General features: G+C 41.9%; 49 protein-coding genes and 1 pseudogene. 23 read left to right on the forward strand and 27 right to left on the reverse strand.

Translation table 11 applies throughout. The features are described 5' to 3' along the window. Nucleotides 1-218 precede the first annotated feature (218 nt). The 10 genes and pseudogenes from Xvie_RS25865 to cpxR form a co-directional block, all read right to left on the reverse strand. A pseudogene (locus Xvie_RS25865) lies at nt 219-1,232 on the reverse strand (IS110 family RNA-guided transposase). Between the two features lie 79 nt (nt 1,233-1,311). Beyond that, nucleotides 1,312-2,316, reverse strand: a complete 1,005-nt coding sequence (locus tag Xvie_RS16445) for an NAD-dependent epimerase (protein ID WP_086110268.1) — start codon at nt 2,314-2,316, stop codon at nt 1,312-1,314. A 29-nt stretch (nt 2,317-2,345) separates the two neighbouring features. Continuing rightward, the gene (locus tag Xvie_RS16450) at nt 2,346-3,515 is read right to left on the reverse strand and encodes a nucleotide sugar dehydrogenase (protein ID WP_086110269.1); all 1,170 of its coding nucleotides are present in this window, start codon (nt 3,513-3,515) and stop codon (nt 2,346-2,348) included. Continuing rightward, on the reverse strand, nt 3,508-4,818 hold the full coding sequence (locus Xvie_RS16455; protein WP_086110270.1) for a capsular polysaccharide export protein, LipB/KpsS family: 1,311 nt from the start codon (nt 4,816-4,818) through the stop codon (nt 3,508-3,510). The genes Xvie_RS16450 and Xvie_RS16455 overlap by 8 nt, the downstream gene beginning before the upstream one ends. After that, nucleotides 4,802-5,839: a glycosyltransferase family 4 protein gene (locus Xvie_RS16460; RefSeq protein WP_086110271.1), complete on the reverse strand. Its 1,038-nt coding sequence runs from the start codon at nt 5,837-5,839 to the stop codon at nt 4,802-4,804. The genes Xvie_RS16455 and Xvie_RS16460 overlap by 17 nt, the downstream gene beginning before the upstream one ends. A gap of 1,173 nt (nt 5,840-7,012) precedes the next feature. Beyond that, a complete protein-coding gene (locus tag Xvie_RS16470; protein ID WP_086110273.1) occupies nt 7,013-7,822 on the reverse strand; it encodes a glycosyltransferase family 2 protein in 810 nt (269 codons plus the stop codon). Further along, complete coding sequence (locus Xvie_RS16475) at nt 7,806-9,038, reverse strand: lipopolysaccharide biosynthesis protein (RefSeq protein WP_086110274.1); 1,233 nt, start codon at nt 9,036-9,038, stop codon at nt 7,806-7,808. Before Xvie_RS16475 ends, Xvie_RS16470 begins: the two co-directional genes overlap by 17 nt. Before the next feature lie 10 nt (nt 9,039-9,048). Then, entirely contained in the window at nt 9,049-9,927 is an 879-nt protein-coding gene (locus tag Xvie_RS16480; RefSeq protein WP_086110275.1) for an ATP-grasp fold amidoligase family protein, read from the reverse strand. 271 nt (nt 9,928-10,198) lie between these two features. Further along, nucleotides 10,199-11,578 (reverse strand): envelope stress sensor histidine kinase CpxA, encoded by a 1,380-nt coding sequence (gene cpxA / locus Xvie_RS16485; protein WP_086110276.1) that lies wholly within the window; start codon nt 11,576-11,578, stop codon nt 10,199-10,201. Then, nucleotides 11,575-12,270, reverse strand: coding sequence for an envelope stress response regulator transcription factor CpxR (cpxR, locus tag Xvie_RS16490; protein ID WP_086110277.1), 696 nt, complete (start codon nt 12,268-12,270; stop codon nt 11,575-11,577). Before cpxR ends, cpxA begins: the two co-directional genes overlap by 4 nt. Before the next feature lie 151 nt (nt 12,271-12,421). Between cpxR and Xvie_RS16495 the strand changes: the two genes are divergently transcribed. The 6 genes from Xvie_RS16495 to Xvie_RS16520 all read left to right on the forward strand — a co-directional run bounded on the left by Xvie_RS16495 (nt 12,422) and on the right by Xvie_RS16520 (nt 18,189). Then, nucleotides 12,422-12,919, forward strand: a complete 498-nt coding sequence (locus Xvie_RS16495) for a Spy/CpxP family protein refolding chaperone (RefSeq protein WP_086110278.1) — start codon at nt 12,422-12,424, stop codon at nt 12,917-12,919. 344 nt (nt 12,920-13,263) lie between these two features. After that, nucleotides 13,264-13,905 carry a lysophospholipid acyltransferase family protein gene (locus Xvie_RS16500; RefSeq protein ID WP_086110314.1) on the forward strand — a complete coding sequence of 214 codons (642 nt, stop codon included), beginning with the start codon at nt 13,264-13,266 and terminating at the stop codon, nt 13,903-13,905. Continuing rightward, nucleotides 13,902-14,846: a phosphatidate cytidylyltransferase gene (locus Xvie_RS16505; protein WP_086110279.1), complete on the forward strand. Its 945-nt coding sequence runs from the start codon at nt 13,902-13,904 to the stop codon at nt 14,844-14,846. The genes Xvie_RS16500 and Xvie_RS16505 overlap by 4 nt, the downstream gene beginning before the upstream one ends. Nucleotides 14,847-14,876: 30 nt before the next feature. Further along, nucleotides 14,877-15,776: a CDF family cation-efflux transporter FieF gene (gene fieF / locus Xvie_RS16510; RefSeq protein ID WP_086110280.1), complete on the forward strand. Its 900-nt coding sequence runs from the start codon at nt 14,877-14,879 to the stop codon at nt 15,774-15,776. A gap of 207 nt (nt 15,777-15,983) precedes the next feature. Then, nucleotides 15,984-16,961 carry a 6-phosphofructokinase gene (gene pfkA / locus Xvie_RS16515; RefSeq protein WP_086110281.1) on the forward strand — a complete coding sequence of 326 codons (978 nt, stop codon included), beginning with the start codon at nt 15,984-15,986 and terminating at the stop codon, nt 16,959-16,961. 265 nt (nt 16,962-17,226) lie between these two features. Continuing rightward, complete coding sequence (locus tag Xvie_RS16520; protein ID WP_208612607.1) at nt 17,227-18,189, forward strand: sulfate ABC transporter substrate-binding protein; 963 nt, start codon at nt 17,227-17,229, stop codon at nt 18,187-18,189. Between the two features lie 100 nt (nt 18,190-18,289). Here Xvie_RS16520 and tpiA read toward each other — a convergent pair whose 3' ends face one another. Then, complete coding sequence (tpiA, locus tag Xvie_RS16525; protein WP_086110282.1) at nt 18,290-19,057, reverse strand: triose-phosphate isomerase; 768 nt, start codon at nt 19,055-19,057, stop codon at nt 18,290-18,292. A 141-nt stretch (nt 19,058-19,198) separates the two neighbouring features. After that, nucleotides 19,199-19,810 (reverse strand): DUF1454 family protein, encoded by a 612-nt coding sequence (locus Xvie_RS16530; protein ID WP_244175698.1) that lies wholly within the window; start codon nt 19,808-19,810, stop codon nt 19,199-19,201. On the opposite strand from Xvie_RS16530, the gene Xvie_RS16535 reads away from it, so the two are divergent. After that, nucleotides 19,809-20,339, forward strand: coding sequence for a DUF805 domain-containing protein (locus tag Xvie_RS16535; protein ID WP_422645946.1), 531 nt, complete (start codon nt 19,809-19,811; stop codon nt 20,337-20,339). The genes Xvie_RS16530 and Xvie_RS16535 overlap by 2 nt on opposite strands. A 40-nt stretch (nt 20,340-20,379) precedes the next feature. On the opposite strand, the gene fpr is transcribed toward Xvie_RS16535, so the two are convergent. Then, nucleotides 20,380-21,126 (reverse strand): ferredoxin--NADP(+) reductase, encoded by a 747-nt coding sequence (fpr, locus tag Xvie_RS16540; protein ID WP_086110284.1) that lies wholly within the window; start codon nt 21,124-21,126, stop codon nt 20,380-20,382. Between the two features lie 492 nt (nt 21,127-21,618). Between fpr and emrD the strand changes: the two genes are divergently transcribed. Beyond that, entirely contained in the window at nt 21,619-22,806 is a 1,188-nt protein-coding gene (emrD, locus tag Xvie_RS16545; protein WP_086110285.1) for a multidrug efflux MFS transporter EmrD, read from the forward strand. A 99-nt stretch (nt 22,807-22,905) separates the two neighbouring features. Here emrD and glpK read toward each other — a convergent pair whose 3' ends face one another. Continuing rightward, complete coding sequence (glpK, locus tag Xvie_RS16550; RefSeq protein WP_086110286.1) at nt 22,906-24,429, reverse strand: glycerol kinase GlpK; 1,524 nt, start codon at nt 24,427-24,429, stop codon at nt 22,906-22,908. Nucleotides 24,430-24,517: 88 nt separating this feature from the next. Beyond that, the gene (locus tag Xvie_RS16555; RefSeq protein ID WP_086110287.1) at nt 24,518-25,315 is read right to left on the reverse strand and encodes an MIP/aquaporin family protein; all 798 of its coding nucleotides are present in this window, start codon (nt 25,313-25,315) and stop codon (nt 24,518-24,520) included. A 323-nt stretch (nt 25,316-25,638) separates the two neighbouring features. On the opposite strand from Xvie_RS16555, the gene zapB reads away from it, so the two are divergent. Then, complete coding sequence (zapB, locus tag Xvie_RS16560) at nt 25,639-25,881, forward strand: cell division protein ZapB (RefSeq protein ID WP_086110288.1); 243 nt, start codon at nt 25,639-25,641, stop codon at nt 25,879-25,881. Nucleotides 25,882-25,995: 114 nt separating this feature from the next. On the opposite strand, the gene rraA is transcribed toward zapB, so the two are convergent. From rraA to priA, 7 genes are all read right to left on the reverse strand, one after another. Next, complete coding sequence (gene rraA / locus Xvie_RS16565; RefSeq protein WP_086110289.1) at nt 25,996-26,517, reverse strand: ribonuclease E activity regulator RraA; 522 nt, start codon at nt 26,515-26,517, stop codon at nt 25,996-25,998. Between the two features lie 107 nt (nt 26,518-26,624). Continuing rightward, nucleotides 26,625-27,542 carry a 1,4-dihydroxy-2-naphthoate polyprenyltransferase gene (locus Xvie_RS16570; RefSeq protein WP_086110317.1) on the reverse strand — a complete coding sequence of 306 codons (918 nt, stop codon included), beginning with the start codon at nt 27,540-27,542 and terminating at the stop codon, nt 26,625-26,627. A gap of 179 nt (nt 27,543-27,721) precedes the next feature. Beyond that, the gene (hslU, locus tag Xvie_RS16575; protein WP_086110290.1) at nt 27,722-29,053 is read right to left on the reverse strand and encodes an HslU--HslV peptidase ATPase subunit; all 1,332 of its coding nucleotides are present in this window, start codon (nt 29,051-29,053) and stop codon (nt 27,722-27,724) included. Between the two features lie 11 nt (nt 29,054-29,064). After that, nucleotides 29,065-29,595, reverse strand: a complete 531-nt coding sequence (hslV, locus tag Xvie_RS16580; RefSeq protein WP_086110291.1) for an ATP-dependent protease subunit HslV — start codon at nt 29,593-29,595, stop codon at nt 29,065-29,067. A 137-nt stretch (nt 29,596-29,732) separates the two neighbouring features. Then, nucleotides 29,733-30,569 (reverse strand): cell division protein FtsN, encoded by an 837-nt coding sequence (ftsN, locus tag Xvie_RS16585; protein ID WP_086110292.1) that lies wholly within the window; start codon nt 30,567-30,569, stop codon nt 29,733-29,735. Between the two features lie 72 nt (nt 30,570-30,641). Beyond that, the gene (gene cytR, locus Xvie_RS16590) at nt 30,642-31,667 is read right to left on the reverse strand and encodes a DNA-binding transcriptional regulator CytR (RefSeq protein WP_086110293.1); all 1,026 of its coding nucleotides are present in this window, start codon (nt 31,665-31,667) and stop codon (nt 30,642-30,644) included. Nucleotides 31,668-31,961: 294 nt separating this feature from the next. Next, nucleotides 31,962-34,160 (reverse strand): primosomal protein N', encoded by a 2,199-nt coding sequence (gene priA / locus Xvie_RS16595; RefSeq protein WP_086110294.1) that lies wholly within the window; start codon nt 34,158-34,160, stop codon nt 31,962-31,964. 238 nt (nt 34,161-34,398) lie between these two features. On the opposite strand from priA, the gene rpmE reads away from it, so the two are divergent. After that, nucleotides 34,399-34,614 (forward strand): 50S ribosomal protein L31, encoded by a 216-nt coding sequence (rpmE, locus tag Xvie_RS16600; RefSeq protein ID WP_086110295.1) that lies wholly within the window; start codon nt 34,399-34,401, stop codon nt 34,612-34,614. Between the two features lie 82 nt (nt 34,615-34,696). On the opposite strand, the gene metJ is transcribed toward rpmE, so the two are convergent. Next, entirely contained in the window at nt 34,697-35,014 is a 318-nt protein-coding gene (gene metJ / locus Xvie_RS16605; RefSeq protein ID WP_086110296.1) for a met regulon transcriptional regulator MetJ, read from the reverse strand. A 292-nt stretch (nt 35,015-35,306) separates the two neighbouring features. Here metJ and metB point away from each other — a divergent pair, with 292 nt between their 5' ends. The 4 genes from metB to ppc all read left to right on the forward strand — a co-directional run bounded on the left by metB (nt 35,307) and on the right by ppc (nt 41,990). Continuing rightward, on the forward strand, nt 35,307-36,467 hold the full coding sequence (metB, locus tag Xvie_RS16610) for a cystathionine gamma-synthase (RefSeq protein ID WP_086110297.1): 1,161 nt from the start codon (nt 35,307-35,309) through the stop codon (nt 36,465-36,467). 9 nt (nt 36,468-36,476) lie between these two features. Further along, complete coding sequence (locus tag Xvie_RS16615; RefSeq protein ID WP_086110298.1) at nt 36,477-38,912, forward strand: bifunctional aspartate kinase/homoserine dehydrogenase II; 2,436 nt, start codon at nt 36,477-36,479, stop codon at nt 38,910-38,912. Between the two features lie 73 nt (nt 38,913-38,985). Then, complete coding sequence (locus Xvie_RS21680) at nt 38,986-39,153, forward strand: hypothetical protein (RefSeq protein WP_167376293.1); 168 nt, start codon at nt 38,986-38,988, stop codon at nt 39,151-39,153. 200 nt (nt 39,154-39,353) lie between these two features. Beyond that, nucleotides 39,354-41,990, forward strand: a complete 2,637-nt coding sequence (gene ppc / locus Xvie_RS16620) for a phosphoenolpyruvate carboxylase (RefSeq protein ID WP_139838871.1) — start codon at nt 39,354-39,356, stop codon at nt 41,988-41,990. A gap of 167 nt (nt 41,991-42,157) precedes the next feature. On the opposite strand, the gene metF is transcribed toward ppc, so the two are convergent. Next, nucleotides 42,158-43,045, reverse strand: coding sequence for a methylenetetrahydrofolate reductase (metF, locus tag Xvie_RS16625; protein WP_086110299.1), 888 nt, complete (start codon nt 43,043-43,045; stop codon nt 42,158-42,160). Between the two features lie 329 nt (nt 43,046-43,374). Further along, a complete protein-coding gene (gene argE / locus Xvie_RS16630; protein WP_086110300.1) occupies nt 43,375-44,532 on the reverse strand; it encodes an acetylornithine deacetylase in 1,158 nt (385 codons plus the stop codon). Nucleotides 44,533-44,648: 116 nt separating this feature from the next. On the opposite strand from argE, the gene argC reads away from it, so the two are divergent. The 5 genes from argC to oxyR all read left to right on the forward strand — a co-directional run bounded on the left by argC (nt 44,649) and on the right by oxyR (nt 50,282). After that, nucleotides 44,649-45,653 (forward strand): N-acetyl-gamma-glutamyl-phosphate reductase, encoded by a 1,005-nt coding sequence (gene argC, locus Xvie_RS16635; protein ID WP_086110301.1) that lies wholly within the window; start codon nt 44,649-44,651, stop codon nt 45,651-45,653. Between the two features lie 99 nt (nt 45,654-45,752). Further along, entirely contained in the window at nt 45,753-46,526 is a 774-nt protein-coding gene (argB, locus tag Xvie_RS16640) for an acetylglutamate kinase (RefSeq protein WP_086110302.1), read from the forward strand. A 52-nt stretch (nt 46,527-46,578) separates the two neighbouring features. Further along, entirely contained in the window at nt 46,579-47,817 is a 1,239-nt protein-coding gene (locus tag Xvie_RS16645; RefSeq protein WP_086110303.1) for an argininosuccinate synthase, read from the forward strand. A 74-nt stretch (nt 47,818-47,891) separates the two neighbouring features. Continuing rightward, entirely contained in the window at nt 47,892-49,277 is a 1,386-nt protein-coding gene (gene argH / locus Xvie_RS16650) for an argininosuccinate lyase (RefSeq protein WP_086110304.1), read from the forward strand. 87 nt (nt 49,278-49,364) lie between these two features. After that, nucleotides 49,365-50,282 (forward strand): DNA-binding transcriptional regulator OxyR, encoded by a 918-nt coding sequence (gene oxyR, locus Xvie_RS16655; RefSeq protein WP_086110305.1) that lies wholly within the window; start codon nt 49,365-49,367, stop codon nt 50,280-50,282. Here oxyR and sthA read toward each other — a convergent pair. Further along, entirely contained in the window at nt 50,274-51,671 is a 1,398-nt protein-coding gene (sthA, locus tag Xvie_RS16660; protein ID WP_086110306.1) for a Si-specific NAD(P)(+) transhydrogenase, read from the reverse strand. The genes oxyR and sthA overlap by 9 nt on opposite strands. A 208-nt stretch (nt 51,672-51,879) precedes the next feature. Between sthA and fabR the strand changes: the two genes are divergently transcribed. Both fabR and Xvie_RS16670 read left to right on the forward strand, forming a co-directional pair. Continuing rightward, on the forward strand, nt 51,880-52,542 hold the full coding sequence (gene fabR, locus Xvie_RS16665) for an HTH-type transcriptional repressor FabR (RefSeq protein WP_086110307.1): 663 nt from the start codon (nt 51,880-51,882) through the stop codon (nt 52,540-52,542). Between the two features lie 21 nt (nt 52,543-52,563). Further along, nucleotides 52,564-52,941 carry a YijD family membrane protein gene (locus Xvie_RS16670; RefSeq protein WP_086110308.1) on the forward strand — a complete coding sequence of 126 codons (378 nt, stop codon included), beginning with the start codon at nt 52,564-52,566 and terminating at the stop codon, nt 52,939-52,941. An 82-nt stretch (nt 52,942-53,023) separates the two neighbouring features. On the opposite strand, the gene trmA is transcribed toward Xvie_RS16670, so the two are convergent. Beyond that, nucleotides 53,024-54,127 carry a tRNA (uridine(54)-C5)-methyltransferase TrmA gene (trmA, locus tag Xvie_RS16675; RefSeq protein WP_086110319.1) on the reverse strand — a complete coding sequence of 368 codons (1,104 nt, stop codon included), beginning with the start codon at nt 54,125-54,127 and terminating at the stop codon, nt 53,024-53,026. A gap of 210 nt (nt 54,128-54,337) precedes the next feature. Here trmA and btuB point away from each other — a divergent pair, with 210 nt between their 5' ends. Then, nucleotides 54,338-56,176 carry a TonB-dependent vitamin B12 receptor BtuB gene (btuB, locus tag Xvie_RS16680; RefSeq protein ID WP_086110309.1) on the forward strand — a complete coding sequence of 613 codons (1,839 nt, stop codon included), beginning with the start codon at nt 54,338-54,340 and terminating at the stop codon, nt 56,174-56,176. Beyond that, nucleotides 56,121-57,002, forward strand: a complete 882-nt coding sequence (gene murI / locus Xvie_RS16685) for a glutamate racemase (RefSeq protein WP_086110310.1) — start codon at nt 56,121-56,123, stop codon at nt 57,000-57,002. The genes btuB and murI overlap by 56 nt, the downstream gene beginning before the upstream one ends. Nucleotides 57,003-57,265 lie beyond the last annotated feature (263 nt).

The raw sequence follows: 57,265 nt of genomic DNA on the forward strand, positions 1-57,265 counted from the left end.
TTCTGACCATCATTAACGCAATGGTTAGAAATAGCCAAATATGGGATGAGTCTTACCATCAGTTGACTTCTTAAAAAATACGGTTGAAGACAGTTGCTCATTATCTCAACAGTCTTGACAGACTGAGCTACTTGTCAGGTTCACAGAGAGTCGGTACTACCTGTCAGTACATCTACTTATGGACTTCAACGACATAATAAAATTCACATGACTCCTCATTAAGGGATATAAACCGATTGTTGATTAACCAATGCCCAAGCAATCCTGGCATTCTTATTGGCTAATGCAACTACCGCCTTATTGATGCCACTACGCTCTATTAGACCTTTTAGCCAGCGCTGTAATTCATTACATTGTTCGTCAGGCCGCTTATTGAGTCTATACACGAAAGAACGGGCATCATGTATCAGTATTCCCCGTAAATAGGCATCTCCCCGTTTACTGACACCGAGTTGTCTGACTTTTCCCCCACTGCTATGTTCTTTGGGAACCAGCCTCAAGTAGCTGGCAAAGTGGCAGCCATTTTTAAAATCTTTACCGTCACCCAGTGTTATTATCAGGGCTGAAGCTCCCAATGGCCCAACGCCCGGTAATGTTAACAGTCTGCGGGTATCTTCATGCTGGGTATTCAGATGGTCAAGACGCTTATCCAGTTCGTTCAGACGTTGCTGAAGGTCTTTCAGCTCAAACAACAATTCCTGAAACAACGCCTCAATACGGTCAATTCATTTTCAGCATTTTCCAGATGTTCAGGTAAACATTGTTCTACCTTGTGAGCACTTTCAGGCATGGCAATGCCATATTCCAGCCCTAATCCGCGTATCTGGTTAATCAGCGCAGTTCGGTTTTTCATTAGACGCTGACGAACCCTATGCAAGCATTGAATATCTTGTTGTTCTATTGTTTTTTCCGGCACATACCGCATACCCGGTCGACTGTCAGCCTCCACAATAGCAATCGCATCATTTTTATCATTCTTACTGCCCATTCTGAAAGGTGCGACGTATTGAGGGCTAATTTGTTTAACTTCATGGCCAAACTGTCTGAACTGACGACCCCAATAATTGGCACTGTCACAGGCTTCCATCACTATCCTTGATGGGGGCTGTTGGGCAATGAAAGCCGTCAGTTTTTCACGAGATACTATTTTGTTCTGAATAGGCTTCCCGGAGGAAGACACGATATTTAACTGAAAAACTCGCTTTGCCAGGTCTTCCGATAACTTGTTCCATTGGACACCTCTTCGTATTTTGCTGATGTATTCAGCATGGCTCACTGAAGCCGGTTTGGGGAGGTGTCCATTTCATTAGCTTACAGATAATATTGTTTATACCATTGAATAAATTGTTCTACACCGTCCGATACATGAGTAAAAGGTTTATAACCAGTTGCTTTAAATAGATCTTCAGTATCAGCCCATGTTGAATAAACATCGCCAGGCTGCATTGGAAGCATATTTTTAATTGCTTTAATACCTAAACTATTTTCTAGAGCTGTAATGTAATCTATTAAATTTACCGGGGAACCATTACCAATGTTATATATTTTATAAGGTGCTGAGCTATTTGCTGGATTGCCGATTTTAGGTGTCCAAGAATTATCAGAAATAGGTACAACATCAGAAATTAGGACAATACCTTCTACAATATCATCTATATATGTGAAATCACGGCTTAGCTGACCATTGTTATAAACATCTATGGACTCATGGCTTAGTATTGCTTTTGTAAATTTGAATAGAGCCATGTCTGGTCTTCCCCATGGACCATATACTGTAAAGAATCTGAGGCCTGTAGTCGGTATTCCATATAAGTGAGAATAGCTGTGAGCCATTAACTCGTTAGCTTTCTTTGTTGCGGCATATAGTGAAATTGGATGATCTACGGAGTCAGCGGTTGAGAATGGAAATTGATCATTTAAACCGTAAACAGAACTTGATGATGCGTATACTAAATGATTAATATTATTATAACGACAACCTTCAAGGATAGTTAAAAATCCAGATAGATTGCTATCAGAATAAGAGTAAGGATTATCTAGAGAGTATCGTACACCAGCTTGAGCTGCCAAATGAATGACACGATAAAATTTGTTATTTTTAAATAACTCTTCAATTGAATTCCTGTCAGAAACATTCATGTATATAAATCTGAAATTCTTAAGATTAGACAAAACATTTAATCTTGATTTTTTTAAAGAGACGTCATAATAATCATTGATATTGTCAATTCCAATAACATGGTTACCATTTTTTATTAATTTTTTTATTAAATGAAAACCAATGAATCCTGCTGCACCTGTGACTAAATATTTCATAATAATTTAACTGTTATAGTTTATATAAATCAATCATTTCCAAAAAGATCACGTGAATATACTTTTGATTCTACATCTTTTAAGTCTACACACATACGATTTGAAATAATAACGTCAGATATAGTTTTAAATTCATTTAAATCACGAATTAGTCTGGAATTGAAGAAGTTGTTTTCTTTCATCTCAGGTTCAAAAATTACCACCTCAATACCTTTGGCTTTGACTCGTTTCATGATTCCTTGAATTGAAGAGGCTCTGAAATTATCCGAGCCTGATTTCATAATTAGGCGATAAACACCAACTATTTTGGGACTTTTACTGATGATCGAGTCGGCAATAAAGTCTTTACGCGTTCGGTTAGCTTCTACAATTGCACTAATAATATTATTTGGTACTTCCTGATAATTAGCCAACAACTGTTTCGTATCTTTTGGTAGGCAATAGCCACCATAACCAAAAGATGGATTATTGTAATGATTACCAATACGTGGATCTAAGCATACACCTTCAATGATTTGGCGTGAGTCCAGTCCTTTAGCTTCAGCATAGCTATCTAGCTCATTAAAATAAGCTACACGCATGGCGAGGTAAGTATTGGCGAAGAGTTTTATAGCTTCTGCTTCAGTAGAGTCTGTAAAGAGAACAGGAATATCTTTCTTGATTGCACCTTCGATAAGAAGATTGGCAAATATTTTTGCTCGTTCTGAACGCTCACCGACAACAATTCTGGATGGATAGAGGTTATCGTAAAGAGCACGGCCTTCACGCAAGAATTCAGGTGAGAAAATAATATTATCAGTTTGATATTTCTCTCTCATTTGTTTGGTAAAGCCAACAGGAATAGTTGATTTGATTACCATTGTTGCTGAAGGGTTGTATTTTAATACGTCTGAAATAACTGATTCTACAGATTTTGTGTTAAAATAATTCGTTTTTGGATCATAGTCTGTTGGGGTGGAAATAATTACAAAATTAGAGTTCTCATATGCTTCTTTCTTATCTAGAGTTGTTTCTAAATTAAGATGCTTTTCTTTAAGAAAAAAATCCATTTCTAGATCTTTGATAAAATTTTTTTTTTCTTTAATGAAATTTATTTTTTCTTTATCAACATCTAAGGCAACCACTAGATTATTTTGAGATAAAAGTATCCCATTGGACAAACCAACATATCCTATACCAACTATAGTAATTTTATACATTTTTGCTTTTCTCAGTATTATAATAGCCTAATTCTGTTAATTTATTTTTTATTTTATTCATATTATATGAATATCCTGCACCATGCAGACTATAGTTATAATATAAATAGTCTAGATATTCTTTTCTTGCTTTCTTAGTATGTGGAGTTTCTTTATTTATTAATATAGAATATATGGTTTTTTCTAAGTTAGCTAGGTTGGATTTTATCGCTATATCATCCTTGTCATAGATGGAATTACCAAGTAAAATCAATGGGCAATCAGTTTTAATAATATCTATGGCTGCACTAGAATTTATTGTTATTGATAATTTTGCTTTTTCAGCTAATTCGTGTACTCCACCTAAAACCATCTGACTATTACAATCTAAAATATAATTTTTATTATCATTAGGATGTTTTTTAAATAGAATGCTTATATTAGGATTAACGTTACGAACACATTTCTCTATTTCTTTTATGAGGAGTTGATTCGATTTGATGTTACTATGTATTAATATTTGTGTATCTTCCTCTAGTTGGAGAGGAACAAATATATAGTTAACAGGTAACTCTATTATAGATTTTCTATCATGATAGGAGCCATTTTTAAATTGATTAATATGTCTCTTTATGTATTTCCTTATACTGAAACTATTATGTTGATATTTTAATAGAGTTGATGATCTAAATATTTTTTCTGTTTTTAGAAGTAGTAAAAAAATAAAAAAATGATATTTTGATTTTATTGAATTATGGTGATGTTCTATTGAAGCATTATTTGAATTATTAGATGATGGTATGTGAGATAAAAAAGAGAAATTCTTGATTTCAATTAAAGATGAAAATGCATTTACTCCTTTAGGATCTAAAATAGTTGTATTAGGTCTAAATAACCCCTGTTCAGTTACAATATAAGTTATGCTTAATATCTTACATATTTTTATAGTAAGAGCGTGATGCCATCTTAGATCATTATGAAGTAATACTAATTTAATATTGTGTCTTATTAGAAAATCTCTAATAAAAGAAACAAATTGACTCATATATTCAATTTCATTTAAATTTAATTCTCTTTTTTCTTGATGTTTTATTTTTGCTTTATAAATAGAAGGGGTGTTTAGAACAATAATTTTATCTTCATTCGACGGTATAATGTTTTTTATTTCTTTATTTATATAATGGCAATCAAATTCATCTAAATAATGGCTTATTGCAAATGAGGATAGTAATGCTATTTTTTTTCCACAGTATAAAGAAGCTATTTTACTATGTAAGTTTGAATACATAGGGTCTAAAGTTAGTATATTATTTGTTTTTTTCATTGAATACCTTTATGTACTTCTTTTGCATTTCTTTTTGGGAAAAATCTTGATCTGCTAAATCAACTCTTGTTATTTTGATTCTCTGTTTCTGAGATAATTGTGACGAAAAAACTAGTTTTGAATTTAAACTCTCTACAGAACATACCGAAAATAAAGTCACATTATACTTTTCAAATTCTCTATTTGCATCTATATCTGAAGCTATACAATAACAATTTGATAGTATAGCTTCCATTAAAGCTATTGATTTACCTTCTACGAGTGATGGTAATACAAATATGTCACCTGGATGAATAATGGAAAAAGGATCTTCTATCTCTCCCCAAAATTTACAGTTAATATTTCTTTCAATAGATAGATGATTTAATTTTTCTTTTTCATCACCATTACCAACTATATTTAGTCTACAATGACTAGGTAAATTGTAGAATGCTTTTATTAACAAACCCACCTGCTTAGCTTTTACTAGTCTTCCTACATACCAGAAGTTAAGTATGTGATTGTCTTCATTTTTATTCTTTCCATATATGGGAGTAATACAGCCATTATCTATATGGAATGATTTTATACTCCTTTTTTTTAATCCTTCAGAGGCTGATAGAGAGGTTGTAATTACTTTTTCATTTCTTAATAGAAAATCATATATAAAATTGAATAGCCATTTAGGGAGTAACTTCCAATTACTTCTGTTATTTATTGAATAATCATTATGTACTAAGAAAAATACCTTAATTGTAGGGACATGTTTTCTTATTATTTTCCCATAAATATAAGGAAATATCCCATCTGCAAGGATCACATCTGTGTTTCTTATTTCATTTAATATTTTACTCACGAGTAAAATATTAAATAGCATCCTATAACGAGATAGCTCTAGATTTTTTATAGATAGGTCGTATAATTGATCTTTTTTTCCTCGTAAAGATAATACATTCCATTTGTTATTTCCTTTTGATAATAAGTAGTGGACATAATTAGAACCACAATGTATGTTATTAGCTATTAGTGAGGTTATTTTCATATTGTCTTTTTTGTGAAATTAAAATTATCAATGTTATAGAAATCCAAAAAATAGAATGCTCGAAATTTAGTTTTGTTATTAGTAAAGCCAAAATAGGAATGAAGTAATAAATCTTTCTTTTTAAGTTTAGAAAAATAAATATAAATAAAATTAGAGAGAGTATTAATGAAACTGAAAAACTATATAATATAAAACCTATATCTGCTATTGTGGCATATTCTCTATTCATCTCATTAAGATTAGAGTTGTATATTTTATCTTCAATCAGGAAATATCCTTTTCCAATAATTAGATCCCACAAATCTCGGTCCAAAATTAGTCTAATAGTCTCTATTCTTAGCTTTAAGGTGTATTGGGCTCTAGATATAAATATATCAATAAGAGAAGGATAAACAATAGCTACTATACTTATAATACATAGCAATGTTAGTAGGATAAAATTATAGATTTTTACTTTTCTAATATATATTTTTTGAATAATAATAATAAATATTAATACGAATAATATTTTCCCCACAGAAGAGTTGCATATTAATAAGCTTATCATAGATAAAATGAATAAGATGCTTATTTTTTTGCGTATAAGATATAAAGGTATTAATAATGATGAAAGAACTACAGCATATGTAGATGGCTCAACTAATAATCCTGTAGGCCTATATAGAATAATTGAATTGGCAGTATTATGCCACACATTGATGTATCTGCTTTCTTCACCTGTAATAAACTTAACAATATCAACATAGTAACCGGTTGAATAAATAACAATAGTTTGTATATAAAAAAATATTAAATGAACATTTAACACTTTGCTGATCACTTTTGCGATACAATCATGATCTTCCTTTATACGGAAAAGTGATATTGAAATCATAAAATAATTTATTATACTTATAAATTTATTTATGGAATTATTTATTATTGTGTTATCCTTGAAGGAAGTAAATATATTGCTATTCTCAATAGAAAAAAGGATAAAACTTAGAGAAAGAAAAGATAATAATATTAACGATATTCCGAATATTACTTTAATAAATTTATAGTTAATATTATAGTTATTTGTTTTGCAATATATAAAGGATGAAAATGAGAAAAAAAGGGTTATAATATTAATATATGGATTGAAGCTGATTAAAGATGCAGATAATATTGATAGCGTTAATAGTAATGTATTCATTTTTTATTTGTGTATTTTATAATTAATGCATGGATTATTCTTATCACTTTTATAAATATATTTTTTGAAATTGAACCAATTTTAAAATTTTGTTTGTTTATATCTTTAGCAAATTTATTTTGTGAATCTTTCTTTCTTGAAGAAATCCTATTTTCTGAAGTGGAGTATTCATATAAAGGTTCTTTAATATATGCAATTTTATATTTGTTTTTCATTCTTAATAAAAAATCATAGTCCTGACTGTATCTTATTTCATCATTATATTGAACTTCATCAAATAATTTTTTTTCCCCAAAAAAAGTTCCATGGCAGATAAAATTACCCCACCGCAATAATGTAGGATGAAAGTTTTCTACGAGAACATTCATAGGTTTTATATTACCATTTATAAAGTATTGGCTAACACAAAAGTCATACCTTATAGTTTTTAATAGGAAATTGAATTGAATTTCTAATCTATTAGGTAAACTTATATCATCAGAATCTTGGCGTGCAATGTAAGTTCCTGTTGCTAGTGTTAACATGCGGTTTAATGATTTTGTTAGTCCTATGTTTTTTTGTTTAATTAATATTATCCTATTATCTTGTCTGGCTAGCATCTGGCAAATATTAAATGTATTATCACTTGAACCATCATCACAGATTATTAGTTCGAAATTTTTATATGTTTGTGATAATATGGACTTTATTGATTTTTCTATGCTTATTTCTGCGTTAAAAGCAGACATAATAATGGAGATCATAGGGGAGGAGTGATTTCTTTTAGAAATATAAAAAGAACCATACTGATCATTGATTTTTTCCAATTTTATTACTCCGTTTTTCTATTTTATCATATGTTATTTTATAATCTATATAGAATAAAGTTCTAGCAATAGTTAAGGATATTGCCCCACCAATTAATCCTAAAAAATAAATTAATATAATTGTTAATAAAGATGAAATTATAGATATTCTTAATGAAATATTTCGATATTCTTTATCTAATTTTTTAGGTATGAAATATCCTTGGCTATAGGCGTTAGCCATGCCTACGAATAATATACTTATAGATATTAAATAAATATAAATATTATCATTGTATTGTGAGCCTAAAAATAAATTAATAATTCCTTTTCCGAGGAAAATTATGATTAATATAATAGGGGCTGCAATGATAATATTTATCCAAAGTATTTTATATAAGTGGTTTTTTTCTTCTCTTGCTAATATTGGATAAATTGCTTTGGATAATACATCTTGAAATGATGTTATAATACCACACAATTTTATCGCGACAATATACTTTGCAAATTCTAACGGAGAGGATGTACTGCTTAGGTATATTGTTGGTATAGCATTATAAAAATTAGGGGCTAATATACCTATAAATATATTGTAACCATCTTTTAATTGCTTTTTTAGTCCTTTTATTTTTAATATACTATATTTTTTTTTCGAATATAAAGTAAAGAACACGACTAATCCACATAATAGCATTGGATAGCAAGTGCTTAACATTACTAATTCTATATAATTTTGGTTATTTATAAACAATAGTATTACTAGTAAATTGACTATTTTTCCAAAAAGTGAGATATATAGAATATATTGAGATTTAGATAATCCCTGAAAAAACCAAAAACAGACTAAAACATATCCTAAAAAATAAGGTACAGCGTAATATATTAACCATTTTGTCAATATTGTTTCAAGAAAACAATATGAATATATTACAGCTAATAGTGAATATATTATAGATAATAAAAATCTGACACTTTGGTTTTTGGTATAAATAATATTTATTCTATTTTTATTATTTTTGTTCTTAGATATATCTCTGACCCCGGTATATTGTGCACCATAATCTATTATGGTATGGCCAAAGACTATAATTGTTAAGAATAATAAATATTTTCCATATATATCAGCACCCATAGCTCTTGATAATATAGGCATTGTTATTATAGGTATTATTAATCCTAAAACATGAACCGTTGATAGAGTTAATATATTTCTTAATATTTCTTTTTTTTTATTCATTATTATTCTTTTAAATCAATTTTCCTATTTCCAAATCGACATTTTTATTTTCTTCATTATTTAAGTCGTTATCCAATCCAGCGGCAGGAAAGAAAGTTAATTCCCCAAAGATTATATTACCACTATTTAAATAAAAATCTACTCTAACAAATGGAAAATTGGATGACAGTTTCTTGCTATATTCAATTAATTTCTCATGGCCTATTGGCTTTTTAATAGGTTTATTCAAGCCCAAGTAATCCGAACCGTATGGTAGTAATCTCCATTCCAAATCGACAAAATAAAATTTAGGATTTCCTGTGTCTCTCTCGGTACAAATCATAATAAATTTAGGCTTACCATGGAAACAAAAAACTTTATAATCTTCTGGTAGTTGTCCATTTTCTGTTTCTATATATTTCTCGCATATTATTTTCTTTTTGATATTTTTATAGTGTAGCTCCGCATAATTTTTCCAAAAATCCTGTTTCATCCAGGTTTTTAATTTTCTTTCATGGCTATTTTTGTCTATATATTTTTTGTTTTCACATATTATATTATAGCCAGCTCCATGATTGCATTTCATAACAAATTTGTTAGGTAATAAATCCCAATCTATTTCTTCAACAGAATTCCACACTCCATAGATTTCGTTCAAAATTTCTGGATGACCTATTTTTTTTATATATTCTCTTACAGAAAATTTATCTGCACATAATGTTATTAATGGATTATTATTATAAGTATTAAATTTTAGCCATTGTAATTTTTCATTAAAAGTTTCAGGCTGTTTTAGATTCAAGAATTTTTTGAATCGATCATAGAAATGTATTTTAGTTGCTAATAATGGAGAGATTGAACATACATGATAGACAAGTTTTTTAGCTATACTTCTGATGGTTATTTTCATAATAGTTTTTATCAATATTATTTGGATATTTTCATATTATAGATAAGGCTACCGCACTAGGTTACGGCTCCCAGAGTGCCTGTCATATGTAATAATTTAACTTATCTAATTAATATAAAAGGATTTTTTATCTTAACAAAAATTATCATATCAACGATTTGTGTTAAGCAGCGACGAGGTTAGTCTCTCGTCGCTTTGAGGTCAAGTATAACCGTGTTTTTTCTTTAATTGTTACATCTTGTAACTAACTAAATTTCAAAACGAAAGTTATCTATCTCCCATGTAACGGCAACCAAATCACCAGCCGCAATCCACCCAAAGGGCTATCTTCTGCTTTGACCCAACCTCTATGTTGACTCACTGCTGTTTCAACAATCGCTAATCCCAATCCTGTTCCTCCTGACTCCCTATCTCTCGCTTCATCTGTTCTATAAAACGGTCGGAAGATGTGTTCGCGATCTTCTGGGCTGACTCCAGAACCATCATCATCAACGGTAATCGTTACACCTTGGTTATCTGCCTTGAATGCAACGGCGATATGGCTGTTGGAGTAACGCAGCGCATTACGGACGATGTTTTCCAGTGCGCTGCCGAGTGTTGTAGGATTACAGTAAATAACCCAGTTTCCGGGAGGAGAAACGATATCCAGTGTTTTGTGCATCTGCTCGACTTCAAATTTGGCATTCTCCAAGATGTCATGCCATATATCGTAAGCTTTAATATTCTCTCGCAGTAATTCGTTTTTATGTTGATGACGGGAAAGTACCAACAAGTCGTTAATCATTCCATCTAAACGCTGAGTCTCTGTTTCAATGCGTGCCAATTCTTTACTTTCACCGCGATGGCGGCGAAGTAGGGCTGTCGCCAATTGTAATCGGGTAAGCGGTGTGCGTAGTTCATGGGAGATATCGGAAATCAGCCGTTGTTGGGCGGTGACCATTCTCTCCAGTGCACTAATCATATGGTTAAAGCTACTGCCAGTAGCCAAAAATTCTCGTGGTCCAGATTCCAGCTCAGGGTGTTGTCGTAAGTTTCCTTTCGCAACGTCATCTGCTGCATTTTTTAGTTTCCGTGCGGGTTTTGCCAGGCTCCATGCCAGCCACAGTAGTAATGGGGCGCTTATTAACATGGTGGCTGCGGGCAGTAAAAATGGTCGATCAAACATCAAATTAATAAAATCTGATTGTGGACTACTCGTTGGCTTAATGAGGTAGAGGAGGTAATGCTCTTCGTCATCGCGGACAGAAAAAGGGCCGAGTATTTCCGAACGGCCATATTTTTTCTTTTTAGGGTGATCTGCATTATCGGATTGTCCGATAAAGTTGCGGATAGTTTGTCGTTGGTAGGGAGAAATTTTAACATCACCACTAAGGATACTCTCATTAGGAGCGATAAGGAGTAGGTGTTCGTTCGGTGAAGCAAACAGATTAATAGCGTCTGTCATCTTTATCCACCAGAAACTTTTCCCTGGGCTACGTATTAATTCTTTTTCTATTTTTTTTGCCAGTTCTTTTCCAAACTGATATTCATTATCTAAAAGAGGGGCTAATTGCCTTGAGTCCAATTTAGGAGCCATTAAGGCTATCATCAGGACAAGTGCAAGCGTAAACCAAAAAATGGCGAATATACGAGCTGTCAAGCTATTGATCATTTTGCGGAAACCATTAAGTACCCACGGCCACGTAATGTCTTAAACCATGGAAGTTCATCAGTTCTATTGGGTAATTTACGGCGTAGATTCGAAATATGCATATCAATAGCCCGATCAAATGGTGTTAAGCGCTTTCCTAAGACTGCTTGACTTAAATGCTCACGGGAAACAACCTGCCCTAAATGTTGTGCTAATAAATAAAGTAGAGAGAATTCTGTGCCTGTTAGATCCAAAATTGTACCATCAAAACTGGCTTCCTGACGTCCGGAGTTGAGCCGTAGTTTATCGATTCCCAGTACAGGTATTCCTGTCTCAGTTTGTTGTTCATTCCAGTTGGAACGGCGCAAAATAGCACGTATACGGGCGACTAGTTCGCGATCGTTAAAAGGTTTGGAGAGATAGTCATCTGCTCCCAGCTCCAATCCTAAAACACGGTCCAAATCGCTACCACGAGCCGTTAACATGATAACGGGGATCTGCTGATTGGATTGCCGCAGCTCTTTCAGCATCTCAATGCCATTCTTGCGCGGCATCATAATATCCAGTAATAAAAGGTCAATTGAAGAATCGATATATTGTAAAGCTTGTTCGCCATCATGGGCGCTCACAACATTGAATCCTTCCATTTTGAGTAGTTCTTCTAATAGCGATGTCAGTTCGCGGTCATCATCAACTAATAAGATTTTATGCATTATTCTTCCTCCAAGAGCAAAATACGATAACAAACTTTGCTATTCCATGACTTTACGTTCTTTTACATGCTCTGACGCTAGTTTGCAGCTGTAGGGGTATAGTTATCCCCACTGAATCGAATGCTGTTGTTCGAGAAAGCGAGGAAATTTAATGCGTAACATAGCAATATTGGCTTTGGCGTCAATGTTTGTTCTTGGAACAACGAAAGCCTTAGCTGAAACTGCTGATGCGGATCATGTTCCTGAAGCTAGTTCATCCTCAGACTGTATGCAAGGTGATTATAAGAGGAGTTTTAGTTACTACTGGGGCAGCCAATATAACTATAGTCATATATTAGGCGGAATAGTGTTAACTGAACAGCAGCGTAGGCAAATATTGAGTTTAGCTAAAGATCAGCATGGGTACGAGCAGCCGCTAGTCGATATGCGAGATGCTCGTCTAAAACTAGACGAACTTTTGACTACAGAGACTTTTGATGAAGCTGAGATTCGTTTGCTGCTTGAAAAAATAGCCGAAAACAATGTTCTTTTGAGTATAGAAATATTGCGTTTTAATAATCAGGTTTATCAATTGCTAACACCAGAACAGAAAACTTTATTAAAAAAACGTTATAAAACAGACAAGTGCATAACTAGAAAAGTAGACTAATTTTTTGCTAGTATTTTTAATGCTTTTACTACGAAAGTGTTTTTACTACAAAATAGCATCAACAACGATTTTCCTTGCCATAGACACCATCCCTGTCTTTCAGCCCCGTTTCGGGGCTTTTTTTTGTCTTATAGTTTACTTGCATAAACTGACCTTTTTTATCTGATTTCCTTCTATGAAATTCCAAGGGCAATTTCTTAATTAATGAAAAAATCGCTTATCAGCTAATCCCCCCTCTAATTTGTTGTTATTTTGACCAATATTGATTATCTTACGTTTCATTATTCCGTTATTTAAAAATCTTATCACTCTCGCTTCACATAAAAGGGATAAGGATGCCCAATATGGATAATTTTTATGAAATCAGCCTGTTGGCGGAAATTGTGGGTGCCACGCTATCAGGTTTATGTCGTCTTTTAACTGGTGTGCAGACGCGATGGATTGGCTGCGAGCCATCAATTGCAAGCCGTATTTATTATGCTAACCATTCCAGTCATCTTGATGGATTAGTGATTTGGTCAGGGCTTCCCCCTGCGCTGCGATATCAAGTTCATCCTGTTGCTGCTCGTGATTATTGGGATAAAACCAAACTACGGCGCTATCTCGTTCATAAGGTATTTCATGCTGTATTAATTAAACGTAATGGAGAAAACACGAAGAAAGAGAGGGTACTCGCGCCATTGGAAGCAGTTTTAGCTCAAAAAGAGTCTCTGATTATCTTTCCAGAGGGAACTAGGGGAGATGGTGAACAAATCAATCCGTTCAAAAGTGGTCTGTATCATTTGGTTCGTAAATTCCCTGATGCTGAGATAGTGCCAGTTTATCTGGAGAATTTGAACCGTGCTCTGCCGAAAGGAAAAAAACTTTTGGTGCCAATTAATTGTTCGGTCACGTTTGGCAAGCCATTGGAGCAATTAGGCGAGGGCGAAGGTAAGAATGAGTTCTTATTACGTGCCCGGTCTGCATTAGAGGAGTTAGTGCTATGACAGGTATCAATCGTGATCTGATGCTGTTGCTGGGAGGGATATTCGGGATATTGATTATAGCCAGTGTGATTGGGGGCATTTTGGCTTTTCGCTATTCGGGGGAAAGGAGCAATGCCACTATCGACAATCTTAATGTGCGGATCCGTGGTTGGTGGATGATGTGTGTCATCTGTGTTCTGGCCATTGCAGTTGGGCCTGTGGGATTGATTATTTTGTTTGCGGTGATGTCATTTTTTGCTTTGCGTGAATTTATCACGCTAACACCGTCCCGTCGTAGTGATCATGGAGCACTGTTCTGGTGTTTCTTTGTTTTTATGCCCATGCAATATGTTTTGGTTGGTATGCAATGGTATGGGCTGTTCTTGGTATTCATTCCTGTGTATGTTTTCCTGTTCCTGCCCGCCTGGGCGGCTTTGGTTGGGGATACAACCCATTTTCTGGAGCGAGTAGCTAAAATTCAGTGGGGGATGATGGTAACAGTGTTTGCTATTAGTCATGCGCCAGCGTTGTTGATGCTGGATATCCCTAATTACAAGAATCAAAATGTCAATTTATTGCTGTTCCTGATGATCGTGGTGCAAATGTCCGATGTTTTGCAGTACGTATTCGGGAAGTTATTTGGTAAACGTCCGATAGTACCAAAGCTCAGTCCCAATAAAACGGTTGAAGGATTTGCTGGAGGAATTTTGGCTTCTGTGTTGTTGGGAATGGCGTTGTTCTGGGTAACGCCTTTCTCTCTGTGGGAGGCGGGGCTGATGTCGTTGGCAATTACCTTGATGGGGTTCATTGGTGGATTATGTATGTCGGCGATTAAACGAGATCGTGGAATAAAGGATTTTGGTGGAATTATTGAAGGCCATGGTGGAATGTTGGATAGAATTGATTCGCTTTGCTTCGCAGCCCCTATATTTTTCCATCTGACGCGCTATTTTTATACTTGAGGCTGACTGAATAACCGAAAGGCGGAGTCAATGAGTATAAATTATGGGCGATGGGTCAGTTCCGCTGTGTTGGCGGCAACGGTACTGGCCAGTGTGCTGTTGATTGTAAAAATTTTTGCATGGTGGCTAACGGGGTCGGTGAGCTTACTGGCAGCGTTGGTGGATTCATTGGTTGATTTTGCCGCTTCCCTGACGAATTTTTTTGTAGTGCGTTATTCGCTTCAACCTGCTGATGAAGAGCATACGTTTGGGCATGGTAAAGCTGAATCATTAGCTGCTTTGGCTCAAAGTATGTTTATTTCCGGTTCGGCGATTTTCCTGTTCTTAACGGGCTTTCAGCATTTGTATTCCCCCAAGCCGCTGGAGCATGCAGCGATAGGCGTTTGGGTAATCATTATTGCTCTGGTTTCTACGTTATGTTTGGTCACTTTCCAAAAATGGGTGCTCAATAAAACCCAGAGTCAGGCGATCCGTGCGGATATGCTGCATTATAAGTCTGATCTATTGATGAATGGGGCTATTTTGGTAGCGTTGCTTTTGAGCCTGTACGGTTTTAAACGTGCGGATGCGCTATTTGCCTTAGGAATAGGGGGTTATATCCTCTATAGTGCGTTACGGATGGGTTATGATGCCGTACAATCTTTGCTTGATCGTGCCTTGCCGGATGAAGAGCGGCAGGAGATTATTGATATTATCCGAAATTATCCCGGTATATCTGGTGGGCATGATCTGCGAACTCGTCAATCAGGGCCGACCCGTTTTATTCAGTTCCATCTGGAGATAGATGACCATTTGCCATTGGTGCAGGCGCATGCTTTGGCAGAAGGAGTGGAAAATAAATTGCGGAGCAGGTTTCCGGGTGCCGATATTATTATTCACCAAGATCCTTGCTCTGTTGTACCTGAAGAGCATAAAAATCGTTGGGATTGACGGGAAATTTATTCACAATCAAAAGCTCGTCAAAAAATAGACATAATCTTAATGCAGACTGGGTGTTTTTCCGTATCATAGGTGTTGTTGAATCAATTCAGCTAATGGGTTCACAATCGGGTTTCGTGAAATCGCCGTTAATTTTTCCCCTTTAGGGGAAATCGTCAGCAGATTGGCAAATATTATATCGACAAGTCAGAGGTCATCATGATCAACAAGATTAAAAGAATCGGAGTCTTAACGAGTGGCGGTGATGCGCCAGGCATGAACGCCGCTATTCGTGGTGTTGTTCGTGCCGCTTTAACCGAAGGGTTGGAAGTTTATGGCATTTATGATGGCTATCTGGGGTTATATGAAAACCGCATGAAGAAGCTCGATCGCTTTAGTGTTTCCGACATGATTAATCGTGGGGGTACGTTTTTGGGATCAGCGCGTTTTCCTGAGTTCAGGGATGATAAAGTTCGACAAACTGCCATTGAAAACATGCACAAAAATGAGATTGATGCGCTGGTGGTGATTGGAGGGGATGGTTCTTATTTGGGCGCGAAGAAGCTGACCGAAGCAGGATTCCCTTGCATTGGTTTGCCCGGAACGATTGACAATGATGTTGCGGGCACAGATTACACCATTGGTTATTTTACGGCGCTGGAAACTGTGGTTGAAGCGATTGATCGTCTGCGCGATACATCAACTTCCCACAAACGAATTTCAATCGTTGAGGTGATGGGACGTTATTGTGGTGATTTGACCTTATCAGCGGCAATAGCGGGGGGATGTGAATTTATTGTTTTGCCTGAGAATGAAATCTCATTCGATCGTGAAGAATTGTTGTCTGAGATTAAAGCAGGGATTCAAAAAGGCAAGCGTCATGCGATTGTTGCCATTACTGAGCATGTCTGTGACGTTGCTGAGTTGGCGAAATATATTGAGACGGAAACACATCACGAAACTCGCGCAACGGTATTAGGACATATTCAGCGTGGTGGTGCGCCTGTCGCTTATGACCGCATTCTTGCTTCCCGCATGGGGGCGTATTCTGTTCAGTTACTGTTGGAAGGCCATGGCGGTCGCTGTGTGGGTATCCAGAACGAGAAACTTGTTCATCACGATATCATTGATGCGGTACAAAATATGCAGCGTGTCTTTAAGAAAGAGTGGCTGGGAACCGCGAAGAAACTCTACTAATCCTTTCTTACCTGCAAGATCCTATTTCGGAGACAGCCATATGATGTGGCTGTCTTATCCTCCATATTCTTCTTACGCATAAGCATAAATTTAAAATTATTTCTGTGCCGTAACGCTTTCTGTCAGTTTTTATGGCGGAAATCATCATGGCTTAGGGGAATATATTACCGTGGATATTAATATCAGGGGTATGAATACAGGCTCGCAATGGGCAATCACAAAAAAGTATGTTGTGTCGGCGTTATCTTTGTTGTCTGTTTTAGCGATGACACTGATGACGAACAGTGCATGGGCAAAAGAGAGCCAAATATTGAATGTATCTTATGATCCGACTCGTGAATTTTACCAACAGTATGATAAGGCATTCAAAGAATACTGGCACAATAAAACAGGGGATGATGTCAAGATCCGCCAATCACATGGTGGTTCAGGCAAGCAGGCAACTTCAGTTATTAACGGTCTTCAGGCCGATGTAGTGACTCTGGCTCTGGCTTATGATGTGAATGCCATTGCAGAGCGTGGACGTATTGATAAGCATTGGATTAAGCGTCTACCTGATAATTCAGCACCTTATACATCAACCATTGTCTTTTTGGTGAGAAAAGGGAACCCTAAACAAATAAAAGATTGGTCGGATTTGATCCGTCCAGGTGTTTCGATTGTTACGCCAAATCCGAAAACTTCTGGTGGAGCGCGTTGGAATTATCTGGCTGCTTGGGGATATGGATTAGCGCATAACAATCAGGATCAGGACAAGGCCAAAGAGTTCGTTAGGGCACTCTATAAAAATGTTGGAGTGCTGGATGCCGGTGCACGTGGTGCAACGAATACGTTTGTGGAACGTGGAATTGGCGATGTATTGATTGCGTGGGAAAACGAAGCGTTGTTGGCGATTAATGCTTTGGGTAAGGATAAATTTGAAATCGTGACTCCGAGTATTTCTATTTTGGCGGAGCCAACGGTTTCTGTTGTTGACAAGATAGTTGATAAACGAGGAACGCGCGAATTGGCAACAGAATATTTGAAATATCTTTATTCTCCGATTGGGCAAGAGATTGCGGCCAAAAACTATTATCGTCCTCGCGATAAAGCAATAGCAGAAAAATACCGTGCTGTTTTTCCTGAACTGAAGCTCTTTACGATTGATGAAGTCTTTGGTGGTTGGAATAACGCCCAGAAAGAGCATTTTGCCACGGGCAAAACTTTTGACGAAATTATCCGTCGTTAATCATTGAAAAAACCGCCACAAGTGATGCTTCGTGGCGGTCGAGTCATTTTTCTGTTCTTTATTTAAAGGTCGCCATTAAAAAGTCATCTTTGTTAAAAGATTACGCTTTTTTCGCTTCTGCCGCCGCTTTCACGATAACTGCAAAAGCATCGGCTTTCAGTGATGCACCACCGACCAGCGCACCGTCGATATCCGGTTGGGTGAACAGCTCTGCTGCATTGCTGGCATTCACTGAACCGCCATATTGAATAATGACTTGTTCAGCAATAGCTGCATCTTGTTTCGCGATATGGTCACGGATAAATTTATGAATGGCTTGGGCCTGAGCAGGTGTTGCAGATTTACCTGTACCGATTGCCCAGACGGGTTCATAGGCAATAACTGCATCTTTGAATGCTTCTGCACCCAGCGTGTTCAGGACGGCATCGATCTGCCGAGCACAGACGGCTTCGGTTTGACCCGCTTCATTTTCTTGCTCAGTTTCGCCAATGCACAGAACAGGGATTAGGCCTTGTTCTTTCAGGACGGCGAATTTCTTCGCGATGAATTCGTCGCTTTCTTTATGGTAGGTACGGCGTTCAGAGTGGCCGATAATGATATATTTTGCACCGACGTCTTTCAGCATTTCTGCCGAGGTTTCGCCAGTGAATGCACCAGAAAGATTTACGCCAACATTTTGTGCGCCCAGAGCGATACGGCTACCAGCCAGAGCATTTTTTGCCAGAGAAACATAAACTGTTGGTGGTGCAATAGCGACGCCACAGCCGTCAACGTTACTCAATTCTTTACGCAGGCCTGCAATCAGGTCGTTAACCATGTGGGTACTGCCATTTAATTTCCAGTTACCCATAACTAATGGATGTCGCATATTTTTCCCTCCAACCAGAAAATAATCAAATTGCGAACTGAATGAATATTCTTTCTTTGAATGACATCACAATGATGCCATTCCCTGTAAGCGGAATTCCGACAGTATAAAGATCATCAACGCGAATAGCTCTGCGCTGTGTCACTTATTTTCATTTGCTGAAGTGTCAGATAACGATAGCTTAATCGGTTCAATTGCGAAGGTCATTATATTTTCGCTGCTGTTTACGATGATATAGCGTGCTGCTCCCATTTTTTGACTCAAAGCAGAATGGTTTTCTACTGCTTCCAAAAGCTTTTCCAATTGAATTTGAGCTTGTGCAAGGGAAAGAGTAGGTTCAAATTGATTGATCAGGGCAGCCATATATTGCTTTGCCAGTATGCGGTTTTGCTGATCTTCTTGCTCACTTTGTGATGGCAGCAGTGTAATTTGCAGGCTTTTAATCTTTTCGCTACCTCGTTCCAATACCGCTGAAGAGTAAATGTTGTCATTGATTTTACTGACAGCACGGATGAAAGGCCGGGCAATATTTTTGTTTGAAATTACCTTATATTCGGGCAGGGGAATATCCGGGTGTTTTTTGTTGTATTTTTTCCGAAAGACAGGGGGAGTTTCTTCGAAAGTAGGAGAGCCTGGCTGCAGATACATGGACAATGAGTTTATTTCTGGCGTGACAGAAGGCTCATCGGCAGAGGCTAATAATGGCAAACTGATGCCAAAAGCGATTAATATTGTCACCAGAAGTTTATTCATGCTTGTTTTCATTTTGCTACTCACTGAGTTAAATCCTGGAAAAACAGCATCCACAATTGGAAAAGAGTACATGACATTACAACAATGGGGATTCTCATTCAAAGGCCGAATTGGACGACGAGAGTTTTGGAGCGGCATAGGCATCTGTTTCGCTTTGATCTTTATACTCCTGACACTGCACGGAATGAATATCCTCCCCATGAATTATGCAGCGCTTAGTGTTGTTGTGCTGTTGTATCCAACTACGGCGATTTTTTCGAAACGCCTGCACGACCGAAATAAAAGGGGTAGCTGGGTGTTACTATTGGCACTGGCTTGGATATTGTTGTCCTTTGATTGGAACACAATGGCGCCAATATGGCAGTGGGGAATTGGTCGTTTTGTCCCAACACTGATTTTTGTCATGATGATATTGGATTGTGGTATATTCCGTGGCACAGAAGGCCCCAATCGCTTTGGTGAAATGGCAGAAACAGTTGATTACATTTCTGCCAAACCAGCCAAAGAGCCTGTTCAAAAGCGTAAATAAGTGTACAGATAAATTTATTGCGGAAGCCGTGGCTATCTGATTACCAGTATTGCTCGCTGGTGATTTGGCCCGGCTTACGGCGCAGGTGTTTTGCCATGCTACGTTGTTCTTTCAATAGTTGTTGGGTATCTCTGACCATTTGAGGATTCCCACACAGCATGACATGGCTATTTTCTGCCTTAATCGGTAAACCTACAGCAGATTCCAACTCTCCATTTTCAATTAATGCCGGAATTCTGCCTATGAGTGAATTTGACCATCTCTCTCGACTAACGATGGTTTGTATTCTCAGTTTACCCTGAAATGTTTTTTCCAGTTCCTGCATCATGGGTAAATAACTTAAATCTTGACCCCATCTAACTGCGTGAACTAAAACGATATTTTCGAACCGTTCCAGATTGGTACTTTGCTGGAGGATGGAAAGATAAGGCCCAATCGCTGTGCCAGTAGAAAGCATCCAGAGTGTTTGGCTGTCAGGGATTTCATCCAGAACGAAAAAACCAGCAGCCTGCTCGGTTACCAGCAATTCATCCCCGGTTTTTAGCGCAGCCAAACGGGGACTGAGTTTTCCTTCCGGAACGCTCACTAAATAAAACTCCAGAGTATTATCATAGGGAGAGTTGACATAAGAGTAAGCCCGTTGGATGCGCTCCCCTTCAATTTCCAGTGCAAGTTTTGCAAATTGCCCGGCGGTAAATTTTTCTATTGGTGCATGAATTTTTATGCTGAAAAGTGAATCAGTCCAATTTGTTATATCGGTAACTTTTCCTGTAACCCAGTTTGCCATTACGATTAACCTCTCTACACAATATGGTACGCATTAATATGGTCGAATTAATATGGTGTGAACTGATAAATTGCAAATGAGTGCTGCATGAATTGGTGATTTTTTGTAACGATTCTACGTGATTACGCGAAATAACATTATCGATTAAATGTTACAGTTAAATTAACTGGATTTTTGCCAATATTTTGGATTTATATGTACATTTTTATTGACATATATGGAGAGTATCTCTGTAATTTGTTGCTCACATAACATTGTATACTGAAAAGAAAAAATATAGATTTGCTAAGTGAATCATATTCACTGAAGTCAGTACGTCAGGTTCTTTACTAAGCACTTGAGGGGGTTACTGTGGCTGATGATTGATTCGGTGGTTATTAAATGGTTTGTATAACATTATTTGTATAAACAATATTTGAATAAATATTGCTCTTTAGCGAACGATTATTTTCCATGAACAGCTGTTCCAATGAATGATTGTATATCAGTGCGATGAAAAAAATAGAACATTTTAATTTATTATTGATGTTGATTGCCTTGGCTGCTGTAGGGCAGATGACTCAAACGATCTATGTGCCCGTTATTGCAGATATAGCGAGTGATTTTAGTAAACCTGCGGGAGAAGTTCAGCGGGTGATGGCGGCATATCTGTTTTCTTACGGGCTTTCACAGCTTTTTTATGGGCCGCTCTCTGACAAGGTGGGGCGCCGTCCTGTGATTTTGGCAGGCATGTCCATTTATCTGGTGGCGACGATATGTGCTCTGTTTGCGCCAAACTTATTAGTGCTGGTGATTGCGAGTGCATTACAGGGGTTGGGTACTGGGGTTGCCGGTGTGATGGTGCGTACCATGCCACGGGATTTATATACTGGCACGACGTTGCGCTATGCTAATAGTCTGCTGAATATGGCTGTGTTGGTCAGCCCTTTGGCTGCTCCCATGATTGGTGGGATAGTTGCCCACTATTTTGGTTGGCGCTCCTGTTACTTGTTCCTGTTAGTGATGGGGGCTATGGTTGCTTTCTTCCTGATTCGGCATTTACCAGAGACCCGTCCTGTAGAGACTGCACGCAGCACAATGCTGGTCTCTTTCAACCAACTACTCTCTCATGGCGCTTTTGTATCTTACCTGATCATGCTGGTGGGCGGCCTGGCTGGAGTGGCTGTTTTTGAAGCCAGCAGTGGTGTGTTAATGGGGGCAGTTTTGGGGCTGGATAGCCTAACGGTCAGTGTCTTGTTTATTCTGCCAATTCCTGCGGCGTTTTTTGGGGCGTGGTATGCCGGTCGTGAAGGTAAAACATTTTATCGGCTCATGTGGTACTCAGTTATCTGTTGCTTGTTGGCGGGGGCTTTAATGTGGCTACCCGGCTGGTTTGGCATCATGAATATCTGGACTTTGTTGATACCAGCTGCATTATTCTTTTTTGGTGCGGGCATGTTGTTTCCATTGGCGACGACCGGAGCGATGGAACCATTTCCTTATCTGGCAGGAGCCGCAGGTGCTTTAGTGGGGGGATTTCAGAATGTAGGTTCAGGAGTCGCTACATGGCTGTCGGCGATGTTACCGCAAAATAACCAATTTAGCGTTGGTATGCTGATGTTTTCCATGTCGCTGCTGATTCTGCTTTGTTGGTTGCCTATTTCTCAGGGGGTTCAGCGTCAGGAACATACGGTTTCGTAAAATCGAAAAGTGTGTCGTTGAAAGAAATGTAGTTTTTTTAAAGGCTCCGGCATTGTTTATGCACTTTGCCGGAGCCTTTAGTTGTTTAATATCTTGCGGTTAGGCGCGATCTTCCCATTCTTGAGCACGGGCAACGGCTTTTTTCCAGCCATTGTATTTATGATTGCGCTCGGTCGTTTCGATTCCCGGGCGGAATTCTTTTTCGATTACTGCTTTGCTTTTCACTTCATCCAGATCACGCCAGAAGCCGACGGCCAGACCAGCAAGGAAAGCTGCACCTAAAGCAGTGCTCTCACGCACTTCAGGGCGTTCCACACGAGTGCCGAGGATATCGGATTGGAACTGCATCAGGAAGTTGTTGGCGACAGCTCCACCATCTACGCGCAGGGCTTGCAGGCGTGTACCTGCATCAGCCTGCATAGCATCCAGCACATCGCGGGTTTGGTAAGCGATGGATTCCAGTGTGGCACGAATAATGTGATTGCTATTGGCTCCGCGGGTCAGGCCAAAAATAGCACCTCGGGCGTAAGGATCCCAATACGGGGCGCCAAGACCAGTAAAGGCAGGAACAACATAAACACCATTGCTGTCTTTGACTTTAGTCGCGAAGTATTCCGAATCGGTAGCATCTGCAATGAGTTTCAGCTCATCACGTAGCCATTGAATGGATGCCCCACCAACAAATACTGCACCTTCCAGAGCATAATTAACTTCACCGCGTGGACCACAGGCAATAGTTGTCAACAGGCCGTGGTTGGAACGAACCGCATCTTTGCCTGTATTCATCAACAGAAAGCAACCGGTGCCGTAAGTATTTTTTGCCATTCCGGGGTGTACACACAGTTGTCCGTATAGTGCGGCTTGCTGATCGCCCGCAATGCCCGCGATAGGAATGCGAGTACCGCCTTTACCCCCGATATTAGTTTGCCCGTAGACTTCCGAGGATGCGGCAACTTTGGGCAGCATAACGCGGGGTATTTCCAACTCATCAAGGATTTTTTGGTCCCAGTCCAGATTATGGATATTGAACAGCATAGTACGGGAAGCATTGGTGTAATCGGTCACGTGTACACGTCCCTGAGTCATTTTCCAGACCAGCCACGTATCGACTGTACCGAATAAAAGTTCACCATTTTCAGCACGTAGGCGAACACCTTCAACGTTGTCCAAAATCCATTTTATTTTTGTACCGGAGAAGTAAGGGTCAACAACCAAACCTGTATTGTGGCGGATGTACTCTTCCAGTCCATCTTTTTGTTTCAGTTTGGTGCAGATGTCTGCTGTCCGGCGGCATTGCCATACAATTGCGTTATAAACGGGTTTGCCGGTTTCTTTTTCCCAGACAATAGTGGTTTCCCGTTGGTTTGTAATACCAATGCTGGCAATTTGATCAGAACGGATATCGGATTTTGCCAGTACTTCGACTAAGGTAGAGCTCTGGCTTGCCCAGATTTCCATCGGGTCATGCTCCACCCAGCCAGGTTTGGGATAGATTTGTGGAAATTCACGTTGTGAGATGCAGACAATATTAGCATTGTGATCAAATATAACTGCTCGTGAACTAGTTGTGCCCTGATCCAGAGCGACAATATATTTTTTTTCAGTACTATTTTCTGTTGTCATAACTATAACCTGGTTTTATTCAGTCATTCATTTTTATTGTTTTATTGGTTTGCCATATTTCAAATGGTAAAAGTTCAGTATGGCAAATTTAAACCTCGCGCGGTAAATGGCGAGTAATCAGTTTGCGGTAGCCAAAAGCACCTAAAATCGCGCCAACGATAGGAGCTACCAACGGAACAAGGCAATAAGGAATATCTCGACCTCCTGTTAGGGCAACATCTCCCCAACCAGTCAAGTAAGCCACTAATTTGGGGCCGAAGTCACGAGCTGGGTTCAGAGCAAATCCAGTTAAGGAACCAAATGAACCACCGATAACCGCAATGAGAATACCGATTAACAGAGGAGCCAAAGGCCCTCGAGGAATACCATTGCCATCATCTGTCAGGGACAGGATCAGGCACAATAGAACGGCCGCGATGATAACTTCAACGATAAATGCATTTAATACGGAGATCTGAGCAGCCGGATAAGTGGAGAAAACCCCAGCAGTAAAGAGGCTTTCCTGCGAGCCGCGAATGATGTCGTGAACTTGCTCATAATCCAGGAAAAGGTTGTAATACATCATGTAGATAATGAGTGCAGCGACAAAGCCTCCGAACATTTGGGCAATGATGTAAGGCAACACTTTTTTTCTGTCAAAGTTGGCAAATAGGCATAAAGCAATAGTAACTGCGGGGTTAAGATGTGCACCCGAAATACCGGCAGTAAGATAAACTGCCAGGGTGACACCAAAGCCCCAGATAATGCTGATTTCCCATAAGCCCAGTTGTGCTCCTGCAAGTCGGGCAGCAGCAACGCAGCCTAAGCCAAAAAAAACGAGCAATGCAGTACCCAGAAATTCGGAAATGCATTGTCCTGATAATGTTGGAGTGGTGGTCTGACTCATTTCTATATCCTATCATCCTATAAAAAGTACAGGGGAAAGAGATTAATTATTAGTCCCTTTTTATGCATTAAGAGAAAGATTTCTGTGAATTTATCGTTAATGCGCGTAAACGAGAAATAGCGAAATTGAAATCTGCGTGTTGCGTCAACAAAATGAGCGAATTCGCATTTATTTGGTGTTTTATTCGGCTTGGAAATGTGATCTTATGAACATTTGGTTTTGGTCACTATATTTCTCGTTATACCGCACATTGAAAGGATGAAACTAGACAGTCGTTAATAGGCTAAATACAATCAAGACATTGCTTACAAGAGGGCCCCAGAATGTCATTTGAAGTTTTTGAAAAACTAGAATCCAAAGTTCAGCAGGCGATTGATACCATCACTTTGTTGCAAATGGAAATGGAAGAATTAAAAGAAAAGAACGCGGTCTTATCTCAGGATGTTCAGAACATGACAGACAGCCGTGATTCTCTGGTACGTGAAAATGAGCAGCTCAAGCAAGAACAATCAGCATGGCAAGAGCGCTTACGCACCCTGCTAGGCAAGATGGAAGATGTACAATAAGGTATCCATGGATTAGCTGAAAAAGGGCGATAACTACGCCCTTTTTTATATTCCCTTTAACTTGATTAAATTAGGTCAGTTAATCGGAATATCTGTTTCCGTTTTTATCTGGGATTAGATTTCATCGTCGTCACGGTCTCCATCAAGCTCTTCGTCAATTTCCAGCGGAACTTCTGATAAAACGATGCCGGTATTGTCTGCGTAGAGATAGTCACCAGAGAAAAACGTTACACCACCGAAATTCACCCTGATATCACTTTCTCCCACTCCTCCGCTATTGGAGCCGGCAGGAATGGCAGCCATTGCCTGAATACCAATATCAAGTTCAGCGAGATAATCGACCTGACGCACAGCACCATAGACGACAATGCCTTCCCACCCATTATTGACGGCAAGTTGTGCCAGTTCTGCATCAACCAGTGCCTTGCGTACCGAGCCGCCACCATCAACGAGCAAAATGCGACCATGTCCATTTTCTTCAAGTAAGTCATAAAGAAGACCATTGTCTTCAAAACATTTCACTGTGATGATCTGACCACCAAATGAAGTACGCCCACCAAAGTTGGAGAAAAGTGGCTCTACCACATTTATATCTTCTTGATAGACATCACAAAGTTCGGAAGTATCATATTTCATGGGATTTACGTCTGGTTATGCAAGGAACGGACAGTATATCCTTTTAAAGCCAATGTTGGCAAAATCATCAATCTCAAAACTTGTGTGTAAAATTGATGCCTACTCGCTTAATTAAGTATCAATCCAATGGAAAACAGAATATTGGTCAGTAATGCAGCTTTGACCATTTGTACCAACTTGGGACGCATACCTTCAGGTGTCGGATCACGCAGCACTTGTACTATATGTTTCAATAACAGGGGAAAAGCGAGCAGGAACAACCAACTAAACCAATTATGCAGGTACAGGAGTGTGAAAATGGCAAAGCAGAGCATGGCGGTAACCAGAAGAGCAGCATGATAATAGCGAGCCTTTTTCCCTCCCAACCGGACAGCCAGAGTATTTTTGCCGTTTTGGCGATCATTTTCGATATCGCGTAAGTTATTAATATTCAAAACTGCCACGGAGAGTAAGCCACAGGCAGTTGCGGGCAAAATGGTACTGATGGAAAAAGTACGGGTTTGCAGATAGTAAGTACCAAGAACACTCAACCAGCCGAAAAAAATCAGGACAGAAATATCTCCCAGCCCGATATAACCATAAGGGCGAGTACCCACCGTATAAGTGATAGCTGCGACAATCGCCAGTAATCCCAGAATCAAGAAACCGATAATGTCGCCTGGGCTGTTGCTGGCTACAGTGATGAGGGAAATTCCTGATAAACAAGAGAGCAGCACGGTGATCTTCAATGCATTTTTCATCTGCTTTGCAGTAATCAGACCTTTTTGCATGCCACGCATTGGGCCAATGCGTTTTCCTGTATCGCTGCCTTTGGTGACATCACCATAATCGTTGGCAAGATTAGAAAGAATTTGCAGTATGGCTGCGGTTAATAAAGCCAATAATGCGACAGGCCATTTGAAATGCCCCATCCATGACGCAAGAGCTGAACCGGTTACGACGGCAGCAACGGCCAGTGGGAGCGTTTTAGGGCGTAAGCTTTCCAGCCATGCCTGTGTCTGGCTGATAGACGTTGTTGAGCTCATATTGTCACTGTTTGTCATTATGATTGGTGTAATAAATTTTATACCATTGAAAATAAAAAAATGGGAGGCTAAAAGCCTCCCTGTTTCGCGATCTTTCTATTATTTCGCGTCTTTTTCACGTTAAATTGCTCACGTGAATAAGTCCGGCAAATTGATTCTAATCAAGCCAATATGACTGATTACAAAATAAACCGACTCAAATCTTCATCTGCAACCAGTTCGTCCAAGTGTTCTTTGACATAATCGGAATTGATTTCAACAGATTGTCCTTGACGTTCGCTGGCATCAAAAGAGATGTCTTCCATCATGCGTTCAAGAACGGTGTGCAGACGACGGGCACCAATGTTTTCAGTTGTTTCATTCACTTGCCATGCCGCTTCCGCAATTTTACGGATTCCGTCAGCCGTGAATTCGATTCCCATGCCTTCAGTTGCCATCAGGGCTTTGTATTGCTCAGTCAATGAAGCATTAGGCTCGGTCAGAATACGTTCAAAGTCTTCAGTGGTCAGGGCTTGCAATTCAACGCGGATTGGCAGGCGACCCTGAAGTTCCGGGATCAGATCAGAAGGGCTGGAAACCTGAAACGCACCGGAGGCAATGAACAGGATGTGATCCGTTTTGACCATGCCATGTTTAGTGGAAACTGTGCAGCCTTCTACAAGTGGCAACAAATCGCGTTGAACACCTTCACGGGAAACATCTGGGCCGGAAGTTTGACCGCGTTTACAAATTTTATCGATCTCATCAATGAAAACGATGCCGTGTTGTTCAACTGCATCAATGGCCTGCTGTTTCAGTTCTTCAGGATTGACCAGTTTTGCGGCTTCTTCTTCGATCAGCAGTTTGAATGCGTCTTTAATTTTCATCTTGCGATTTTTTTGACGCTGGCCTGCCAGATTTTGGAACATGGACTGCAATTGATTCGTCATCTCTTCCATGCCGGGAGGTGCCATGATTTCAACACCAACTGGGGAGGCTGAAACTTCGATTTCAATTTCTTTCTCGTCTAACTGGCCTTCACGCAATTTCTTGCGGAATGCCTGACGGGTTGAGGATGGCTCAGATTGAGGTTCTGCTTGTCCCCAGTTATTTTTTGCCGGTGGCAGCAGGACATCCAGAATACGCTCTTCTGCTAACTCTTCGGCACGATAGCGGTTTTTCTCAATCGATTGCAGGCGCACCATTTTTACTGCGGCGTCAGTCAGATCACGAATGATGGAATCGACTTCTTTACCGACATAACCGACTTCGGTGAATTTAGTTGCTTCAACCTTGATAAAGGGAGCATTGGCCAGTTTTGCCAGACGACGGGCAATCTCGGTTTTACCGACACCGGTTGGGCCTATCATCAAAATATTTTTTGGAGTGACTTCATGGCGCAGTGATTCATCTAACTGCATACGACGCCAGCGGTTACGCAGGGCAATAGCAACAGCACGTTTTGCTTTATCCTGACCGATAATGTGGTTGTTAAGCTCGCTGACAATTTCGCGAGGGGTCATTTCAGACATACTCTCTATCCTTACGCTTTCGAAGGCAGTTCTTCGAAGTTGTGATTATGGTTGGTGTAGATGCAGATATCGCCGGCGATGGTCAGAGCACGTTCCGCGATTTCTCTGGCGCTGAGTTCGGTTGTTTCCAACATAGCGCGGGCAGCTGCCTGTGCGTATGAGCCACCGGAACCAATGGCGATAAGGTCATTCTCTGGCTGAATCACATCACCGTTACCTGTAATAATCAGAGAAGCATTTTCATCTGCGACTGCAAGCAGGGCTTCCAGCTTGCGCAGCATGCGATCTGTTCGCCAGTCTTTGGCAAGTTCAACGGCTGCTTTGGTCAGATGCCCTTGATGCATCTCGAGTTTCCGCTCAAACAGCTCGAACAGCGTGAAAGCATCTGCAGTACCGCCGGCAAAACCCGCGATGACCTTGTCATTGTAAAGGCGGCGCACTTTGCGGACATTGCCTTTCATAACGGTATGACCCATTGTTGCTTGTCCGTCACCGCCGATGACGACTTTGCCGTTACGGCGAATACTTACGATTGTAGTCACGAGTTAGCCCCTGGTTACAAAATAAAAAATAGTACACACGGAGCATTAATTGGTTATCCCACAATTGCTTGCGCACTGCTGATAAAAGCACCATGTGTATGTTATTAGAGATTAAGATGGGGGAGTTTTCCGTTTTTTCAACCCCCGGTAGGGCGGAGAATACAGCCGGGTACACCTGCTCCTGCAACGCGTTCGCGCATTTTTTCAGCGCTGGGCTTGTTTCTATAAGGGCCAAGTACAACACGGTTCCAATTATCTTTTGTGGCAATCTGACTCTCAATGCCTGCAAATGCAAGGTTCGCACGGACAGACTCCGCTTGTTCCATTGCTCGGAAAGAGCCACATTGTAGCATCAATTTCGAGTTATTTTTTTCAGGCTTTGGTTTGCCAGCTTCACTGGTGCTTTGAATAGGGGCTGCTGGCTTTTGTTCTGACGAGTGTTGTCCGGCTTGTTGTTGGGTATGTTGCTGCTGCGCATATTCATATTGTTGTGCAGGCGGATTAATCAAGACCCGTGAACGTGGAACGAGTTCACTGTTATAAGGTACCTCTTTCAATAAAATAGGCGGCTGGCGCATGTCTGCCTGCATTTGCTCGAGTAGTTGCTTCTGTTCTGCCGTTAATTGGGGAGCCTGGTTTAACGGCTCGTTCAATGTTGATGTTGCATTGGGGTCTTGTATTGGAGATTCATTAACAGGACGATTTTCCAATTCTTTTATATAACTCCAACGCTCTTCTGGTTTTGGTGGCAGGCTATATTCCTTGGTTTGATGGTTGGACTTTGGGCTATTTTGTACACTTTTTTCCTTCTGATTGTGTGCAATGAAATAAAGTCCACCAATAAACATGACCATCAATACCGCAGCAACGGCTAATGTAGTTTTGGATAATCCTTGAGCTTGATTTTTTTTCTTACCCGTATTTTTCCGGCGGGGATTGCTACGCCCGCGACTTACATAATCTCGTTGTGCCACTGTTTAATTCGCTGAGTTATTTAAAAGATTAAGGAATAGATAACTAATGTTACTTAAGCTGGCGTTATTTGCCTAGCTTTTAGGCGAACAAGTGCTTGCTCGAATGATCAATTCTGCTTCCAATAACCTTGAGTCTTTGGAAACTAAGCGGCCTTGTAGCTGTTCCAGCAACAATAGAATGGAATTATGCCCAATTTCATAACGAGGTTGTTTCACTGTGGTTAGGGCTGGTTCGCAGTATTGAGCCAGATTTAAATTATCGAAACCAACGACAGAGAGGTCTTCTGGTAATTTTAATCCCATCTTTTTAGCTTGCCATATTGCTCCCATGGCCATGACATCGCTATGACAGAAAATAGCGCTTGGAGGTTCAGGCAGGGTAAGCAAGCTTTCCGCCAATGTGGAGCCACTTTCGTGAGTGAAATCACCGCGGACAATATATTCTTCGCGAATTTCTACCTCTGTGCGCCGCAATGCCTGAATGTAACCTTGCAAGCGATAGTGGCACAGTGGCATGGTTTCCGGCCCTGTAATACAGGCTATGCGTTTGTGCCCTAATTTTTGTAAGTGATGGGTGGCATTAAAGGCTGCTGTCAGATTGTCAATATGGACGGTAGGCAATTCCAGCTCCGGCGCGAATTCATTGGCCATGACCATTGGCGGCAGATTCTTTTGTTCTTCTTTGGAAACATCGAAAGGAATGTTGGAACCCAGTAATACCATACCATCAATACGTTTGGTGATCAGAAGATTGATAAATGCATGTTCTTGTTGCTGCTGATGTTTGCAATCGCCAATCAGAACTAAGTAACCATGTTCTGCCGCCGTTTCTTCAATACCCCGAATGACTTCAGTAAAGAAAGGATCACTGATATTGGGAACGATAACCAAGATTGTCCTGGATTCATTGCGTCGTAAGTTTTTGGCTAGATTGTGGGGATAGTAACCAACTTCCAATACCGCATTCTCAACTTTTTGTCGCGTGCGTGCAGAAACCTTGTCAGGACTCATTAGTGTTCTTGATACAGTTGCGGTAGAAACACCAGCCACTTTGGCAACATCTTTCATGGTTGCCAACGCGCAATTCTTTTTTTCCATAGGTTCACTCCTCACTTTCCACAGGCAGCGAAACGATTGCTCTCCGGCTGCTAAAAAAAAGCCAGTCATTCCTTAGAGAGGAACGCTGGCAGATTGATTTCTACAATCATATTAATAGATTCATTTTAAACCGATTAATAGATCAATCCGTTACTTTGTTTACACAAAAAATGTGATATGAATCATTTCTTAGAGATACTTCGCAAATTGGAGAAATAATTGTCTCTATTTTTCTAAAAATGTTCGGCCTAATTTTGGTGCTTTGCGATGACACGCAATTTTCTATTTCTGTCATTAACCTTCTGTGGGATCAACATCAATATTCCATTTTACTTTACGTGATTGCGGGAGTGCTGTGATTTGGGGATAGATCTCAGCCATCATTTTTTGTAGAAAAATGCGAGAAGGATGTTGAACCATCAATTGCCAGCGATAACGTCCGCTTCGTTTGGCCTGTAATGCGGGTACTGGCCCCATGATCCATAAATGATCACCGTACTGTGGATGATGTTCAAACAGTTGACGCATTTGTTGTAAAAATGCGGGAGCTTGCTGATTATCGTGATCTTCTGAGCGGAGCAGGATATGGCTGGCAAAAGGCGGCAGATGAACTTGCTGGCGTTCTTCCATCGCTTGCCGGGCAAAGGCATCGTAGCCTTTTTCTAACAACACTTGCAAAAGTGGATGCTCAGGATGGTGAGTCTGGAGGACAACTTCTCCCCGTTTTCCTGCTCGTCCTGCCCGACCCGAGACTTGGGTATATAGCTGGGCAAAGCGCTCTGCTGCCCGAAAATCAGCAGAAAACAGGGCGCCATCGACATCCAGTAAGGCAACCAGTGTCACATCAGGGAAATGGTGGCCTTTTGCCAACATTTGGGTGCCAATCAAAATACGCGCCCCACCTTGATGTACTTCGGCAAGTTGTTGTTCCAGCGCTCCCTTGCGGCTGGTGGTATCACGGTCAATACGGGTGACAGGAACATTGGGGAACAGTTTTGTAATTCCATCTTCAAGCTGTTCAGTACCTAAACCAACGGGAATTAAGTTAGTGGAGCCGCATTGTGGGCATTGGCGAGGGATTGGACGCTGGCTGTCACAGTGATGGCAACGCAGGTAGCGATGGCTTTGATGCAGGGTGTAATAGTGATCACATCGTTGGCATTCAGCTATCCAGCCACATTCGTGGCAGAGCAGGGCAGGGGAATAGCCACGACGGTTCAGAAACAGGATGACCTGATTATCAGCCTTGAGGTGTTCGCTGATGCGATTGATGAGTGGTTGTGATAATCCAACAGTCAGTGGCAAGCCTTTAAGATCCAATAAATGCTGAGTTGCTGGCTGGGCATGACCTGCTCGTTGGGTTAAGGCGAGTTGGCGATATTTTCCTTGTTGTACATTATACAGTGTTTCCAGTGCGGGGGTGGCGGTGCCCATAATGATCGGAATTCCCTCTTTTTTAGCACGGAACACCGCTAGATCGCGCGCATGATAACGCCAGCCTTCTTGCTGTTTGTAAGAACTGTCATGTTCTTCATCAATAATGATAACGCCAAGATGGGCAAATGGGGTAAACAGGGCCGAGCGCGTACCGATAACGATGGCATTTTCCCCTCTTTTCGCCCTCAGCCAAACCGTCAGCCGTTCGCTGTCATTCAGGGCTGAGTGCAGAACATCAATTGGCGCGTTGAAACGTTCCCTGAAACGGCGGATAGTCTGTGGAGTCAGGCCAATTTCTGGTACTAAAATTAGTGCTTGTTTGCCTTGTGCAAGAATGTTTTCCAGTACACTGAGATATATTTCCGTTTTACCTGATCCCGTGATACCTGCCAGCAGCCACGGAGAAAAGGTTTGATCTTCTGCACGAATGGCGCCTACCGCAGTCGCTTGCTCTGTATTGAGTTTTAACCTTTCGCCGATGGTTTGAAAATGCGCATACCAGTTTTCAGCTTCTGGCTGGATGGGATGCAGAGCAATCAGTGATTTTTTTTTCAGTGATTGCAGTGCACTTTCACTTAACTCCAGTTCAGAAACTTGATGGCGATAAATGGGATGTTGGCACAAAGCGGCTAAAGCTTTCTGCTGTTTGGTGGAGCGTTTGAGTTGTGCAATAGGAAACTCACGACCAGCGTCGGTGACTTGCCATTGCCAGAGTGGGGAGAATTCTGCTGGTTTTCCCTGTCTCAGCAAGACAGGCAGGGCATGGAATAAAACTTCGCCCAGCGGATAGTGATAATAGCTGGCTGCCCATTGGAGTAACTGCCAGAGATCATTAGGAAAAAGGGGATAGACATCAAGAATAGTAGAAATAGACTTGAGTTGTTCAGGAGGGAATTCGCTGCTGTCTGCGATACCTGTGACGATACCTATTGCATTCCGTTTACCAAAAGGCACGAGTACTCGAATACCGATAGCTGGTAAAGGTAATCCTGTAGGCAGTAGATAATCAAACGAGCGTGTGAGGGGGACAGGCAACGCAACCTGAACAACTGTCATAAGGCGATTTCCGGATAATTAACGACCAGATAAAAGAATATATAAAAAAATATAGTGATAAGGGTATCATAGCAAATGAGCAGATTTCATTGCGCAATAAACAGATATTCTGTATGATCCGCCGCCTTTGGTATAGAAATTACCGAAACTTATTTTTATCAACACGATTATCAACACGACGTGTGGTGTCTGGCGGTAACAAGGCTGGATAGCGACACGGCCTGAACAGAGGTTTCCCATGAAAGAAGGTATCCATCCTAAATACGAAGAAGTTACTGCATCTTGTTCTTGCGGTAATGTAATCAAAATCAACTCTACTGTAGGTCACAACCTGAACCTGGACGTTTGTGGTGAATGCCACCCGTTCTATACTGGTAAGCAGCGTGACGTTGCAACTGGTGGCCGTGTTGATCGCTTTAACAAACGTTTCAGCGTACCAGGCGCTAAGAAGTAATGACTTTTCCCGGCTTGTAATCTATACAGGCTGGATAGTTGAAACAAAAACGCCCGATGCAAAACATCGGGCGTTTTTGTTATCAATATTCCCATGTCTCAGGATCAATACCTAGCTCACGCATCATGATTTTCGCTGCTTCTGGGATTTCATCATGGCGCTCTTTGCGCAAATCATTATCATTAGGCAGAGGTTGTCCAGTGAACGCATGGAGAAAAGCTTCACACAGTAATTCGCTGTTTGTTGCATGACGTAGATTATTCACCTGACGACGGGTGCGTTCATCAGTCAGGATTTTCAATACCTTCAGCGGAATTGAAACTGTAATTTTTTTGACCTGTTCGCTTTTTTTGCCATGTTCAGCATAAGGGCTGACATACTCACCATTCCACTCAGCCATGAGATACCTTAAATAGTTTTTGAACCAAGTAATTGAGATCAGAAGTTGGAGGGGATTTCTGACCTGTTTTCATGTCGATAATGCGGTAGTCTAGCATATTTCACCTATCGTCTATATCGCTCCATCCGCACTAATTTATAAAATATAACCAGAAGACATATAAAATGTAATGACACTCATTGAATCGCGGTATTAAACCGTAAAATATTTTGGATGTCTAGATGTATTGACGTCCATATCTCCAGTGGTTATTCTTGCATGACGCCAATAATAACGATGATGGGGAAAGGCTATGGGATGTAAGCAAGCGACAATTGCGGTTCACAGTGGTTCAAATATTGATGAACAATATGGTTGTGTTGTTCCGCCTATCTATCTTTCCAGCACTTACAACTTTACGGGGTTCAATGAACCCAGGGCTCATGATTATTCCCGCCGTGGCAATCCTGGCCGTGATGTTGTCCAACAGGTGTTGGCAGAACTGGAAGGGGGCGCAGGCGCAGTCATGACCAGCAGTGGCATGTCTGCTATCCATCTGCTTTGTACCGTATTCCTGAAACCAGGGGATTTATTGGTAGCTCCCCATGATTGCTATGGCGGCAGTTATCGTCTTTTTGACAGTCTGAGTAAACGCGGTGCATACAATGTGATTTTTGTTGATCAATCAGATCAACAGGCATTGAAACAGGCGTTGGCTAAAAAGCCCAAGCTGGTATTGATTGAAACACCGAGCAATCCTCTGTTGCGGATCGTTGATATTCAATACATTTGTGGATTGGCTCATGAAGTTGGGGCATTGGCTATCGTCGATAACACCTTCTTAAGCCCCGTATTGCAAAAGCCATTGGATTTAGGGGCTGATTTAGTGGTTCATTCCTGTACTAAATATTTGAATGGACACTCTGATCTCATTGCAGGAGCAATTATCGCCAAGGAATCAGCCATTGCTGATGATTTGGCTTGGTGGGCGAATAATATCGGAGTAACAGCAGGGGCCTTTGACAGCTATTTGCTACTGCGTGGTATTCGTACATTATCTGCCCGTGTATTGCTTCAGCAAAACAATGCTGTTGCTGTTGTGGATTACCTGCAGCAGCAGACTCAAGTGAAAAAACTTTTTTATCCTGCATTGAAGAACCATCCCGGACATGAAATTGCCGTTAAACAACAGCGAGGTTTTGGGGCAATGCTAAGTTTTGAACTGGATGGTGATGAACAGACCATGCGTCGTTTTTTATCTGCGTTAAGATTATTTACTTTGGCTGAATCTCTTGGTGGTGTGGAATCGTTGATTTCTCATACCGCAACAATGACACACGCGGGAATGTCAGCAGAAGCAAGGGCTCAGGCAGGGATTACGGATTTGCTTCTTCGTGTCTCTGTAGGAATTGAAGATAGTCAGGATTTAATAGCTGATCTGGACAATGCGTTTCAGGCAGCGGCAACGAGGTAATCATTAATCATGAGTGCACTGGCAACAGCGGGGGCGGAATCGGGCCGTCAGTTACATAAATTTGGTGGCAGTAGTCTGGCCAATGTGAAATGCTATCAGCGGGTTGCTGAAATTATGGCGAACTACAGCCAGCCGGGTGATTTGATGGTGGTATCGGCAGCAGGGAGTACGACCAATCAGCTGATCGACTGGCTTAAACTGAGTCAGAGTGACCGGATATCAGCGCATCAAATACAGCAATCCCTACGGCGCTACCAGCAAGAGTTGATCCGTGGTTTGTTGCCCGAAGCCGTTGCAGAGGAACTGAGTGCAATGTTTATCGCTGATCTGGAAAGATTGAGTGCATTGCTGGATAAACCCATCACAGACATCACATATGCAGAAGTAGTGGGACACGGGGAAATCTGGTCTGCACGTTTGATGGCTTCGGTGCTTGAAAATCAGGGGCTCCCTAGTGCATGGCTGGATGCGCGTAAATTTCTGCGGGCAGAGCGTGTTGCCCAGCCGCAAGTTGATGTCAGCTTATCCCAGCCCCTGTTTAGCCAGTTATTGATTCAAAACCCCAATAAGCGTTTAGTGGTTACCGGTTTTATTTCCAGTAATCAGAGTGGTGAAACTGTATTGTTGGGGCGCAATGGCAGCGATTATTCAGCTACCCAAGTCGGGGCTTTGGCTGGAGCCAAAAAGGTCACGATTTGGAGCGATGTGGCGGGGGTCTACAGTGCTGATCCGCGTAAAGTCAAAGATGCTTGCCTGCTGCCGTTGCTGCGTTTGGATGAAGCCAGTGAATTGGCACGCTTGGCAGCGCCCGTTCTTCATACTCGCACATTGCAGCCTGTCTCCATCAGCGATATTGATCTGCAATTGCGTTGCAGTTACCAGCCTGAACAAGGTTCCACCCGTATTGAACGGGTGCTGGCTACAGGAACAGGGGCAAAAATCGTTACCAGTCATGAGGATGTTTGCCTGATTGAACTGCATGTTTCTTCAGCCCACGATTTCAAGCAAATCAACAAGGATATTGATTCTTTATTGAAGCGCACTCAGATTCGTCCATTGGCAACAGGGCTGCATGCAGATTGCAACCTGATCCAGCTTTGCTATACCTCTGAGGTTGTGAATAGCGTTCTTGATGTTTTGCAGGATGCCTCCTTGCCCGGCAAACTTTCTTTACGTGAAGGTTTGGCACTGGTGGCTCTGGTTGGGGCGGGTGTATGCAAGAATCCGCTGCATAGCCATCGTTTTTATCAACAATTAAAAGATCAGCCGGTTGAATTTATCTGGCATGCGGAAGATGGCATCAGTCTTGTTGCCGTACTGCGTTCGAATCAGACATTGCATTTGATTCAGGGGTTACACCAAAGCCTGTTCCGGGCAGAAAAGCGTATCGGTTTGATGCTGTTTGGTAAAGGAAATATTGGTTCTCGCTGGCTGGAGCTGTTTGCTCGTGAACAGAAGAATATTTCTGCTCGCAGCGATTTTGAATTTATTCTGGCGGGTATCGTCGATAGTCGTCGGAGTCTGTTGAATTATCAGGGAATTGATGCGAGTCGGGCGTTGGCATTCTTTGATGATGAAGCGACTGAACATGAAGAGGAAGCTCTGTTTTTGTGGATGAGGGCACATCCTTATGACGATTTGGTCGTACTGGACGTCACGGCAAGTGGAGAATTGGCCGCAGAGTACATTTATTTTGCCAGCTATGGCTTCCACGTAATCAGCGCCAACAAAATTGCCGGCTCTTCCGACAGCAATACATATCGCATGATCCGTGATGCTTTTGCAAAAACAGGCAGTCACTGGTTATACAACGCTACGGTTGGTGCGGGGTTGCCGATTAACTATTCCGTCAGAGATCTGCGGGAAAGCGGTGATACTATCCTTTCCATCAGTGGGGTTTTTTCCGGAACATTATCTTGGTTGTTCCTGCAGTTTGATGGTTCTGTGCCTTTCAGTGAATTAGTGGAACAAGCATGGCAGCAGGGGTTGACAGAACCTGATCCACGCATTGATCTTTCTGGTCAGGATGTGATGCGAAAACTGGTTATTCTGGCTCGTGAAGCCGGTTATGAGATCGAGCCTGATCAAGTGCGTATTGAGTCTTTAGTACCGAAAGAGGCGCGGCTCGGCTCCATTGAGGAATTCTTTGAAAACAGCGCTGCCATTAATGCGCAGATGCTGCAACGATTGGAGGCAGCACGGGAAATGGGCATGGTACTGCGGTATGTTGCGCGTTTTGATGCCAGCGGTAAGGCGAAAGTTGGCGTGGAAGCGGTACGTGATGATCATCCATTGGCTTCACTGTTGCCGGCAGATAATGTTTTTGCGATAGAGAGCCGCTGGTATCGTGACAATCCATTAGTGATCCGCGGACCGGGAGCCGGACGAGATGTCACGGCGGGAGCAATCCAGTCAGATTTAAATCGTCTGTCGCAGCTTCTGTAGCCCAGTATTCTATAGGCAGAGATTTTTTTCTGTCGATTAGGTTTTTGAACGGATTTTGGCAGGGACATGAAGGATGATCCCTGCTAATTGCAGAAAAATTGCAGAAAAAGGGTTGTTTATTCAATCATCGCTCCCAGTTGGTATCGCCATCCCATCAGGCTCTTTTGAAAAGATAAAACTTGTTGAAAATAAGCAAGATTTATTGAGTACAAGCAAGAAAAGAAATCGAATTATCTTATAAAAAAGAAATCCAGATTAAATTTCATAAAATCCGCCCAAATTGTTTATTTTCTGATATGAATAGCATGTCAGAGATAAACAAAAGAATATTCTCTACAGCAAAACATGAAGCATTTTAGACAGAAAAAATAGGGTAAATGCCAATTGAGCCAGTCTTCTGGTGAAATGGATGACATACAGCAACACAAGGCCAGAAACCACATGAATCAACAATATTCCGCAATGCGAAGTAATGTCAGTATGCTCGGTAAGTTGCTGGGCGATACAATTAAAGAAGCTTTGGGAGAAGATATTCTTGATAAAGTTGAAACAATCAGGAAGTTGTCCAAATCATCCCGCGCAGGCAATGAAACCCACCGTCAGCAGCTTTTATCGACACTGGAAAATTTATCTAATGATGAATTATTGCCTGTTGCCCGTGCGTTTAATCAGTTTTTAAATCTGACTAATGTTGCTGAACAATATCATAGCATCTCTCCACATGGCGAAGCGGCAAGCAACCCGGTAGCGTTGGCAGCGCTGTTCAATCGGCTCAAAGATAAACAATTCAGTAATGATGAGTTGGTCAATGCGGTCAATGAACTGGCGATTGAATTGGTTCTGACTGCCCATCCGACAGAAATTGCCCGCCGCACCCTGATTCATAAACTGGTTGAAGTTAATGGTTGTCTGGCACAGCTTGATCACGATGATTTGGCGGATTATGAACGCAATAACATTATGCGCCGGTTGCGTCAGTTGATTGCCCAATCATGGCATACTGATGAGATACGTAAGATTCGCCCAACCCCAATTGATGAAGCAAAATGGGGTTTTGCTGTTGTCGAAAATAGCTTGTGGGAAGGTGTGCCGGCATTCCTGCGTGAATTCAATGAGCAACTGCAAGAGTCCATTGGTTATAGTCTGCCGGTGGAAGCCGTACCAGTGCGCTTTACCTCTTGGATGGGAGGGGATCGTGATGGTAACCCTAATGTTACCGCTGAAATTACCCGTCATGTCTTGCTGCTTAGTCGTTGGAAAGCTGCAGAGCTGTTCCTGAAAGATATTCAGATTTTAGTTTCTGAACTCTCCATGTCGGAGTGTACGCCTGAACTTCGCCAAATGGCGGGAGGTGAGCAGGTTTCAGAACCTTACCGTGAGATTGCCAAGCAATTGCGGACGCAATTAAGCAACACGCTGGCTTATCTGGAAAAACTCCTTAAAGGTGAACAAGCCCTGCCACCCGCGGATTTACTGTTGCATAACGAACAATTATGGCAACCGCTATATGCCTGTTATCAATCCCTGAAAGATTGTGGCATGGAAATTATCGCGAATGGGCAATTGCTGGATACCTTGCGCCGCATTCGTTGCTTTGGTTTGTCTTTGGTGCGTATTGATATCCGTCAGGAAAGTACCCGCCATACCGATGCGATTGCTGAACTGACGCAATATCTGGAAATGGGAGATTATGAGGGCTGGCCTGAAACTGAAAAACAGGCATTCCTGCTACGTGAATTGCAGTCAAAACGTCCCCTGATCCCACATGATTGGCAGCTAAGCGCAGAAACTCAAGAGGTTTTCGATACCTGTAAAGTTATTGCTGAATCACCACAAGATGCGATTGCGGCTTATGTTATTTCCATGGCGAAAGTTCCTTCTGATGTGTTGGCAGTGAAATTGTTGCTGAAGGAAGCGGGATGTTCATTGTCATTACCGGTTGCCCCGTTGTTCGAAACCCTTGATGACCTTAATAATGCAGAAAGTGTAATTCGGCAACTGTTGGGGATTGAATGGTATCGCGATCTGATTAAGGACAAACAGATGGTGATGATTGGTTACTCAGATTCAGCCAAAGATGCGGGAGTGATGGCGGCATCGTGGGCACAATATCGGGCACAAGATGCATTAATCAAAGTATGTGAACAAGAAGGCGTAACACTGACTCTGTTTCACGGACGCGGTGGCACAATTGGTCGCGGTGGTGCACCTGCACATTCTGCTTTGCTTTCCCAACCGCCGGGTAGCCTGAAAGGAGGGTTTCGCGTAACGGAACAGGGAGAAATGATCCGCTTTAAGTTTGGTTTGCCGCAGGTGACGATCAGCAGCTTGGCCTTGTATGCCAGTGCGATTCTGGAAGCAAACTTATTGCCACCGCCGGAACCAAAACCGGAATGGCATCAGGTTATGGACACGCTTTCGGATGTTTCTTGTGATATGTATCGTGATTATGTGCGTGAGCAACCGGAATTTGTGCCTTATTTTCGGGCAGCAACACCTGAGCAAGAATTGGCAAAACTGCCTTTGGGTTCACGACCTGCTAAACGACGCCCGATGGGGGGTGTTGAAAGTTTGCGAGCGATCCCGTGGATATTTGCATGGACACAAAACCGTCTGATGCTTCCGGCATGGCTGGGTGCTGGCGCGGCGCTACAACGGGTGATTGATGCGGGCAATTTGTCGGTTTTAACGGATATGTGCCGCGATTGGCCATTTTTCAATACGCGTATTGCCATGTTAGAGATGGTGTTTGCCAAAGCAGATTTATGGTTAGCGGAATATTATGATCAGCGTTTGGTCGAACCGAAGTTGTGGTCACTGGGAGTTAAATTACGCAACCAACTTGCGGAAGATATCAAAACAGTATTGACCATTTCACAAGATGAGCAATTGATGGCGGATTTGCCGTGGATCGCAGAATCTATCGCATTGCGTAACGTGTATACCGATCCATTGAACGTACTACAGGCCGAATTATTACAGCGTTCCCGTCAGCAGGAAAATCCTGATCCGCATCTTGAACAGGCGTTGATGGTAACGATTGCCGGTGTTGCGGCAGGAATGCGTAATACGGGATAGTTTTTTAAAAGTTTTTCAAGCACCAAAGCCGAATGGGAAACTGTTTGGCTTTTTGCGTTTTAATCTGCTTAAAGAAAGAGTTATCTACAGTGACGCCGAACTATCATCTAGCCCGGCTTCTGCGGTTGTAAAACTTGTAATGGGTAACTTGCAATGCAATAGATAAATCAAGAAGGACGCACTCCCAAAGTATGGCAAATGGCATAACTTAATTCTGCTCGGTTCAGGGTATAAAAATGAAAATCTTTTACGCCTTCACGACTGAGGATTTTTACCATATCCATAGCAATAGATGCGCCGACTAAACTTCGGCTTTCCGGATCATTATCCAATCCTTCAAACATTCTGGTCATCCAGCTTGGAATACGAACGTTAGTTATCGTGGCAAATCGTTGTAACTGACGAAAGTTTGAGACAGGTAAAATTCCCGGCACGATTTCCACATCAATCCCCGTTGCGACACAGCGATCGCGAAAACGTAGATAACTCTCCACGTCAAAAAAGAATTGAGTAATAGCGCGATTGGCTCCGGCATCAATTTTACGTTTTAAATTGATCAAGTCTGCCTGTGCACTTTTCGCTTCTGGATGCACTTCTGGATAAGCGGCAACAGAGATATCAAAATCCGCTTCTTTTTTTAATAGCTCAACTAAATCTGCACCATACATTTCTGGTTTACAACCGTTAGCCGGTAAATCACCACGCAATGCCACAATATGACGAATGCCGTTTTGCCAATAATCATGAGCAATGTTGCTTAGTTCTCCACGGCTGGCATCAATGCAAGTCAGGTGTGGGGCTGCATCAAGGCCAGTTTTTTCTTTAATACCCTTGATAATGCTATGAGTGCGATCACGTTCGCCAGAGTTGGCACCATAGGTAACAGAAACAAACTTAGGCTTCAGCTTGCTCAAGCGATCAATGGATTTCCACAGAGTTTGCTCCATCTCAGCCGTTCTGGGTGGAAAGAATTCAAAGGAAACACGAATTTGCCCTTCAAGTTCAGCCAGATTCTGGTTCAGCGCTTCTCGCTGATTAGCGTGAAAAAAACTCATACCCTGTGCCCTCATGAACAAACGGAACTTTTGCCCGCTTATTTTTAGATGTTTAAATGTTTATATGTCTATACGTTTGGACGTCTAAATAGAATGGGTGAAGTGGGTTTTTTAGTCAATAAAGAAATGGCTCATTCCCAATGAGGAATATTCAAAGTGATCAGGAAAGAAATTCATGTTGGAGAGGCGGCGTGAAAATACTGAAATAGCCAGTTGCTTATTGAGGCATATTGGATGTTGATGGTATCAGGTTAACTAATTGAATATAGTAAAAAAACCCCGATGTACTCACCGAGGTTATGTTACTTGCCAAGGTTATATAGTGATAGTCAATCGGCACTCAAACAAAAGTGCTCCACAAGCTGTGAAAGTAGTTTTCTTGTAGGCTCAATAAACGTCATATCCAAAAATTCATCAGGTTGATGTGCTTGTTCAATCGACCCCGGCCCCAAGACCAATGTTGGGCACAATTCCTGAATAAAAGGTGCTTCCGTACAGTAATTGACGGTATCTGCTTTCGTTCCCAAGAGTTTTTCAATTACGCCAACCAGTTTGTGATCTGTTGGACACTCATAACCCGGTATAGGAGGATGAAGTTCTGTCACGTTTAGGCGACCGGGCCAGCGCTGTTTTACGGGTTCCAATGCGTCATTCAGCAATCCATTCAAATCCTGCAAGGTCAATCCGGGAAGCGGGCGGATATCCATATGCAGTTCACAGCAGGCACAAATGCGGTTTGCGGCATCACCACCGTGAATATGACCGAAATTCATGGTTGGGTAGGGGATGACGAAAGCTGGGTTGTGATAGCGTTCTTGTAAGATATTGCGTAGTTTTATTAGCTGGGTAATGGATTCGTGCATCAGATCAATGGCATTGACGCCCCGGGCCGGATCGCTGGAGTGCCCTGATTTTCCTTCAATGCGGATCGCTTGGGCCATATGCCCCTTATGGGCACGGATTGGCTGTAATGATGTGGGTTCGCCAATGATCGCAAAATCAGGCCGAATATGGGTATTGGCAGCAAAGTAACGCGCCCCTGCCATTGATGTTTCTTCGTCAGCGGTAGCCAGAATATAAAGGGGGTGAGAGAGTTTACTGGCATCAATATCCCGCAGCGCATCAACAATAAAGGCAAAGAAGCCTTTCATGTCTGCTGTCCCAAGCCCATATAACTTGCCATCGCGTTCGGTCAGCGTGAATGGATCTTGTGTCCAGCGCCCCGCATCAAAAGGAACGGTATCTGTATGTCCGCATAGTAGTAAACCACCCGAACCACTGCCCAGTGTTGCCAGCAGATTGAATTTCCCCCGGGTTTCAGGGACGGGTTGAATTTCAATGGAAAACCCGATCTCTTTTAGCCATTCTGCCAGCAGAGTGATAACAACTTCATTGCTTTGATCTAGCTCAGAATCGGTTGCGCTGATAGAAGGAGCCGCAATGAGCTGATGATATAATTTAATAAAAGATGGTAATTTAAGATTCACTGTTGACAGCCCTTACTCATAATAGTATCAATATTCATTCAAATTTATTGCATATAAATGCAGTGAGATAGTTGGACTAATACTATTGGATTAATACTATAAGGTGAATAAATCCTATGCTGAATACGCTGATAGTTGGTGCCAGTGGTTATACCGGGGCTGAGTTAGCAGCATATCTGCAACGTCATCCCCATGTCCATCTCTCCAACTTGATGGTTTCTTCTCAAAGTTCAGATGCGGGGAAATGTTTTTCAGAACTTCATCCACAATATAAAGGTATTCTTGATTTGCCCTTACAGCCGCTGACCGATGTGACTGAGGCGGCGAAAGGAATTGATGTGGTCTTCCTCGCTACGGCTCATGAAGTCAGCCATGACATTGCGCCAGTATTTCTGGAGGCGGGCTGTATTGTGTTTGATTTATCTGGTGCCTATCGCGTACAAAATACACAGTTTTATGAAAAATACTACGGGTTCAAACATAAAAATGCTGAGTGGCTGGAGCAAGCGGTGTATGGACTGGCAGAATGGCAGGCAGAGAAAATCAAGCAAGCACAATTGATTGCAGTGCCCGGCTGTTACCCTACCGTTTCCCAACTTTCCTTGAAACCGTTGCTTGAACAAAATTTATTAGATACAGAACATTGGCCTGTGATCAATGCTGTTAGTGGTGTCAGTGGTGCTGGACGGAAGGCATCTATCACAAATAGCTTTTGTGAAATTAGTTTGCAGCCTTATGGGGTTTTTAACCATCGTCATCAGCCTGAAATCGCCACACATTTAGGTACAGAGGTGATTTTTACCCCTCATTTGGGCAATTTCTCACGCGGTATTCTTGCCACAATTACCTGTAAATTAAAGCCTGGTGTGACAGAAGTACAAATTAGAGAGGCTTATCAGCAGGTATATCATGATAAGCCGTTGGTGCGTTTATACAATAACGGGGTTCCCGCGTTGAAAGCCGTGGTTGGTTTGCCATTCTGCGATATTGGTTTTGCTGTTCAGGGGCAGCACCTGATCATCGTAGGTGCTGAGGATAATTTGTTGAAAGGGGCAGCAGCCCAAGCAGTGCAGTGCATGAATATTCGTTTTGGCTATGAAGAAATTCTGGCATTGCTTTAATTTTGAATGACTAAATTTTTTAATGATTGAATTTCTAATAACTGAATTCCGAAAAATGAAGATTCCTACAGATTCTAATACCGACAGAGGATAAATCCGATGGAGCCGCTAGTTATCAAGTTGGGTGGTGTGTTGTTAGACAGTGAAGAGGCACTAGAACGGTTATTTACTACATTACAGTTATACCGAAAGACACATAAACGTCCGCTGGTTATTGTGCACGGCGGTGGCTGCTTGGTTGATGAATTGATGCAGCAATTGCAAATGCCGGTTGTGAAAAAACAAGGTTTGCGAGTTACGCCTGAAGACCAAATCGACATCATTACTGGGACATTGGCCGGAACAGCCAATAAAAAATTGCTGGCGTGGGCAACAAAGTATCGTTTGCCTGCCATCGGATTATGTCTGGGGGATGGAGGGACAGTTAAGGTTTCTCAACTTGATAAAGAATTCGGTCACACTGGGAAGGCGCAACCAGGAAAGCCTGATCTCCTGAAAATTTTGCTGGATGTGGGCTATATGCCGATTATTAGTTCAATCGGTATTACTGAACAGGGCGAGCTGATGAATGTGAATGCAGATCAAGCTGCTACTGCCATCGCGCAAGTGCTTAATGGGGATTTGATCTTGTTGTCTGATGTCAGCGGTATTCTGGATGGAAAAGGGAAAAAAATCCCAGAAGTCACGAAAGAGAAGATCGAGCAGCTTGTCGATCAAGGCATTATCACCGATGGCATGATTGTCAAAGTGCATGCAGCGTTGGAAGCGGCAAAAACACTTGGACAGCCAGTGGATATCGCGAGTTGGCGACATGCAGATCAGTTGATTGCGTTATTTAATGGCATACCCATTGGTACACGAATTTTGGGTTGATTGAGAACACGGCCTTTTGGCTGAGATAAATAAAATTAAAAAGGTTATCCCTATGACTATTACTTCTATAACTACAACTACAACTACAAACATTAAAAAAATCGTTCTGGCATATTCAGGTGGTTTGGATACATCCGCCATTATTCCGTGGTTGAAAGAACATTATGGCAATTGTGATGTGATTGCGTTTGTAGCTGATGTCGGCCAAAGTCGTGAAGATTTGGAAGGAGTGGAACAGAAAGCATTGCGTTCTGGTGCTTCCGAATGCCATGTCGTCGATCTGCGTGAGGAATTTATCAAAGAATATGTTTATCCCGTACTGAAAACTGGCGCTCTATATGAAGGAAGTTATCTGCTCGGTACGTCAATGGCTCGTCCAATCATTGCAAAGGCACAGGTTGAATTGGCTCTGAAAGTGGGGGCTGATGCTGTCGCTCACGGTGCAACAGGCAAAGGCAATGATCAGGTTCGGTTCGAAAGTACTTATACTGCATTAGCACCACATCTGAAGGTTATTGCTCCATGGCGGGAATGGGAGCTGCGCTCCCGTGAAGCGCTGCTGGATTATTTGAAAGTTCGTGATATCCCGACAACCGCAACGCTAGAAAAAATCTATAGCCGTGATGAAAATGCATGGCACATTTCAACTGAAGGCGGGGTTCTGGAAAGCACATGGAATGCTGCTAATAAAGATTGTTGGGTGTGGACTGCAGAACCCGAAGAGGCTCCTGATGAGCCAGAATATGTCACGGTGACGGTTGAAAGCGGTGAGGTGATTGGCGTGAATGGTCAGGTGTTGTCACCGTACCAATGTCTGAATGCGTTAAATGAGTTGGGAGCCAGGCATGGTATTGGCCGAATCGATATCGTGGAAAACCGTCTGGTAGGTATGAAATCCCGTGGTTGTTACGAAACTCCGGGGGGAACGATTATGATGGAGGCATTGCGTGGTATCGAGCAATTGGTTTTGGATCGCGATAGTTTCAAATGGCGTCAACAGCTGGGGCTGGAAATGTCTTATGTTGTTTATGATGGCCGTTGGTTTGCACCATTGTGTCAATCCATTCAAGCGGCAGCAGAAGTATTAGCGGCTGGTGTCAGCGGTGAAGTTATTCTGAAACTTTATAAAGGTACGGTAACAGCAGTGCAGAAAAAATCAGCCAATAGCCTCTATTCTGAAGAGTTCGCTACTTTTGGGGAAGATGCTGTTTATGATCATAGCCATGCAGAAGGATTTATTCGCCTCTATTCGCTATCTTCACGCATTCGGGCATTGAACAGCAAAAAATAATTTTTTGGTAATCAATTTAATTTATTGGCAATAAATATATTGCCAATAAATAGATAGAGAACAGGAACGATATTATGGCACTTTGGGGCGGGCGTTTCAGTCAGGAAGCCGATCAGCGGTTCAAGCAATTTAATGATTCACTGCGTTTTGATTATCGCTTGGCGGAGCAGGATATTATTGGCTCGGTTGCATGGTCAAAAGCATTGGTTACAGTGGGAGTATTAACTGCCGAAGAGCAGCAAAAGCTGGAACAGGCTTTAAATGAGTTACTGGATGCTGTGCGAGCTAACCCCAAAGCTATTCTGCAAAGCGATGCGGAAGATATTCATAGCTGGGTAGAAGGGCAACTTATTACGAAAGTGGGGGATTTGGCTAAGAAACTCCATACGGGGCGTAGCCGTAATGATCAGGTTGCGACTGATCTGAAGTTATGGTGCAAAGATCAGATCGTTCATATTCTGGAAGTATTGGGCGAGTTGCAACAAGCTTTGGTGTTCACTGCTGAAAATAATCAAGATGCGGTAATGCCGGGTTATACCCATTTGCAGCGGGCGCAACCCATCACTTTTGCCCATTGGTGTTTGGCCTATATGGAAATGCTTAGCCGTGATGAAGATCGTTTGCAAGATGCGCTAAGACGGTTGGATGCCAGCCCGTTGGGATGTGGTGCACTGGCAGGAACAGCTTATGATATTGATCGTGAGCAATTGGCTTCGTGGTTAGGTTTTTCCTCAGCAACACGCAATAGTCTGGATAGCGTTTCTGATCGTGATCATGTCTTGGAGCTGCTGTCAGGTGCGAGCATTAGCATGATCCACCTTTCGCGTTTTGCTGAAGATTTGATTTTCTTTAATAGCGGAGAGGCCGGATTTGTTGAGTTATCGGATCGGGTAACTTCTGGTTCTTCCTTGATGCCACAAAAGAAAAACCCTGATGCATTGGAACTTATCCGTGGCAAATGTGGACGAGTTCAGGGGGCATTAACGGGTATGATGATGACTCTGAAAGGGCTGCCTCTCGCTTACAATAAAGACATGCAGGAAGATAAGGAAGGCTTGTTTGATGCATTGGATACTTGGTTGGATTGTCTGCACATGGCGATACTGGTGCTGGATGGCATTCAAGTAAAACGTCCCCGTTGTGAGGAAGCGGCAAAACAGGGATATGCCAATGCGACCGAATTGGCGGATTATCTGGTGGCAAAAGGTGTTCCATTCCGTGAGGCGCATCATATTGTTGGTGAAGTCGTTGTTATGGCAATTGACAAAGGCAAGGCGTTGGAAGAGCTTTCCCTGCTTGAATTGCAGAAATCCAGTCATGTTATTTCTATAGATGTTTATGATGTTTTATCGCTGCAATCCTGTCTGGACAAACGTCTGGCAAAAGGTGGTGTAGCGCAAAAACAAGTGAAGCAAGCGATTGCTCAGGCGAAGCAGCGATTTAGGCAAAAACATCAATAATCACAAGCGATTGATAGTTTTTTCTCCTCGTGGATATAATGATTTATTGATCAATACTATCATTGATATCAAATGCTGAGGTTGGGAATGAATATCCGCGATCTAGAATACCTTGTAGCACTTGCTGAATACCGGCATTTTCGCCGAGCGGCTGATTCTTGTCATGTCAGCCAACCGACACTGAGCGGACAAATCCGTAAGCTGGAAGATGAGCTTGGCGTGATGCTGCTGGAACGCACTAGCCGCAAGGTATTATTTACCCAACAGGGTATGTTGCTGGTGGAACAGGCTAAAACCGTATTGAGAGAAGTAAAAGTTTTGCAGGAAATGGCTTCCCTTCAAGGTGAAAGTATGTCCGGGCCGTTGCATATCGGTCTTATTCCGACAATCGGCCCTTATCTCCTACCACTTATCATTCCTGAACTGCACAAATTGTTCCCCAAATTGGAAATGTACCTGCATGAGGCACAGACCCAAAACTTGTTGGCACAACTCGATAGTGGAAAGCTTGATTGCGCCATTTTGGCACAGGTGAAAGAAACCGAAGCATTTATTGAAATGCCGTTGTTTGAAGAACCCATGAAGTTGGCGGTGTATGAAGAACATAAATGGGCCGGGCGAGATAAAGTTAAAATGAGTGAGCTATCCGGTGAGAAGTTATTGATGCTGGAAGATGGACACTGTTTGCGTGATCAGGCGATGGGGTTTTGTTTTCAGGCGGGAGCCAAAGAAGACACTCATTTTAGAGCGACTAGCCTGGAAACGCTGCGTAATATGGTCGCAGCGGGCAGTGGGATGACATTATTACCAGATTTGTCGGTTCCGAATGAAAGAAGCCGTGATGGGGTTTGCTATCTGGAATGTTATGAACCGGAACCCAAGCGATCCGTCATATTGGTTTATCGTCCCGGCTCACCTCTGCGTGGTCGCTATGAGCAATTAGCAGAGGCGATTCGGACTAAAATGGGTAATTATTTTGCAGTACTCGGAAAAATATCAAAATAATCGATTTAGCCCATTGAGTGCCGCAACTCGGTAGGCTTCCGCCATTGTTGGATAATTGAAGGTAGTATTAACGAAATATTCGATATTATTGCCTTCACCTTTTTGTTCCATGATGGCTTGACCAATATGAATGATCTCTGCGGCACGCTCGCCAAAACAGTGGATACCTAAAATCTGTTTTGTTTCACGGTGGAACAGGATCTTGATACTGCCAACGTTCATGCCAGCAATTTGCGCTCTTGCCAGATGTTTGAATTGAGCGCGTCCTACCTCATAAGGGATTTTCATTGCGGTCAATTGCTGTTCTGTTTTGCCAACTGAGCTGATTTCAGGAATGGTATAAATTCCTGTTGGGATATCTTCCACCAGATACAGACTAGCACTGCCTGTCGTAATCGCTTTTGCAGCAATCCGCCCCTGATCATAGGCTGCGGAAGCCAAGCTAGGATAGCCAATAACATCGCCAACTGCGTAGATGTTTTCATTGCTGGTCTGGTAGACGCGATTGACTTTCAGTAAGCCTCGGCTATCTGTTTCCAGCCCGACATTTTCTAAACCTAGTGTGTCTGTATTACCTGTTCTGCCATTGGCATACAGCAGGCAATCCGCTTTGACTTTCTTGCCGGATTTCAGATGAACAATTACACCATCATCAACACCTTCAATCTTTTCATATTCTTCGTTGTGGCGGATGACAGTGCCACTATTCCAGAAATGATAGGAGAGGGCATCAGACATTTCTTGATCAAGAAAGGACAGAAGATGATCACGGGTATTGACCAAATCTACCTTAACCCCCAACCCCCGGAAAATAGAGGCATATTCACAGCCAATCACCCCTGCGCCATAAATAATCACATGGCGTGGTTCGTGATCCAGTTGCAGAATAGTATCGCTGTTATAAATACGGGAATGGGTGAAGTCGACATCAGGAGGGCAGTAAGGACGGGAGCCAGTGGCAATGATTATTGTGTCTGCACTTAAGATATCAACACTATCATCGGCATAACGAACACTTACCCGATGTTCATCAATGAAAGTTGCTTCGCCTGCGAACATTCGGCAACGGTTGCGTTCATAAAACCCTTGGCGCATCTTGGTTTGCTGGTTAATAACGACTTCAGCATGGCGCAGGATTTCTGAAAACGAGGAGCGAAGAATGCGGGAGTTATCACTGTAGAGGGGGTTTTGATTAAATTCAATAATACGGCTAACGGCATGGCGGAGAGCTTTCGACGGTATTGTGCCCCAATGAGTACATCCACCACCGACATTATTGTAACGTTCTATAACAGCAACGCTTTTGCCTTGTTTCACCAACCCCATTGCTGCTCCTTCCCCTCCGGGACCGGAGCCAATCACAATGGCATCAAAATGAGTATGTTGCATAGAGGAAAGACCTGTTTTTACACAAAATAACAACTCTATCTTAACATTACTTAATGTAATAACCCAATGACCATACGGTTTTTATCTCACTGTTATAGAAATAAGATAGGAAAACATCGAATAATATCTTTAAGAGAACAATCACAGCAAACCTAACAGAATCTGTTATATTTGCCTGATTACAGAGTCGAGATAGATCAGGATTGTTGTGAGTAACGTAACCGGAGTAAGAGCAAAACAGAAAGAAAAAACCCGTCGCTCCCTGATTGAAGCGGCATTCAGCCAACTTAGTGCTGAACGCAGTTTTACAAGCTTGAGCCTACGAGAAGTGGCCCGGGAAGCTGGTATCGCACCAACTTCTTTTTATCGACATTTTCGGGATGTGGATGAATTAGGGCTGACAATGGTGGATGAAAGTGGTTTGATGCTGCGTCAATTAATGCGTCAGGCACGTCAGCGCATTGCAAAAGGTGGTAGTATCATCCGTACTTCGGTTTCAACATTCATGGAGTTCATTGGCAACAATCCCAACGCGTTCCGGCTGTTGCTGCGCGAACGCTCCGGCACATCAGCTGAATTTCGTGCGGCTGTAGCACGAGAAATCCAACATTTTATCGCTGAATTGGCAGACTATCTTGAACAAGCTAGCCATATGCCGCGTCATTTTACTGAAATACAAGCCGAAGCGATGGTGACAATTGTATTCAGTGCAGGTGCAGAAGCATTGGATATTGATGAAGAAAAAAGGCGTCGCCTGGAAGAACGTTTAGTTTTACAACTCCGTATGATTTCCAAAGGTGCCTATTATTGGTATCGTCGTGAGCAAGAAAAAAATACTGTCCCTAAAACGATCCCTAAAACCTCTGAATAAGAATGAAAGGAGAATAATACGATGGAACAATACCGCCAAGATAAAAGCACGATGCTGCTGGCTCTTATCGTTGGAATGGCAACACACGGAACTTTTTCAGCATTTTTCAATTCATTTGTGCCTTTTTCTATTTTCCCTATTATTGCCCTGGCACTTGCTCTGTATTGTCTCCATCAACGTTATTTGAATTACCCAATGGCAGAAGGATTGCCAAAACTGGCTATGGGATGCTTCTTCTTAGGTATGTTCATGTACAGCGCATTCATCCGGATGAAATATCCAGAAATTGGTTCTAATTTCTTGCCAGTCGTTATTAGTACTGCCTTGGTATTTTGGATCTATCTAAAGATGAAAGGGCGCAAGCAGCAAGCAATGCTGATGTCAGAAAGTCAAAGCTGATCGTTGTTCTCAAGAACAGTCCAATAAAAAACGCCATAAGTATTAGCTCTGTGGCGTTTTTTTAAGCCTCGTTTATTGACGATTATGTTCTTTGTTCCAGTAGTACGCCGCATTCCATATGGTGGGTATAAGGAAATTGATCAAAGAGTGCCAGTTTGCTGACTTTGTGAGTTTGGGTCAGTATTTCCAGATTTTGGCAGAGTGTCTCTGGATTGCAGGAAATATAAAGAATGCGAGGATATGCTTGAACCATTTTGATTGTTTCTTCATCCAGACCACTGCGTGGCGGGTCAACAAAAATGGTTTCACATTGATAATTGCTTAAATCGATTCCTTGCAGGCGATTGAACTCTCGCTCTCCATTCATTGCCTGTGTAAATTCTTCTGCTGACATGCGGATAATCTGCACATTATCAATCTGGTTTGCTGCGATATTAAATTGGGCAGCAGCAACTGAAGGCTTGGCAATTTCTGTCGCCAGTACCCGATCAAAGTTTCGGGCCAGTGCCAGAGAAAAATTGCCATTACCACAATACAGTTCGAGTAAATCACCTTTGGAATTTTGGGTGCAATCAATCGCCCATTCCAACATATGAATATTGATGCTGGCATTCGGCTGCGTAAAGCTATTCTCAACTTGACGATAAATCATGGTCTTACCTGCAATAGGCAACTCTTCATCTATATAGTCATGGTCGAGCATAATCTTGGTTTTTGAAGCTCGCCCAATAAGCTGGACATCAAATCCTGCTGCGATTAGTTGAGCACGCAGGACGGCTGCATGTTCACGCCATTCATCACCCAATTTTTTGTGGTAAAGCAGGGAAACAATGATTTTGTTACTGCGGGTGGAAAGATAATCTACCTGAAACAGCTTGTGACGTAATACTGGCTTATCTTTTACGCCAGTAATGATGGCTTGCATCATTTTATTAATTAGCTGATTGGCAACTGGAAATTGATCAACACGGATACGCTGTTTGGTCTGCTGATCAAACATAATGTGGTAGAGGTCATCTTCCTCATGCCAGATACGGAATTCTGCTCGCATCCTGTAATGTGATGCAGGGGAACGGAAAAATTCAGGCTCAGGTGCGCTAAAGGGGGTCATCATTCCTTTTAGGCGATGGACCTTCTCCATCAATTGATTTTCATAATCTTCCGTTGGCAAGACATTCTGCATTATCTGATTCTCGTATGGTCGCGTTAAGAAAAATTTCCGAGCGGCATTGTAGGGGAAGTGCAAAGGATGTCCAGTTTTCTGGTTTATTAGCCTCTTTTTTTGATAGGGAGGCATTCTGGACACGCTAAGGCCTTCATCGTAGCATGACTCTTTAGAGTTAATTACATAATAGATATTTAGCTAGATACCACTCATATTCTCATCACAAATCTTATGACAAATAAAAAATATATTCTGTTATCTGCTGCGTTTGTGGCGGTATTTTCTGGCTGGAGCCATTTTGCAGCTGCTGATAATCAAGATCCGCTGGTGGTTACTGCCAATCGCTTTAAGCAGCCGATTTCTTCAGTTTTAGCACCAATGACAGTAGTGACGCGCGAGGATATAGATCGCTGGCAATCTAATAATCTGGTTGATGTTTTGCGACGCTTACCTAGTGTTGATATAGCTCAAAATGGCGGGATTGGACAGAGCTCATCTTTATTTGTGCGTGGTACAAATTCAAGTCATACACTGGTGCTGGTGGATGGGATTCGTTTGAATCAGGCAGGTATTACCGGAGCCGCCGATTTTAGCCAGATCCCGATTTCAATGGTGCAAAGGATAGAATATATCCGTGGTGCGCGTTCTGCCGTATATGGCTCTGATGCGATTGGGGGAGTGATTAATATCATCACAAAGCAAGCACAACGGGGAACAACACTGAATGCAGGGTTAGGCTCGAATGGATACCAAAACTATAATGGCTCGACACAGCAAAAACTCGGCGAGAATACTTTATTGACTACAGCTGCAGGTTATACCTATACCAAAGGGTTTGATGTGATAGTTGATGGTAAAACAGGAGGATATCGTCAACCAGATCGTGATGGTTTTATGAGTAAAATGCTGTGGCTGGAAATAGATCATGAAATAAATGAGCAAATTAGTGGATTTGCTCGAGCCTATGGCTTTAATAACCGGACGGCTTATGATGCATGGAGCGTTGGCGATACGGATACTCGCGAGCTCTTCAATCGTACTTATGATGCTGGTATTCAATTTAATCAAGGCATTTATTCTTCTCAACTCATTGCTAGTTACAGCCATGTCAAAGATTACAATTATTTCCCTAAGCACGGGCGTTATGGCAAAAGCTCCAGTTTAAGTGATTCGAAACAATACAATGTCCAATGGGGAAATGCATGGCAGGTTGGCTATGGTGCAATCAGCAGTGGGATTGATTGGAAAAGAGAATCGGTTACAGCAGGCTCTAATAACATTCCTGTACAAAAAGATGTTGATAATATGGGGTTATATTTAACTGCACAGCAAAAGGTTCAGAATGTTATTTTAGAAGGCGCGGTGCGTTCAGATCATCATTCTGAATATGCATGGAATACTACGGGGCAAGTCGGTGTCGGTTGGGAGTTTATTGATGGTTATCGTTTTATCACTTCGTATGGAACGGCATTCAAGGCTCCAACTCTGAATCAGCTTTATAGTAAATGGGGAAATGAAAATCTTGCACCAGAAAAAAGCAAGCAATGGGAAATCGGAATTGAAGGGTTGAGTGGGCCACTGAATTGGCGTTTATCTGCTTATCATAACGATATTGAACAATTGATAAATTTCGCCGATAACCGTTATGAAAATATTGGTAAGGCAAGAATAAAAGGTGCCGAATGGACAGGAACAATGGATACCGGCATATTCCAGCATCAGCTTACATTGCAGTACGTTGATCCACGTGATGGCGATAATAAACAATTAACCCGCAGAGCTAAACAGCAAGTTAAATACCAATTAGATTGGGAAGCCTTTAATGTCGATTGGGGAATAACTTACCAATACATTGGTCGGCGTTATGATCAGGACTATAATGCATATCCTCCGAAGACAGTGAGATTAGGTGGCGCTAGTATATGGCATATCAACGCCTCATATCCAATCACAGACCACCTTACAATCCGTGCTAGAATAGCTAATCTGTTTGATAAAAATTATGAGACAGCCTATGGCTATCGAACCCCAGGAAGAGAGTACTACCTTACTGGCAGCTACAACTTCTGATTTGTACAAGACCTCTGATTTAAACAAAACTGCCCGTCCAACGATTCTGGTTTTTGATTCCGGGGTGGGTGGTTTGTCTGTCTATCAAGAGATTCGGAAACTCTTGCCGGATCTCCACTATATATATGCATTTGATAACAAAGCATTCCCTTACGGCGAAAAAAGTTCGGAAGTGATTATAGAAAGGGTCGTTCAGGTTATTGATACGATACAGAAAAAACACCCTTTGGCGATTGTCGTTATTGCTTGTAATACTGCCAGTACAGTCAGCTTGCCCGCCTTGCGCGAACGTTTTTCTTTCCCTGTTGTTGGCGCTGTGCCGGCGATCAAACCCGCTGCGAAGCTAACCTGTAATCGTGTTGTAGGATTATTGGCGACACGTGCTACAGTGAAACGCAACTATACAAAAGAATTAATAGCAATGTTCGCTACGAATTGTCAGATGCATTTAATTGGCTCTGCTGAATTGGTCGAATTAGCTGAGCGAAAATTACATGGCAAGGATGTTCCACTAGAAGAGTTAGAGAAGATACTAAAACCGTGGCTGAAAATGAAAGAGCCACCTGATACTGTCATTTTGGGTTGTACTCACTTTCCTCTGATAGCAGAAGAACTTTCACAAGTTTTACCAAATGGAACAAGATTAATTGATTCGGGAGCGGCAATTGCCCGCAGAACTGCATGGTTGATCAAGAATAGGGAAGATTTGTTTTTAACAACAACGGATAATTTGGCATATTGCACAAAAATAGAGCCAGCAAGCGAAGAGCTGAAACCTGTTTTACGCGAATTAGGCTTCCTAACGCTGGAAAAACTAGCAGGTTGAGTGCAATTCGATGCAATAATCATCAGTTGGTAATTTTTTTCAAAAAAACTATTGTCACCGCCGTAAAACTCCCTATAATGCGCCACCACTGACCGACGCTGAGCTGAGACACGCCGCGGCGGGCAGCGAAGAAAAGCGAAAATAAGCGCTTGACTTCGGAGGCGAAAAGTGTAAGATACGCAGCCTCGCAACCCGGAGGACTTTCCGGTTGCCATTGCTCTTTAACAAATTAATCAGACAATCTGTGTGGGCACTCGCAGGAC

Origin of the sequence: Xenorhabdus vietnamensis (assembly GCF_002127535.1) — a bacterium.
Classification (GTDB): Bacteria; Pseudomonadota; Gammaproteobacteria; order Enterobacterales; family Enterobacteriaceae; genus Xenorhabdus; species Xenorhabdus vietnamensis.

Coding starts and splice junctions, on each gene's coding strand:
- Xvie_RS16445 (WP_086110268.1), bottom strand. CDS start 2,316: ATGAAATATTTAGTCACAGGTGCAGCAGGATTCATTGGTTTTCATTTA.
- Xvie_RS16450 (WP_086110269.1), bottom strand. CDS start 3,515: ATGTATAAAATTACTATAGTTGGTATAGGATATGTTGGTTTGTCCAAT.
- Xvie_RS16455 (WP_086110270.1), bottom strand. CDS start 4,818: ATGAAAAAAACAAATAATATACTAACTTTAGACCCTATGTATTCAAAC.
- Xvie_RS16460 (WP_086110271.1), bottom strand. CDS start 5,839: ATGAAAATAACCTCACTAATAGCTAATAACATACATTGTGGTTCTAAT.
- Xvie_RS16475 (WP_086110274.1), bottom strand. CDS start 9,038: ATGAATAAAAAAAAAGAAATATTAAGAAATATATTAACTCTATCAACG.
- Xvie_RS16480 (WP_086110275.1), bottom strand. CDS start 9,927: ATGAAAATAACCATCAGAAGTATAGCTAAAAAACTTGTCTATCATGTA.
- cpxA (WP_086110276.1), bottom strand. CDS start 11,578: ATGATCAATAGCTTGACAGCTCGTATATTCGCCATTTTTTGGTTTACG.
- cpxR (WP_086110277.1), bottom strand. CDS start 12,270: ATGCATAAAATCTTATTAGTTGATGATGACCGCGAACTGACATCGCTA.
- Xvie_RS16495 (WP_086110278.1), top strand. CDS start 12,422: ATGCGTAACATAGCAATATTGGCTTTGGCGTCAATGTTTGTTCTTGGA.
- Xvie_RS16500 (WP_086110314.1), top strand. CDS start 13,264: ATGGATAATTTTTATGAAATCAGCCTGTTGGCGGAAATTGTGGGTGCC.
- Xvie_RS16505 (WP_086110279.1), top strand. CDS start 13,902: ATGACAGGTATCAATCGTGATCTGATGCTGTTGCTGGGAGGGATATTC.
- fieF (WP_086110280.1), top strand. CDS start 14,877: ATGAGTATAAATTATGGGCGATGGGTCAGTTCCGCTGTGTTGGCGGCA.
- pfkA (WP_086110281.1), top strand. CDS start 15,984: ATGATCAACAAGATTAAAAGAATCGGAGTCTTAACGAGTGGCGGTGAT.
- Xvie_RS16520 (WP_208612607.1), top strand. CDS start 17,227: ATGACACTGATGACGAACAGTGCATGGGCAAAAGAGAGCCAAATATTG.
- tpiA (WP_086110282.1), bottom strand. CDS start 19,057: ATGCGACATCCATTAGTTATGGGTAACTGGAAATTAAATGGCAGTACC.
- Xvie_RS16535 (WP_422645946.1), top strand. CDS start 19,809: ATGCTTGTTTTCATTTTGCTACTCACTGAGTTAAATCCTGGAAAAACA.
- Xvie_RS16530 (WP_244175698.1), bottom strand. CDS start 19,810: ATGAATAAACTTCTGGTGACAATATTAATCGCTTTTGGCATCAGTTTG.
- fpr (WP_086110284.1), bottom strand. CDS start 21,126: ATGGCAAACTGGGTTACAGGAAAAGTTACCGATATAACAAATTGGACT.
- emrD (WP_086110285.1), top strand. CDS start 21,619: ATGAAAAAAATAGAACATTTTAATTTATTATTGATGTTGATTGCCTTG.
- glpK (WP_086110286.1), bottom strand. CDS start 24,429: ATGACAACAGAAAATAGTACTGAAAAAAAATATATTGTCGCTCTGGAT.
- Xvie_RS16555 (WP_086110287.1), bottom strand. CDS start 25,315: ATGAGTCAGACCACCACTCCAACATTATCAGGACAATGCATTTCCGAA.
- zapB (WP_086110288.1), top strand. CDS start 25,639: ATGTCATTTGAAGTTTTTGAAAAACTAGAATCCAAAGTTCAGCAGGCG.
- rraA (WP_086110289.1), bottom strand. CDS start 26,517: ATGAAATATGATACTTCCGAACTTTGTGATGTCTATCAAGAAGATATA.
- Xvie_RS16570 (WP_086110317.1), bottom strand. CDS start 27,542: ATGAGCTCAACAACGTCTATCAGCCAGACACAGGCATGGCTGGAAAGC.
- hslU (WP_086110290.1), bottom strand. CDS start 29,053: ATGTCTGAAATGACCCCTCGCGAAATTGTCAGCGAGCTTAACAACCAC.
- cytR (WP_086110293.1), bottom strand. CDS start 31,667: ATGGAAAAAAAGAATTGCGCGTTGGCAACCATGAAAGATGTTGCCAAA.
- priA (WP_086110294.1), bottom strand. CDS start 34,160: ATGACAGTTGTTCAGGTTGCGTTGCCTGTCCCCCTCACACGCTCGTTT.
- rpmE (WP_086110295.1), top strand. CDS start 34,399: ATGAAAGAAGGTATCCATCCTAAATACGAAGAAGTTACTGCATCTTGT.
- metJ (WP_086110296.1), bottom strand. CDS start 35,014: ATGGCTGAGTGGAATGGTGAGTATGTCAGCCCTTATGCTGAACATGGC.
- metB (WP_086110297.1), top strand. CDS start 35,307: ATGGGATGTAAGCAAGCGACAATTGCGGTTCACAGTGGTTCAAATATT.
- Xvie_RS16615 (WP_086110298.1), top strand. CDS start 36,477: ATGAGTGCACTGGCAACAGCGGGGGCGGAATCGGGCCGTCAGTTACAT.
- Xvie_RS21680 (WP_167376293.1), top strand. CDS start 38,986: ATGATCCCTGCTAATTGCAGAAAAATTGCAGAAAAAGGGTTGTTTATT.
- ppc (WP_139838871.1), top strand. CDS start 39,354: ATGAATCAACAATATTCCGCAATGCGAAGTAATGTCAGTATGCTCGGT.
- metF (WP_086110299.1), bottom strand. CDS start 43,045: ATGAGTTTTTTTCACGCTAATCAGCGAGAAGCGCTGAACCAGAATCTG.
- argC (WP_086110301.1), top strand. CDS start 44,649: ATGCTGAATACGCTGATAGTTGGTGCCAGTGGTTATACCGGGGCTGAG.
- argB (WP_086110302.1), top strand. CDS start 45,753: ATGGAGCCGCTAGTTATCAAGTTGGGTGGTGTGTTGTTAGACAGTGAA.
- Xvie_RS16645 (WP_086110303.1), top strand. CDS start 46,579: ATGACTATTACTTCTATAACTACAACTACAACTACAAACATTAAAAAA.
- argH (WP_086110304.1), top strand. CDS start 47,892: ATGGCACTTTGGGGCGGGCGTTTCAGTCAGGAAGCCGATCAGCGGTTC.
- oxyR (WP_086110305.1), top strand. CDS start 49,365: ATGAATATCCGCGATCTAGAATACCTTGTAGCACTTGCTGAATACCGG.
- sthA (WP_086110306.1), bottom strand. CDS start 51,671: ATGCAACATACTCATTTTGATGCCATTGTGATTGGCTCCGGTCCCGGA.
- Xvie_RS16670 (WP_086110308.1), top strand. CDS start 52,564: ATGGAACAATACCGCCAAGATAAAAGCACGATGCTGCTGGCTCTTATC.
- btuB (WP_086110309.1), top strand. CDS start 54,338: ATGACAAATAAAAAATATATTCTGTTATCTGCTGCGTTTGTGGCGGTA.
- murI (WP_086110310.1), top strand. CDS start 56,121: ATGGCTATCGAACCCCAGGAAGAGAGTACTACCTTACTGGCAGCTACA.